This window comes from Achromobacter sp. ACM05, assembly GCF_019218915.1.
Classification (GTDB): Bacteria; Pseudomonadota; Gammaproteobacteria; order Burkholderiales; family Burkholderiaceae_B; genus Achromobacter; species Achromobacter animicus.
This window is the reverse complement of the sequence record NZ_JAHUWQ010000004.1, coordinates 1-57671: the sequence shown is the minus strand read 5'-3', so window position 1 is coordinate 57671 and position 57671 is coordinate 1. Positions and strand designations below refer to the sequence as shown.

The 57671-nt window shown below is 65.7% G+C and carries 47 protein-coding genes (1 of these 47 running past the window's edge); 36 read left to right on the top strand and 11 right to left on the bottom strand.

From position 1 onward, the window contains the following. From KW836_RS22495 to KW836_RS22445, 11 genes are all read left to right on the top strand, one after another. Positions 1-212: the end of a choline BCCT transporter BetT gene (locus KW836_RS22495; protein WP_175137295.1), read on the top strand. The gene continues 1762 nt to the left of window position 1, outside the view; 212 of the gene's 1974 nt are visible here — the last part of the coding sequence; its start codon lies off the left edge, out of view; the stop codon is at positions 210-212. 176 nt (positions 213-388) lie between these two features. Beyond that, positions 389-1519 (top strand): efflux RND transporter periplasmic adaptor subunit, encoded by a 1131-nt coding sequence (locus KW836_RS22490; RefSeq protein ID WP_218344818.1) that lies wholly within the window; start codon positions 389-391, stop codon positions 1517-1519. Positions 1520-1534: 15 nt separating this feature from the next. Continuing rightward, a complete protein-coding gene (locus KW836_RS22485) occupies positions 1535-4636 on the top strand; it encodes a MexW/MexI family multidrug efflux RND transporter permease subunit (RefSeq protein WP_218344817.1) in 3102 nt (1033 codons plus the stop codon). A gap of 10 nt (positions 4637-4646) precedes the next feature. Then, on the top strand, positions 4647-6131 hold the full coding sequence (locus KW836_RS22480) for an efflux transporter outer membrane subunit (RefSeq protein ID WP_218344816.1): 1485 nt from the start codon (positions 4647-4649) through the stop codon (positions 6129-6131). A 30-nt stretch (positions 6132-6161) separates the two neighbouring features. After that, positions 6162-6821 (top strand): metalloregulator ArsR/SmtB family transcription factor, encoded by a 660-nt coding sequence (locus KW836_RS22475; RefSeq protein ID WP_175123027.1) that lies wholly within the window; start codon positions 6162-6164, stop codon positions 6819-6821. Further along, positions 6818-7717, top strand: a complete 900-nt coding sequence (locus KW836_RS22470) for a LysR family transcriptional regulator (protein WP_218344815.1) — start codon at positions 6818-6820, stop codon at positions 7715-7717. Before KW836_RS22475 ends, KW836_RS22470 begins: the two co-directional genes overlap by 4 nt. A gap of 224 nt (positions 7718-7941) precedes the next feature. Then, positions 7942-9435 (top strand): ABC transporter substrate-binding protein, encoded by a 1494-nt coding sequence (locus tag KW836_RS22465; RefSeq protein WP_175123025.1) that lies wholly within the window; start codon positions 7942-7944, stop codon positions 9433-9435. Positions 9436-9595: 160 nt separating this feature from the next. Then, on the top strand, positions 9596-11395 hold the full coding sequence (locus tag KW836_RS22460; protein ID WP_218344814.1) for a gamma-glutamyltransferase family protein: 1800 nt from the start codon (positions 9596-9598) through the stop codon (positions 11393-11395). Positions 11396-11476: 81 nt separating this feature from the next. Further along, positions 11477-12451 carry a diacylglycerol kinase family protein gene (locus tag KW836_RS22455; protein WP_218344813.1) on the top strand — a complete coding sequence of 325 codons (975 nt, stop codon included), beginning with the start codon at positions 11477-11479 and terminating at the stop codon, positions 12449-12451. After that, a complete protein-coding gene (locus KW836_RS22450; RefSeq protein ID WP_175123022.1) occupies positions 12448-13239 on the top strand; it encodes a metallophosphoesterase in 792 nt (263 codons plus the stop codon). Before KW836_RS22455 ends, KW836_RS22450 begins: the two co-directional genes overlap by 4 nt. A gap of 45 nt (positions 13240-13284) precedes the next feature. Then, the gene (locus tag KW836_RS22445; protein WP_175137303.1) at positions 13285-14052 is read left to right on the top strand and encodes a phosphatase PAP2 family protein; all 768 of its coding nucleotides are present in this window, start codon (positions 13285-13287) and stop codon (positions 14050-14052) included. Here KW836_RS22445 and KW836_RS22440 read toward each other — a convergent pair. From KW836_RS22440 to KW836_RS22430, 3 genes are read right to left on the bottom strand one after another with little or no spacing between them, the layout of a single operon-like run. Beyond that, positions 14023-14457 carry an NAD(P)-binding domain-containing protein gene (locus KW836_RS22440; protein WP_175137304.1) on the bottom strand — a complete coding sequence of 145 codons (435 nt, stop codon included), beginning with the start codon at positions 14455-14457 and terminating at the stop codon, positions 14023-14025. The two genes, KW836_RS22445 and KW836_RS22440, sit on opposite strands and share 30 nt — an antisense overlap. Continuing rightward, complete coding sequence (locus tag KW836_RS22435) at positions 14454-14897, bottom strand: PaaI family thioesterase (RefSeq protein ID WP_218344812.1); 444 nt, start codon at positions 14895-14897, stop codon at positions 14454-14456. The genes KW836_RS22440 and KW836_RS22435 overlap by 4 nt, the downstream gene beginning before the upstream one ends. Further along, the gene (locus tag KW836_RS22430) at positions 14894-15508 is read right to left on the bottom strand and encodes a TetR/AcrR family transcriptional regulator (RefSeq protein WP_175137305.1); all 615 of its coding nucleotides are present in this window, start codon (positions 15506-15508) and stop codon (positions 14894-14896) included. Before KW836_RS22430 ends, KW836_RS22435 begins: the two co-directional genes overlap by 4 nt. Positions 15509-15964: 456 nt before the next feature. On the opposite strand from KW836_RS22430, the gene KW836_RS22425 reads away from it, so the two are divergent. The 17 genes from KW836_RS22425 to KW836_RS22345 all read left to right on the top strand — a co-directional run bounded on the left by KW836_RS22425 (position 15965) and on the right by KW836_RS22345 (position 34979). After that, positions 15965-17086, top strand: a complete 1122-nt coding sequence (locus KW836_RS22425) for a porin (protein ID WP_175184214.1) — start codon at positions 15965-15967, stop codon at positions 17084-17086. Between the two features lie 292 nt (positions 17087-17378). Then, positions 17379-17738, top strand: coding sequence for an NADH-quinone oxidoreductase subunit A (locus tag KW836_RS22420; RefSeq protein WP_006217959.1), 360 nt, complete (start codon positions 17379-17381; stop codon positions 17736-17738). 39 nt (positions 17739-17777) lie between these two features. Further along, a complete protein-coding gene (locus tag KW836_RS22415) occupies positions 17778-18254 on the top strand; it encodes an NADH-quinone oxidoreductase subunit B family protein (RefSeq protein WP_006217960.1) in 477 nt (158 codons plus the stop codon). Between the two features lie 79 nt (positions 18255-18333). Further along, a complete protein-coding gene (locus tag KW836_RS22410) occupies positions 18334-18960 on the top strand; it encodes an NADH-quinone oxidoreductase subunit C (protein ID WP_218344811.1) in 627 nt (208 codons plus the stop codon). A 3-nt stretch (positions 18961-18963) separates the two neighbouring features. Next, positions 18964-20220 carry an NADH-quinone oxidoreductase subunit D gene (locus KW836_RS22405; RefSeq protein WP_175123015.1) on the top strand — a complete coding sequence of 419 codons (1257 nt, stop codon included), beginning with the start codon at positions 18964-18966 and terminating at the stop codon, positions 20218-20220. Between the two features lie 47 nt (positions 20221-20267). Next, entirely contained in the window at positions 20268-20762 is a 495-nt protein-coding gene (gene nuoE / locus KW836_RS22400; protein WP_218344810.1) for an NADH-quinone oxidoreductase subunit NuoE, read from the top strand. Further along, positions 20759-22126, top strand: coding sequence for an NADH-quinone oxidoreductase subunit NuoF (gene nuoF, locus KW836_RS22395; protein ID WP_175123014.1), 1368 nt, complete (start codon positions 20759-20761; stop codon positions 22124-22126). The genes nuoE and nuoF overlap by 4 nt, the downstream gene beginning before the upstream one ends. A 15-nt stretch (positions 22127-22141) precedes the next feature. After that, on the top strand, positions 22142-24469 hold the full coding sequence (gene nuoG / locus KW836_RS22390; RefSeq protein ID WP_175137307.1) for an NADH-quinone oxidoreductase subunit NuoG: 2328 nt from the start codon (positions 22142-22144) through the stop codon (positions 24467-24469). Beyond that, positions 24469-25542: an NADH-quinone oxidoreductase subunit NuoH gene (nuoH, locus tag KW836_RS22385; protein WP_175137308.1), complete on the top strand. Its 1074-nt coding sequence runs from the start codon at positions 24469-24471 to the stop codon at positions 25540-25542. The genes nuoG and nuoH overlap by 1 nt, the downstream gene beginning before the upstream one ends. Before the next feature lie 20 nt (positions 25543-25562). After that, positions 25563-26051, top strand: a complete 489-nt coding sequence (nuoI, locus tag KW836_RS22380) for an NADH-quinone oxidoreductase subunit NuoI (RefSeq protein ID WP_008161196.1) — start codon at positions 25563-25565, stop codon at positions 26049-26051. 17 nt (positions 26052-26068) lie between these two features. After that, positions 26069-26719, top strand: a complete 651-nt coding sequence (locus KW836_RS22375; protein WP_175123011.1) for an NADH-quinone oxidoreductase subunit J — start codon at positions 26069-26071, stop codon at positions 26717-26719. Beyond that, positions 26716-27024: an NADH-quinone oxidoreductase subunit NuoK gene (nuoK, locus tag KW836_RS22370; RefSeq protein ID WP_006217969.1), complete on the top strand. Its 309-nt coding sequence runs from the start codon at positions 26716-26718 to the stop codon at positions 27022-27024. The genes KW836_RS22375 and nuoK overlap by 4 nt, the downstream gene beginning before the upstream one ends. A gap of 17 nt (positions 27025-27041) precedes the next feature. After that, positions 27042-29087 (top strand): NADH-quinone oxidoreductase subunit L, encoded by a 2046-nt coding sequence (gene nuoL, locus KW836_RS22365; RefSeq protein ID WP_175123010.1) that lies wholly within the window; start codon positions 27042-27044, stop codon positions 29085-29087. Beyond that, the gene (locus tag KW836_RS22360) at positions 29084-30586 is read left to right on the top strand and encodes an NADH-quinone oxidoreductase subunit M (RefSeq protein ID WP_062840514.1); all 1503 of its coding nucleotides are present in this window, start codon (positions 29084-29086) and stop codon (positions 30584-30586) included. Before nuoL ends, KW836_RS22360 begins: the two co-directional genes overlap by 4 nt. A gap of 9 nt (positions 30587-30595) precedes the next feature. Continuing rightward, a complete protein-coding gene (gene nuoN, locus KW836_RS22355) occupies positions 30596-32080 on the top strand; it encodes an NADH-quinone oxidoreductase subunit NuoN (protein WP_218344809.1) in 1485 nt (494 codons plus the stop codon). A gap of 16 nt (positions 32081-32096) precedes the next feature. Next, complete coding sequence (locus KW836_RS22350) at positions 32097-32426, top strand: DUF2818 family protein (protein ID WP_105237731.1); 330 nt, start codon at positions 32097-32099, stop codon at positions 32424-32426. Positions 32427-32717: 291 nt separating this feature from the next. Then, positions 32718-34979 (top strand): TonB-dependent siderophore receptor, encoded by a 2262-nt coding sequence (locus KW836_RS22345; RefSeq protein WP_175123007.1) that lies wholly within the window; start codon positions 32718-32720, stop codon positions 34977-34979. Between the two features lie 124 nt (positions 34980-35103). Here KW836_RS22345 and serB read toward each other — a convergent pair whose 3' ends face one another. Both serB and mfd read right to left on the bottom strand, forming a co-directional pair. Then, on the bottom strand, positions 35104-35961 hold the full coding sequence (serB, locus tag KW836_RS22340) for a phosphoserine phosphatase SerB (protein WP_175137311.1): 858 nt from the start codon (positions 35959-35961) through the stop codon (positions 35104-35106). Positions 35962-35986: 25 nt separating this feature from the next. Then, positions 35987-39469 (bottom strand): transcription-repair coupling factor, encoded by a 3483-nt coding sequence (gene mfd / locus KW836_RS22335; protein WP_218344808.1) that lies wholly within the window; start codon positions 39467-39469, stop codon positions 35987-35989. A gap of 29 nt (positions 39470-39498) precedes the next feature. Between mfd and ispD the strand changes: the two genes are divergently transcribed. The 3 genes from ispD to KW836_RS22320 all read left to right on the top strand — a co-directional run bounded on the left by ispD (position 39499) and on the right by KW836_RS22320 (position 42962). Then, a complete protein-coding gene (gene ispD, locus KW836_RS22330) occupies positions 39499-40182 on the top strand; it encodes a 2-C-methyl-D-erythritol 4-phosphate cytidylyltransferase (RefSeq protein WP_218344807.1) in 684 nt (227 codons plus the stop codon). Beyond that, positions 40179-40670, top strand: coding sequence for a 2-C-methyl-D-erythritol 2,4-cyclodiphosphate synthase (ispF, locus tag KW836_RS22325; protein WP_218344806.1), 492 nt, complete (start codon positions 40179-40181; stop codon positions 40668-40670). The genes ispD and ispF overlap by 4 nt, the downstream gene beginning before the upstream one ends. A gap of 177 nt (positions 40671-40847) precedes the next feature. Continuing rightward, complete coding sequence (locus tag KW836_RS22320; RefSeq protein ID WP_218344805.1) at positions 40848-42962, top strand: DUF4344 domain-containing metallopeptidase; 2115 nt, start codon at positions 40848-40850, stop codon at positions 42960-42962. Positions 42963-43101: 139 nt separating this feature from the next. On the opposite strand, the gene KW836_RS22315 is transcribed toward KW836_RS22320, so the two are convergent. The 4 genes from KW836_RS22315 to ompR all read right to left on the bottom strand — a co-directional run bounded on the left by KW836_RS22315 (position 43102) and on the right by ompR (position 46472). Then, positions 43102-43620 carry a carboxymuconolactone decarboxylase family protein gene (locus KW836_RS22315; protein WP_013392160.1) on the bottom strand — a complete coding sequence of 173 codons (519 nt, stop codon included), beginning with the start codon at positions 43618-43620 and terminating at the stop codon, positions 43102-43104. A 76-nt stretch (positions 43621-43696) separates the two neighbouring features. Further along, a complete protein-coding gene (locus tag KW836_RS22310; RefSeq protein ID WP_006217982.1) occupies positions 43697-44245 on the bottom strand; it encodes a peroxiredoxin in 549 nt (182 codons plus the stop codon). 60 nt (positions 44246-44305) lie between these two features. After that, complete coding sequence (locus KW836_RS22305) at positions 44306-45733, bottom strand: ATP-binding protein (RefSeq protein WP_175123348.1); 1428 nt, start codon at positions 45731-45733, stop codon at positions 44306-44308. A gap of 4 nt (positions 45734-45737) precedes the next feature. Next, positions 45738-46472 (bottom strand): two-component system response regulator OmpR, encoded by a 735-nt coding sequence (gene ompR / locus KW836_RS22300; RefSeq protein WP_003813882.1) that lies wholly within the window; start codon positions 46470-46472, stop codon positions 45738-45740. A 131-nt stretch (positions 46473-46603) separates the two neighbouring features. Between ompR and tsaB the strand changes: the two genes are divergently transcribed. Further along, the gene (gene tsaB, locus KW836_RS22295) at positions 46604-47860 is read left to right on the top strand and encodes a tRNA (adenosine(37)-N6)-threonylcarbamoyltransferase complex dimerization subunit type 1 TsaB (RefSeq protein WP_218344804.1); all 1257 of its coding nucleotides are present in this window, start codon (positions 46604-46606) and stop codon (positions 47858-47860) included. Next, a complete protein-coding gene (locus KW836_RS22290; RefSeq protein WP_218344803.1) occupies positions 47857-48876 on the top strand; it encodes a uracil-DNA glycosylase in 1020 nt (339 codons plus the stop codon). Before tsaB ends, KW836_RS22290 begins: the two co-directional genes overlap by 4 nt. A 74-nt stretch (positions 48877-48950) precedes the next feature. On the opposite strand, the gene lplT is transcribed toward KW836_RS22290, so the two are convergent. Continuing rightward, positions 48951-50264, bottom strand: a complete 1314-nt coding sequence (lplT, locus tag KW836_RS22285) for a lysophospholipid transporter LplT (protein WP_175137318.1) — start codon at positions 50262-50264, stop codon at positions 48951-48953. A gap of 264 nt (positions 50265-50528) precedes the next feature. Here lplT and smc point away from each other — a divergent pair, with 264 nt between their 5' ends. From smc to ligA, 3 genes are read left to right on the top strand one after another with little or no spacing between them, the layout of a single operon-like run. Next, complete coding sequence (gene smc / locus KW836_RS22280) at positions 50529-54062, top strand: chromosome segregation protein SMC (protein WP_218344802.1); 3534 nt, start codon at positions 50529-50531, stop codon at positions 54060-54062. Positions 54063-54108: 46 nt separating this feature from the next. Continuing rightward, positions 54109-55182, top strand: coding sequence for a cell division protein ZipA C-terminal FtsZ-binding domain-containing protein (locus KW836_RS22275; protein WP_175184227.1), 1074 nt, complete (start codon positions 54109-54111; stop codon positions 55180-55182). Next, entirely contained in the window at positions 55182-57281 is a 2100-nt protein-coding gene (gene ligA, locus KW836_RS22270; RefSeq protein WP_175122996.1) for an NAD-dependent DNA ligase LigA, read from the top strand. Before KW836_RS22275 ends, ligA begins: the two co-directional genes overlap by 1 nt. Positions 57282-57574: 293 nt before the next feature. Here ligA and KW836_RS22265 read toward each other — a convergent pair. Next, on the bottom strand, positions 57575-57671 hold a 97-nt coding region (locus KW836_RS22265), incomplete at its 5' end, for an IS3 family transposase (protein ID WP_162876601.1).

The window sequence follows — 57671 nt, the reverse complement described above, 5'->3', positions numbered from 1 at the left end:
ACGCCGTCCAGCCGCAGGCCTTCGTGCGGCCCAGCCTGACGCCAGACGAGGCGGCCGACGAAGACGAGCGCAAGTATTTCCGCGCAGAAGTCCATCTGCGCGAAGGCGGCCAGGACTACGACATCATGGGCTGGAGCCGCGACGCGGTGATCGGCGACATCCTGGATCAATACGAGCGGCATCGCCATTACCTGCACATGGTGCGCGGGTGAGCCGATTGCGCTGATCCACCCGTTCCGTTTTTTCCCTTTGGCCACGCGCATCGCGTGGCCTTTTTTTCGCCCATAGGCCGCCGCTATCCCCTTCATTGCTTTCGCTGCTTTGACGAATCCCCGCGATTCGTGGATTATCCAAGCAAATTCTTGTTTAAATAAAAAGTGAGCGAAAAATGAAGGCGAAGGCAGGAGCTTGGGCGGTTGTCGCCCTGGCCGTGGCGGCGGTGGCCGGCGGGGCGATGTACTGGAAATCCAAAGCGGCAACGCAGGGCGGCGGATGGTCGATGCCGCCTGCCAAGGTCGCCGTGGCCGCCGCAGTGCAGGCGGATTTTCCGGTCGTCCTGGCCGGCATCGGCTCGCTGGAGGCCACGCGCCAGGTGCTGGTTCCCGCAGAGGTGGACGGTCGCGTCGCGCAGATCCTGTTCACGCCGGGCGAGTCCGTGAAGGCCGGGCAGTTGCTCGTGCAGTTGAATGACGCGCCCGAGCAGGGCGAGCTGGCGCGGCTGCAAGCGCAGGCGCGCAACGCGCGGGCCTTGCTGGACCGCACGCGCCGGCTGGTGCCGCTGCAGGCCGCAACGCGCGAACAGCTCGATCAGGCGCAGGCCGACCATGAGCAGGCCGCTGCCGACGTGCGGCGCGTGCAGGCGCTGATCGACCAGAAACGCATCAAGGCGCCGTTCGATGGGGTGCTGGGCGTGCGCCGCGTGAACCTGGGCCAGTTTGCCCGCGCTGGCGATCCGCTGGTGTCGCTGACGGATGCGTCCTCCGTGTACGCCAACCTCACGCTGCCCGAACAGGCGCTGGGCACGCTGCGCGTGGGCCAGCCGGTGGCTGTGACGGTGGACGCCCACGCCGGCCGTGCGTTTCAGGGCAAGGTCACGACCGTGGAGCCCCAGGTTGACCCGGGCACGCGCACGGTCCGCGTGCAGGCGCTGCTGGCCAATCCGGACGGCGCGCTGTCCGCCGGCATGTATGCGCAGGCCAGGATCAGCCTGCCCGACCGCCCGAACGTCATCACCGTGCCGGAGACGGCCGTGAGCTACAGCGCCTATGGCGATTCGGTGTATGTCGTGGCCGCGCCGGAATCCGGCACGGCCGGCGCGGCGCCCACCGTCCGCCAGGCCTATGTGAAGACCGGCGAACGCCTGCGGGGCCGCGTGGTGGTGACCGAAGGGCTCAAGGCCGGCGACCAGGTCGTCACGTCGGGCCAACTGCGCCTGCATAACGGCGCCGCCGTCGAAATCCTGCCGAACGACACCGTCGCGCTGACCGCGCCGGGGCAGACCGTGGCGCAAGCCCGGTAAGGCACGGAGGCTCCCATGAAGTTCACCGATCTTTTCGTGCGCCGCCCCGTGCTGGCGCTGGTAGTCAGCACGCTCATTCTGCTGCTGGGCATCAAGGCGCTGAGCGGGCTGCCGGTCCGGCAGTACCCGCTGACCGAAAGCACCACCATCACCATCACCACGCAGTACCCGGGCGCCTCGCCCGACCTGATGCAGGGCTTCGTGACCCAGCCGATCGCGCAGTCCGTCGCCACGGTCGAAGGCATCGATTACCTGTCGTCGTCGTCCACGCAGGGCCGCAGCGTGATTACCGTGCGGATGAAGCTGAACGCCGACTCCAACAAGGCCATGACCGAAGTGATGGCCAAGGTCAACGAGGTCAAGTACCGCCTGCCGCAGGACGTCTACGATCCGGTGCTGGTCAAGTCCGCGGGTGAGGCGACGGCCGTGGCCTACGTGGGCTTTTCCAGCACGAATCTGTCGCTGGCCGCGCTGACCGACTACCTGTCGCGCGTGGTGCAGCCGCAGCTCTCGTCCATCGACGGCGTCGCAAGTGTCGAGCTGTACGGCGGGCAGAAGCTGGCGATGCGCGTGTGGCTGGACCCGGACCGCATGGCGGCGCGCGGCATTTCCGCCGGCGAACTGGCCGACGCGCTGCGCCAGAACAACGTGCAGGCGGCGCCCGGACAGGCAAAGGGCCTGTACGTGGTGTCCAACATCCAGGTCAACACCGATCTCGTCAATGTGGCCGAATTCCGCGACCTGGTCATCAAGCAGGAGGGCGGCGCCATTGTCCGGCTGGGCGACGTGGCCACGGTGGAACTGGGCGCGGCGTCCACGGATTCAAGCGGTCTGATGGACGGCGAACCGGCCGTGTACTTCGGCCTGAACGCCACGCCCGTCGGCAATCCGCTGGTCATCGTGAAGCGCCTGAACGACCTGTTGCCCAACATCAAGCAGAATCTGCCGCCCGGCACCAGCGTGCAGGTGCCGTTCGAGCTGGCCCGCTTCATCAGCGCGTCCATCGACGGCGTGACGCAGACGCTGCTGGAGGCCATTGTCATTGTGGTGGCGGTGATCTTCCTGTGCCTGGGCTCGCTGCGCGCGGTGCTGATTCCGGTGGTGACCATACCGCTGTCGATGCTGGGCGGCGCGGCCATCATGGCCCTGTTCGGGTTCAGCGTGAACCTCTTGACGTTGCTGGCGATGGTGCTGGCCATCGGGCTGGTGGTGGATGACGCCATCGTCGTGGTCGAGAACGTGCACCGCCATATTGAAGAGGGCAAGTCGCCCGTGCGCGCGGCGCTGATCGGCGCGCGGGAGGTCGCGGGGCCGGTGATCGCCATGACCATCACGCTGGCGGCGGTCTATGCGCCGATCGGGCTGATGGGCGGACTGACCGGCTCGCTCTTCAAGGAGTTCGCATTCACGCTGGCCGGCGCGGTGGTGGTGTCGGGCGTGATCGCGCTGACGCTGTCGCCGGTGATGAGCTCGTTTCTCTTGAACGGCCGGGTGGCCGACGGCTGGATGGCCCGCAAGGCGGAACACTTCTTCGGCCGCTTGGGCGACGCCTATGGCCGCGTGCTGGACGTGTCGCTGCATCATCGCTGGGTCACCGGCGTGCTGGCGGTGGCCGTATTGGCCAGCCTGCCGTTCCTGTACAACGCCGCGCAGCAGGAACTGGCGCCGGTCGAGGACCAGTCCACGGTGCTCACCGCCATCAAGTCGCCGCAGCAGGCCAACATCGACTACGTCGAGAAGTTCGGCAAGAAGTGGGACGACGTCATGAAGACGCTGCCCGAGCAGAACGGACGCTGGCTGATCAATGGTTCCGACGGCGTGTCCAACAGCATCGGCGGCGTGAACTTTGTTGACTGGCAGGACCGCAAGCGCTCGGCCGACGAGATCCAGGCCGACATGCAGGCGATGGCGAATGGCGTGGAAGGCAGCAACATCTTCGCGTTCCAGCTGCCGTCCTTGCCCGGCTCCACCGGCGGGCTGCCCGTGCAGATGGTGCTGATGAGCGCGTCGGACTATGCCGTGGTCTATGACGCCATGGAGAGCCTGAAGAAGGCCGCGCGCGAAAGCGGCCTTTTCATGGTGGTGGACAGCGACCTGGACTACAACAATCCGGTTGTGCAGTTGAAGGTGGACCGCAGCAAGGCGAACAGCCTGGGCGTCACCATGAAGGCCATCGGCGACACGCTGGCGGTGCTGGTGGGCGAAAACTACGTCAACCGCTTCGGCATGGACGGGCGTTCGTATGACGTCATTCCGCAAAGCCTGCGCGAGCAGCGCATCTCGCCGCAGGCGCTGGCGCAATACCACGTGAAGAGCGCCTCGGGCGCGCAGGTGCCGCTGTCCAATCTGGTGTCGGTATCGATGGGCGTGGAGCCCAACAAGCTCACGCAGTTCAACCAGTTGAACGCCGCCACGTTCCAGGCCATTCCCATGCCGGGCGTCACCATGGGCGACGCGGTGCGGTTCCTGACGCGTGAGGCGCAATCGCTGCCGGCAGGCTTCAGCTACGACTGGCAGTCCGACGCGCGCCAGTTCACGCAGGAAGGCTCGGCGCTGATGATCACCTTCATCTTTGCCATCATCGTCATCTACCTGGTGTTGGCCGCGCAGTACGAAAGCCTGCGCGATCCGTTCATCATCCTGGTGAGCGTGCCCATGTCGATCTGCGGCGCGCTGATTCCGCTGGCGCTGGGCATGGCCACCGTCAACATCTACACGCAGATCGGGCTGGTGACGCTGATCGGGCTGATCAGCAAACACGGCATCCTGATGGTGGAGTTTGCCAACGAAATGCAGGTCAGCCACGGGCTGGACCGGCGGGCCGCGATGGAGCAGGCCGCCCGCATCCGCCTGCGTCCCATCCTGATGACCACGGCCGCCATGGTCATGGGGCTGATCCCGCTGCTGTTCGCCACCGGCGCCGGCGCGCACAGCCGCTACAGCCTGGGGCTGGTCATCGTGGTGGGCCTGCTGGTCGGCACGCTGTTCACGCTGTTCGTGCTGCCCACCGTCTACACCGTGTTTGCCCGCGATCACCGGGCGGCCAACGACACGCCGCGTGCCCGTGAACTGGCGCAGGCTGACGCCGAGGACGCGCGCGCCGCGGCCTCGCATTGAGGAATCGAACATGAATAAGCTGCACCGCTATCCCCGGCTGAGCCGCAGTGCCGTCGTGCTGCTGGTTGCCCTGGCCTTGGCCGGCTGCGCCGTCGGGCCGGATTACCAACAGCCGAACCCGGCGCCCGTCGTCCTGGCCAGCCCCGAACAGGCGCTCTTTTCCACCGACCAGGTCCAGCGCGACTGGTGGAAGCAATTGCAGGACCCGCAGCTCGATCGGCTGATCGACATGGCGCTCGCCCGCAACCTGGATATCCGCATCGCCCAGGCGCGCCTTGCCGAATCGCGCGCGGTACTGGACGAAAAGGAACTGGACAAACTGCCCGCCGTGACCCTGGGCGGCGGTTACGCGCGCAGCCTGTCGCAGGCGAACCCCGGCGTCGCCGGCCAGCGCAATCTGGCCGAAAGCTATCGCGCGGGCTTCGACGCGACCTGGGAGCTGGATCTGTTTGGCCGGCTGCGCCGCGCGGCCGAGGGCGCGGCTGCCCGCAGCGAGGCGCAGGCGGCCGACCTGGCGCAGGCGCGCATCGTGGTCGCGGCCGAGGTCGCGCGCAACTATTTCGAGCTGCGCGGCGCCGAGCAGCGGCTGGCCGTGGCGCGCGCCAACCTCGCCAGCCAAGAGGACAGCCTGCGCGTAACTCAGGCCATGGTGTCGGCTGGCCGCGGCGACGAGGGCGACCTGGCCAGCGCGCGGGCGGAGCTGGAGACCGTGCAGGCCAGCATCCCTGTGCAGGAGACCGCGCGCCGGCTGGCGCTGTACCGGATCGCGGTGCTGGCGGCCCTGCGCCCGGTGGAACTGGGTGCGCTGGATGCTGCGACGCCGCTCGCGCCGTTGACGGCGTGGCTGCCCATCGGCGATGTGGGCGCCTTGCTGTCGCGGCGTCCGGACGTGCTGGCCGCCGAACGCAACCTGGCCGCCGCCAATGCCGACGTGGGCGTGGCCACGGCCGAGCTCTACCCGCGCATCGACCTGGGCGGATTCCTGGGATTCGTCGCGCTACGCGGCGCGGACTTCGGCTCGGCGGCCAGCCGCGGGTTCAGCGTGGCGGCCGACGCCGGCTGGCCCGCCTTCCATCTGCCCACGGCGCTGGCCCGCAAGCGCGGCGCCCAGGCGCGCCTGGAAGGCGAGGCGGCGCGCTACGAGCAGGCGGTGCTGCGGGCGGTGCAGGAGGTGGAGGAGGCCCTGGCCGAGTACGGGCAGACGCAGCAGCGCCTGGGCAGCCTGGCGCAGGCCGCCGCGCACAGCGGACGGGCCGCGGAACTGGCCCGGCTGCGGTACCGCGAAGGCAGCACGCCTTATTTGACCGTGCTGGACGCGCAGCGTACGCTTTTGCGCGCCCAGGACGCCGTGGCCGTCGCCGAAGCCGAGTCCTACACGCGCCTCATTGCGCTATACAAGGCGCTGGGGGGCGGATGGCAGGCCCAGCCCGCTGCTGCGGTGGCGGCGGTTTTCCCCGCGCCGGCTGACCCGGGCGAGCCGTCCGTGGCACCATAGGAACCTTCTTCCGGAGCATCGATACCTCTCATGTCTGACAGCTTGTCCCACCCGGCCGCCGCGACACCGCACCAGCCTGCGGACCGCGTGCTCATGACCCTGAAGACGCGCGGACCGCAATCCATCGCGGTCATCGCGCGCGCCATGGACGTGACGGCCGAGGCGGTGCGCCAGCAGATGACGCGCCTGCATGCCGACGGGCTGGTCGACTTCGAAAGCCAAAGCGCGGGCCGCGGCCGGCCCACCCAGATCTGGTTCCTGACCCAGGCCGGTCATGGGCGCTTCCCGGACACGCACGCCGAGATGACGGTGCAGATGATCGCGGCCGTGCGCCAGGTGTTCGGCGATGACGGCATCGACAAGCTGGTGCAGGTGCGCGAAGGCGCCATGCTCAATGTCTACCAGCAGGCCATGCAGGACGCGCCGGACTTGAAGACGCGGCTCGCGCGCCTGGTCGACGTGCGCAGCGCCGAGGGCTACATGGCGGAACTGCGTGAAGACGGCGCGGATTTCGTCTTCATCGAGAACCACTGCCCCATCTGTTTCGCGGCCAAGGCCTGTATGGGCTTTTGCCGCAGCGAGCTGGAACTCTTCCGCAAGGTGCTGGGCGAGGGCGTGCAGGTCGACCGCGAAGAACACATCCTGGCCGGCGCGCGGCGCTGCGCCTACCGCGTCAGCCAGCGGCCATGACGCTCAAGCAGCTCGAGGCCTTCTACTGGGCCGCCACCTGCGCCAGTTTTGCCGTGGCGGCCGAGCGGCTGCATCTGTCGGTGTCTTCGCTGTCCAAGCGCATCACGGAACTGGAAGAGGGGCTGGGCCAGCCGCTCTTTGACCGCAGCGGCCACAAGGCCGTGCTGACCGACGCGGGCCAGCGCCTGCTGCCGCAAGCGCGCGGGCTGCTTGCCACGGCCGACCAGATCCGCGCCTCCATGATCGAAATGCCGGGTCTGCGCGGCCGTTGCCGCTTCGGCGTCGGCGAGCTGACGGCGTTGACCTGGCTGCCGGGGTTGATACGCGCCGTGCGCGCAGCCTACCCGGAGCTGGTGCTGGAGCCGTACGTGGACATCGGCCAGGTGCTGGAACAGCGCGTCGCGGATGGCGAGCTGGATTTTGCCGTGATCGCCGGCCGGTCTTCCCGCGCCGGCATTGCGTCATCGCCCATCGGCGAGGCGCACTTCTCCTGGGTCGCCGCGCCCTCGGTGCTGCAACCGGCCGACACCGGCATGACGATGGCCTTGCTGGCCAGGCTGCCGCTCGTCACGCTGCCCGAAGGCGCGGGCACCACGCGCATCATCGACGACTGGCTTGGCGGACGCGAATCCGCGGGCGAGCGCCTGTGCTGCAACAACTGGGGCGCCATCGTCGGGCTGCTGATCGAGGGCACGGGCGTGGGGTTGCTGCCCAGCCATTGGGCCGAAAAGCTCCAGGCCGAAGGCAGCCTGCGCGTCCTGCACGGCGAGCCCGAACTGGCCGCCTTGCCCTACGCCTTCCAGTACCGGCGCGACGACGCCCGGCCGCTGGTCGCCATGCTGCGCGACACGGTCGCCGCGTCGGCCGATTTCTCGGCCCCTTGCCGCCTGCCCTGAGCCATTCGTCCGCAAGGCGGCCGCCACGGGCGTATAGTGGGCGGCGCGTCACCCGCCGGTCTATACAATCGCCGCGCGCCTGGCGCAGAATCCAACAACAAACAGCGTGCGCACAAGGGGGATGGGCCCGGCGATGCGGCGCGTCCCGGGGTCTGTTGCTCCCAGCCAGGCGGTGCCTCCGCGCACGAGACGACAGATCCTGACGGAATCGACGGAGATCATTCATGCGTAAACTTTGCCTCGCCATGGCCATGGCGGGAATGCTGGCCACCGGATTGGCGAACGCCCAGTCCACGCTGCGTATCGGGCTGCAGGACGACCCGGACGTGCTGGACCCGGCGCGCGCCCGCACCTTTGTCGGCCGCATCGTGTTCGCCTCGTTGTGCGACAGGCTGGTCGACATCACCCCCGATCTGAAGATCGTGCCGCAGCTTGCGCAATCCTGGACCGTCGGCCCGGACAACAAGACGCTGACCTTCAAGCTGCGCACGGATGCCGTGTTTCACGATGGCACCCCCATCAACGCCGCCGCCGTCAAGGCCAACCTCGACCGCGCCCGCACGCTGCCCGACAGCAACCGCAAGAGCGAGCTGGCCACCGTTGCCAGCGTGGACGCGCCCGACGAGCACACCGTGGTGCTGAACCTGTCGGAGCCGGACGCCTCGCTGCTGTCGCAGCTGTCCGACCGCGCCGGCATGATGATTTCGCCCGCCAGCTTCGACAAGGACCCCGGCGGCAAGCCCGTGTGCTCGGGCCCGTACCAATTCAAGGAGCGCGTGCAGAACGATCGCATCGTGCTCGAGAAATTCCCCAAGTACTGGGATGCGGCCAATTACCACTTCGACCGCCTCGTCTACACGCCGATTCCGGACAACACCGTGCGCCTGAACAACCTGCGCGCCGGCGATCTGGACATCATCGAACGCGTGGCGCCCAGCGACGCCAAGGCCGTCAAGGATGACGCCAGCCTGCGTCTGGCGCCGGTCACGGGCCTGGGCTTCCAGTCCATCTCCGTGAACCTCGCCAACGGCGCGCGCGCCGATCATCCACTTGCCAAGGACAAGCGCGTGCGGCAGGCGCTGGATCTGGCCATCGATCGCGACGTCCTGAACCAGGTGATCGGCGAAGGCATGTTCCAGCCCGCCCACCAGCCGTTCCCGCCCGCCAGCTTTGCGTACAACAAATCCTTCGATCGCCCGGGCCGCGACCCCAAGAAGGCGCAGGCGCTGCTGAAGGAAGCCGGCTACGACCGCGTAAAGGTCGAAATCACCTTCGGCAACAACACCACCATGCAGCAGGTCTTTGAACTGGTGCAGGCCATGGGCGCCGAAGCCGGCTTCGATATCTCGCTGCGCCCAGTCGAGTTCGCCTCGCTGCAATCCTCGCTGGCCCGCGGCGACTTCCAGATTGGCCAGAGCGGCTGGTCGGGCCGGGTCGATCCCAGCGGCAACATCCACCAGTACCTGAGTTGCAAGGGCAACCTGAACGACGGCAAATTCTGCGACCCCGCCGTCGACAAGCTGCTCAACGACGCCCGCGCCGAAGCCGACACGACCAAGCGCCGCGCCATGTACGACCAGGTCCTGGCCGCGATGCAGGACCAGCGTCCGATCATCTACCTGTTCTACCTGCCGTGGACGTTCGGCGTGCAGGCCAAGGTGGACGGCTTCGTCCCGTACCCCGACGGTCTGATCCGCCTGAAGGGTGTAAAGAAATAAGCCCACCCCGTACCCGCTGACGCGGGCCCCCTCAAGGGGGCGACACTAGCGGACCGGCAGAGCCGGATCCGCGGTGTCCCGGATGGCGTCACTTGCTGCTGTGGGGCGTCTCGGTGTCAGACACCCGAATCGGTCTTACATCCCAACATCAGGACCCACCATGTTTACGACTCGCCCGGAAATCCTCGGCACCTTCGGTGTCGTGACGTCCACCCATTGGCTGGCCAGCTCGGCCGGCATGTCGCTGCTGGAGCGCGGCGGCAATGCGTTCGATGCCTGCGTCGCCTCGGCGTTCGTGCTGCAGGTGGTCGAACCCCATCTGGTCGGCCCGGCCGGCGAAGTGCCGGCCGTGTTCTATTCGGCCCGCACCGGCAAGGTCGAGGTCTTGTGCGGGCAGGGCACCACGCCCGCCGCGGCCACGCTGGAACGCTATCGCGCCGAAGGCCTGAAGCTCATTCCCGGCAACGGCCTGCTCGCCACCGTGATCCCCGGCGCGTTCGATGCCTGGATGCTGCTGCTGCGCGACCACGGCACGATGCGCGTGCGGGACGTGCTCGAACCCGCCATCTATTACGCGGAACAAGGCCATGCGCTGATGCCGCGCATCTCCAACACCATTGCCGGCCTGAAAGACTTCTTCGAAACCCACTGGCCGACGACCGCCCAGGTCTACGTGCCGGGCGGGCAGGTGCCGCAGGCCCGCAAGCTGTTCCGCAATCCGGCATTGGCCCGCACCTGGACCCGCGTGCTGCAAGCCGCCGAAGGCGCCGGCGCCGACCGCGAGCGCCAGATCGAGGCCGCGCGCGACGCGTTCTACCGTGGTTTCATCGCCGACGAAATCGACCGCTTCGCCCGCAACACCGACGTCATGGACGAAAGCGGCGCCACCCACCGCGGCGTCATCACGGCCGACGACCTGGCCGGCTGGTCCGCCAGCTACGACGAACCGCTGACCTACGACTATCACGGCTACACGGTCGCCAAGGCCGGCGCCTGGAGCCAGGGGCCGGTCTTCCTGCAGACACTCGCCATCCTGAAAGACATGGACTTGGCGGGCGTCAGTCCCACCAGCGCCGAGTTCATCCACCGGGTGACCGAGGCCATGAAGCTCGCCTTTGCCGACCGCGAAGCCTATTACGGCGACCCGGCCTTTATCGACGTGCCGCTCGCCCATCTGCTTTCCGACGCGTACAACGCCGAGCGCCGCCAACTGATCGGGGAGGGCGCGTCGCACGACCTGCTGCCCGGCCAGGTGCCCGGCTTGGAGGCGCAGGTCGCGCGCGTCATGGACACGCTCGAGCGCCTGTCGCCCGTCACCGCGCCCGGCAGCGCCACGAACGAACCGACCCTTGCCGATATGCGCGCGTCGGCCAAGCGCGGCGACACCACACACGTGGACGTGATCGACCGCTGGGGCAACATGATCTCGGCCACGCCGTCCGGCGGCTGGTTCCAGTCCTCGCCGGTCATTCCGGAGTTGGGCTTCGGCCTGAACACCCGCGCTCAGATGTTCTGGCTGGAAGAAGGCCTGCCCGGCACGCTGGCGCCGGGCAAGCGCCCGCGCACCACGCTGACCCCGTCGCTCGCGCTGCGCGATGGCAAGCCGTACCTGGCCTTCGGCACGCCGGGCGGCGACCAGCAGGAACAATGGCAACTGCTGTTCTTCCTGCGACACGTGCACCACGGCCTGAATCTGCAGGAAGCCATCGACCTGCCCATGTCGCACACCATGCACTTTCCCACGTCCTTCTACCCGCGCGACCGCAAACCCGGTCATCTGGCGCTGGAGGCCAGCTTCGGCGCCGAGGTCATTGCGGCGCTGCGCCAGCGCGGCCACCAGATCGAAGAACTGCCCGAGTGGTCGGTCGGCCGGCTGACCGCCGCTTCGCGTGACGCGGACGGACTGCTGCATGCGGCCGCCACCCCGCGCCTGATGCAGGCGTACGCCGTCGGCCGTTGAACGGACGGCGCACGCTTTCTTACAAAGCGTGCGCCGTGCGGCGTCTTGCGGCGGTTTACCCGCTTAGGGTATGTTTGTCGCATGACGCCATCCGAGCAGAGCCCGGCAACAGCGGCTCGACCCCTCACGGGAAAAGAACCCTTATTCATCGTCCTCAATAAAGGATCGGGGCGCGGCGACGCGCAGGTCTTGCAGGACACCATACGGACAATCCTCGACAAGGCCGGGCGGCGCTACGAACTCATGCCGGTCGGCGATCCGTCGCGGCTGACGGACGTGGCGCGCCAGGCGGTCAAGCGCGCCCAGGACGAGCAGGGCGTCGTCATCGCCGCGGGCGGCGACGGCACGCTCAATGCCGTTGCGTCCACGGTGCTGGGACAGGGCGTGCCGTTCGGCATCCTGCCACAAGGCACCTTCAACTACTTCGGCCGCACCTACGGCATTTCGCAAGAAACCGAGGTGGCGCTGCGCGGCTTCCTGCAAGGCACCATCCGGCCCGTTCAGGTCGGCCTGCTGAACGGCCGACTGTTTCTCGTCAACGCCAGCCTCGGCCTGTATCCGCAACTGCTCGAAGACCGCGAGGCCTACAAGCAACGCTACGGGCGCAGGCGCTGGGTTGCGCTGTGGTCAGGCCTGGTCACGCTCTGGCGCCAACCGCGCCAGCTGGGGTTGCAGCTCGAATTCGAGGGCAAGTCGCGCAGTCTGCGGTCGCCGACGCTCGTCGTGGGCAACAACAAGCTGCAACTGGAACACATCGGCATCGAGAACGACGAGCTCGATCGCAACCGGCTGATCGCCATGGCGGCGCGGCCAGTGGGCACGCTGGCCCTCTACGGCCTGCTGGTGCGCGGCCTGCTCAGCCGGATGGGCGACGCCGAGAACGTCATCAGCTTCGCCTTCGACAAGCTGACGGTCGGTGTACGCGGGCGCCGCCGGGTCAAGGTGGCGATGGACGGCGAGATATCCTGGATGGACACGCCGCTTGAATTCAAGGTGGCGAGCGATCGCCTGCCCCTGGTGGTGCCGGCGGACCCCGAGCTTCTGGACCGCTCATGACGCGGATCCTGCATTTGTCGGACACCCATTTCGGCACGGAGCGCAAGGCGGTCGTCGAAGCCGTGCTGGACCTGGCGCGGCAGTTGTCGCCCGATCTGGTGGTGCTCAGCGGCGACATCACCCAGCGTGCGCGCCGCAGCCAGTTCGCCGCCGCGCGCCGGTTCATCGAGCGTCTGGCGCTGCCCGTGCTGGCGGTGCCCGGCAATCACGACATCCCGCTGTACAACGTATTCGCACGCGCCCTCAATCCCTACGGCAACTACAAGCGCGCGCTGGGGCCGATCCTCGAGCCCGTGTTCGAAAACGACGGCGTGCTCGCCATCGGGGTGAACACCACGCGGCCAAAACGCCACAAGGATGGCGAGATCTCCGATGCCCAGATCGCTCGCGTCGCCCAGCGGCTGCGGCAGGCCCGGCCGGGCCAGTTGCGCCTCGTCGTGGCGCACCACCCGGTGCGCGCCAAGGTCGAATCGGACCTGTCCAATCTGCTGATCGGCCGGGAGCGTGCGCTGTCGGCCTGGGCCCAGGCGGGTGTCGACCTGGTGCTGGGCGGTCATATACACTTGCCCTACGTGCTGCCGCTGACCGCGCCCACCGGACCGGCCGGCTGGATCGTCCAGGCCGGGACGACCTGCTCGCACCGGGTGCGGGGCACCGTGCCCAACTCGCTGGGCGTGATCACCCGCTCTGAAGAGGAAGGCCAGCAGGTCTGCCACGTCGAGCGGTGGGATTACGCGGCGGGCGCGCATGCCTTCGCGCCGGTCGACAAGACGCTGGTCTCGTTGTAGCAGGGGGCGCGGCCCCCACGCACCTTTCTTTTTGATGGCGCATACATGACCGATGTCTACGCGGCATGGGCCGCAGCCCATGCCCTCTCTTTGTTTGTCGCGCTGCCGCTGGTCGCGGGCGGCGTGGCGCTGCTCTTCATGCGCTGCCACGGCCGCCTGTCCGGCAACGGCCGTGCCGCGCTCTTCGCCGCGACGGCGGGCATTTCCTTTGCGTTGTTTCTGGCGCTGGCCCTGGCCGTCGAAAGCCGCGGGACGATCGTGGCGTTCGACAGCGCGCTCGCCAATGCGCTCAGCATGTCCATGTCGACGTCCATGCTTTGGTTGCTGTCCTGGATCACGTACCTAGGTGACCGCAACCTGCTCACGGTCGTCGCCGTGTTGATGACGATTGCGCTGCTATGGCGCGGGTCGTGGCAGCTCGCGCTCTTCTGCGCGGTCGCGACAGGCCTGAACGGCGCGCTGAACTGGCTGTTCAAGCACACGTTCGAGCGCGTGCGCCCCGACCACGATCACGGCTACGCCATGGCGACCGGCTGGAGCTTCCCCAGCGGCCACTCGTCGGCGGCAATGGCTGTGTACGGCACGGCCTGCTACCTGATGTGGCGATTCGCGCCACCCGCGTGGCGTCTGCCCTGCGTGGCGTTCATGGCCGCGCTCATCATGGCCATCGGTCTCAGCCGCATCCTGCTGCAGGTGCATTTTGCGAGCGATGTCGTAGCCGGGTTCGCGGTCAGCCTGGGATGGCTGGTCCTGTGCGTGGCGGCCGTCGAACGGCTGCACGTGTCAGGCAGGACGGTTCAGCGCGTCCAGTAGGCGCGCCTCGATGCCGTCCGCGGCGGGCGCCTGCATTGGCGCGCAGGTGTAGCGCCCGCCCGCGCAGGTGATGGCGCGGTCAAGCTGCCGCATCCGGTCGGCGGGTGGCGGGTCCAGATCGATGATCAGCTTGCCGGCAATGGGCGCAGTGACCTGTCCGTCGCTGAAGCGCTCCAGCGTGCGATCGATCTCGCGCTCCCGGGGCAGGGCCAGCACGATGGTGTCTGACTCCGCCAGGGCTTCGCGCGCCGAGGTTGCCAGCGTCGCGTTGCCGCGGAAATCTTCGCACCGCTCCGCCTCGATGTCATAGAGGGTCAGCGCAATGTCGGGCTCGGCGGCCAGCAGCCGCCGCGCGGCCATCGTGCCGATCCTGCCCATGCCGACGATGCTGACGCGCGGGCTCATGGCTTGGGCACCGACCACGTGCTCACGATATGCGCGACCGGCTCGTCCGAGCCTTCGCCGGTCAGCACGACTTCGCCCGCGGAAAGCCTGCCCACCTTGAGCAGCCGGGCATGCGCATGGATGGCGCCTGCCGGACTTTTGCGCAGGAAATTGATGGTCAGGCTGGCCGTGACCGCGTGGGCCTGCCCGGTGGCGCCCACGACTGCCGCATACATGGCCAGGTCGGCCAGTCCCATCAGCATCGGTCCGGCAACAATGCCGCCCAGCCGCTGGTGCGCGTCGCGGGCGGGCAACACGGCGTGCGCCGTGCCGTGGCCGATGTGCAGCACATCGATCCCCAGCAGCATCGAGAACGGATGCTGGTCGGCAAGCAGCACGTGAAAGTCGGCAAGGCTGATCTGCGGCGCGCGCGCATCGGCGGCGAGGGCGGTTGCGGTCATCGTTGTTCCAGGGCGTGGCAATAGTTGTCCAGCAGCGCATCGGCCTGCTGGCCCAGCGACTTGAGGCGGCGGGTGTGCACCAGCAGCAACAGTCCCATCAAATAGGTGAACACGTTCATCTGCTCGGCCTGAACGGTCTCGTCCCGCCAGCCTTTTGTGCGCGACAGCGCCTGGCCGATCAGATCGATGCATTGCCGCAACCGGCCATTGAGCTTTTCGTCCATGTCCCGGCCGAGCCCCCGCGGGCCCAGTCCCTGGAACAGATACATCCCCAGCGAAAAATCCGTGCGCCGCTGCGCGTAGTAGGCAAAAAACGCCCCTATCACGCCGCGCGCGGCCGACTGCGGCGTCTCGGCATCGCCCGCCTGCGCCAGATGCGCGTGCAGCCGTTGCAGCGATCCGTCCAGCAGTTCCCCGTAAAGCGCCTCCTTGCCCGCGAACCAGGGATAAATGGCGCCCGTCGTGCAACCAGCCTCTTTGGCGATGGCCCGGATCGTCGTCTTTTCCAGACCATCCCGCTCGAACACGCGCTGCGCGGCGTCCAGGATGATCTGCCTGCGCAGGGCGCTCAGGCGTTCGTTGCGGTCGGCTCGAGGGGAAGGGGTGGACATGGCGCTCAGCGGCTATACGGTGCCATCGATCATATCGACGATTTTTATTAATAACAACGTTATTAGCGCCGCTCGTGATTACGATGATCTTCAGTGCCGGCATCATCCCGGCCGCTCCGGTTTAGCGCTGCATGGCTGCCGGAGCCGCGAAGAAAGTAGCGTGACGAATGGGTTTTGGAATTGCCCGGAAAATTGGGGGCAGGGCCGAAAGTCGCATGGTTGCGCGCTCGGGCAGTTCGGTAAGGGAAAGCCCTAGCGTTGCGCGGCGAGCATCAGCGGGATGTTGCAACTTCCCAACAAGCCTGTCGCAAACCTGCACTTTTCTGATGCCGACCATAGCCAGTCCCCCCGATTTTTGATGCAATAGCGTCAACTTCCCTTCGCGGAGTTAGGGGGGCGGCAGGCTGGTTTGCTGGATTGCTGCTCTTGTCACTCAAATCAACGGAGATTTCTTAAATGAAAAAGACTCTGCTCGCTGCCGCCCTGCTCGCCGGTTTCGCCGGTGTCGCCCAGGCAGAAACGTCTGTCACCCTGTACGGCATCATCGACACGGGCCTCGGCTACAACCGTATCAGCGGTGTTAGCGACGCCGTCAACGGCAGCCGCTTCGGCATGATCAACGGCGTCCAAAACGGTTCGCGCTGGGGTCTGCGTGGTTCGGAAGATCTGGGTGACGGCCTGCGCGCTGTTTTCCAACTGGAATCGGGCTTTGATTCGGGCAACGGCCGTTCGGCTCAAGGTGGCCGTCTGTTCGGTCGTCAAGCCACCGTCGGTCTGGCCAGCGACAGCTGGGGCCAACTGGACTTCGGTCGTCAAACCAACATCGCTTCGAAGTACTTCGGTTCGATCGATCCGTTCGGCGCTGGCTTCGGTCAAGCTAACATCGGTACCGGTCTGAGCGCCGCTAACACGCAGCGCTACGACAACATGGTCATGTACCAAACCCCGTCGTTCAGCGGCTTCCAATTCGGCGCCGGCTACTCGTTCAGCGCCGACGACACGAAGACGACCGAAACCGGCTTCAAGACCGCCGACAACACCCGCGCCATCACCGCTGGTCTGCGCTACGTCAACGGCCCGTTGAACGTCGCTCTGTCGTACGACCAACTGAACGCCTCGAACCGTCTGACGACCGAAGCTACCGACGCTACCCCGCGTTCGTACATGATCGGTGGTTCGTATGACTTCGAAGTGGTCAAGCTGGCCCTGGTCTACGGCCGCACCACCGACGGCTGGTTCGCTGGCCCCGGCGTGAACGGCAACTCGATCCTGTCGGCAACCGCCAGCGGCATCAGCAACGTGTTTGCTGACGGCTTCAAGGCCAACTCCTACCTGGTCGGCCTGTCGGCCCCCATCGGTGGCGCTTCGAACGTCTTCGGTTCGTGGCAGCGTGTTGACCCGTCGAACGACAAGCTGACGGGCGACGATGCCAACATGAACATCTACTCGCTGGGCTACACCTACGACCTGTCCAAGCGTACCAACCTGTACGCCTACGGTTCGTACGCCACCAACTACGCCTTCCTGGACGACGTCAAGTCGACCGCCGTCGGCATCGGTGTGCGTCACCGCTTCTAATCCAATGCAGGGCGCAAGCCCTGTGTGGATTTAAAGCAAAAGCGAACGGGCCTCGGCCCGTTCGCATGAACCACCCTTTGGGGGTGGTTTTTTTTCGTCTGCGGACTGAATTCAGGCATACTACGGCTTCGTGTCGTTCGAGCCGCACATGCTCGACATGCACCGACGAAAGCTGCAATTGTTCCATTTAAGGAATGCAGTCTTTCGCCTGCTATTCAAGCTACAGAGTTCAGCCGGAAGTAACCGCGCGAATGCTACAATCCTAAGGTTTGCGCATTTGACGGACGCCTGAATGAACCTGCAACAGTATTTTCCCGTCCTGCTGTTTATCGTAGTGGCCACCCTTATCGGGTTCGCGCTTCTAACGGCCGGCTCCCTCCTTGGCCCGCGGCGTCCTTACGCTGAGAAGCTCTCGCCTTACGAGTGCGGCTTCGAAGCGTTTGAAGATGCACGCATGAAGTTTGACGTGCGCTACTACCTCGTGGCGATTCTGTTCATTCTTTTCGACCTGGAAATCGCGTTCCTGTTCCCGTGGGCCATTGCCCAGGGCACCGTCGGACTCGTCGGTTTCTGGACGGTCATGGTTTTCCTCGCCGTGTTGACCGTCGGCTTCATCTACGAATGGAAAAAGGGCGCGCTGGATTGGGAGTGACCTTCGGGTTCATTTCACAGCACGTTATCAGAGACGAATATGGCTATAGACGGCATTCTCAAGCAAGGGTTCATCACCACCAGCGCCGACAAGTTCCTGAACTGGGCGAAGACCGGTTCGATGTGGCCCATGACCTTCGGTCTGGCCTGTTGCGCGGTTGAGATGATGCACGCGGGCGCAGCCCGCTATGACCTGGACCAATTCGGCATCATCTTCCGGCCCAGCCCGCGCCAGTCCGATCTTATGATCGTTGCCGGCACGCTGTGCAACAAGATGGCGCCCGCGCTGCGCAAGGTCTACGACCAGATGCCCGAGCCGCGCTGGGTGGTTTCCATGGGCTCCTGTGCCAATGGCGGCGGCTACTACCACTACTCGTATTCGGTGGTGCGTGGCTGTGATCGCATCGTACCGGTAGACGTCTACGTGCCGGGCTGCCCGCCCACGGCCGAGGCGCTGGTCTACGGCTTGCTGCAAATGCAGAACAAGATCCGTCTGACCAACACGATTGCGCGCTGATGCTTCGTCAGGTCCGATGGCAGGCCTCAGCCGCCTCGAACCTGCGAAACCAGCGTATCGGTTCACCTAAGCGTACAAGATGATGACCAGGCTCGAATCCCTGAAAAACAATTTGCAGACCACCCTCGGCGCGGACATTGCGCTGACCGAGGCGCTGGGCGAGCTGACGCTCGAAGTGCCCGCGGAGCAGTGGTTCTCCGTCTGCAACAAGCTGCGCGCCGAAGCCGGCCTGCGCTTTGAAACCTGTATCGACCTCTGCGGCGTCGACTACCTGACCTGGGGCAACGGCACGCGCCAGATGCCCGAGGAAACCAACGTCCGCATCCACCGCTCGCGTTATGCCGTGGTGGCGCACCTGCTCTCCCTCGAGAACAACTGGCGGCTGCGCGTGCGCACGTGGGCGCCTGACGACGAGTTCCCGATGGTCGCCTCGCTGATGGAATGCTGGCCCACGGTCGGCTGGTTCGAGCGCGAAGCCTTCGACCTGTACGGCATCGTCTTCGAAGGCCATCCGGACCTGCGCCGCATCCTCACCGACTACGGCTTCATCGGCCATCCGTTCCGCAAGGACTTCCCGCTGTCGGGCACCGTCGAAATGCGCTACGACCCCGAGCAGCGGCGCGTCATTTACCAGCCGGTCACGATCGATCCGCGCGAGATCACCCCGCGCGTGGTGCGCGAAGACACCTACGGCATGGGGCGTTGAATCATGGCAGACATCAAGAACTACACCCTGAACTTCGGTCCTCAACACCCGGCCGCGCACGGCGTGCTGCGCCTGGTGCTCGAGCTTGACGGCGAAGTCATCCAGCGCGCCGATCCGCACATCGGCCTGCTGCACCGCGCCACCGAAAAGCTGGCCGAACACAAAACCTACATCCAGGCGCTGCCCTACATGGACCGCCTGGACTACGTGTCCATGATGTGCAACGAGCACGCCTACGTCATGGCCATCGAAAAGCTGCTGGGCGTCGAAGCCCCGCTGCGCGCGCAGTACATCCGCGTGATGTTCGATGAAATCACGCGTCTGCTGAACCACCTGATGTCGCTGGGCTCGCACGCCCTGGACGTGGGCGCGATGGCGGTATTCCTGTACGCGTTCCGTGAACGCGAAGACCTGATGGACTGCTACGAAGCGGTCTCGGGCGCGCGCATGCACGCGGCCTACTACCGGCCGGGTGGCGTCTATCGCGACCTGCCGGATTCCATGCCGCAGTACGGCGACTCCAGCAAGTTCCGTGGCGACAAGGAAATGCGCGTCATGAACGAAGCGCGTTCGGGCTCGTTGCTGGACTTCATCGAAGACTTCACCAACCGCTTCCCCGGCTGCGTCGACGAGTACGAAACCCTGCTCACCGACAACCGCATCTGGAAGCAGCGTCTGGTCGGCATCGGCGTGGTCGATCCCGAGCGCGCCAAGGCGCTGGGCTTCACCGGCCCGATGCTGCGTGGTTCGGGCGTCGCCTGGGACCTGCGCAAGACGCAGCCCTACGAAGTCTATGATCTGCTTGATTTCGACATCCCCGTGGGTGTCAACGGCGACTGCTACGACCGCTACCTGGTCCGCATCGCCGAGATGCGCCAAAGCAATCGCATCATCCGCCAGTGCGTGGAATGGCTGCGCAACAATCCCGGCCCGGTCATGATCGAGAACCACAAGATCGCCCCGCCGTCGCGTACCGCCATGAAGACCAACATGGAAGAGCTGATCCATCACTTCAAGCTCTTCACTGAAGGTTTCCACGTGCCCCCGGGCGAGGCGTTCGCCTCGGTGGAGCACCCGAAGGGCGAATTCGGCATCTATCTGGTGTCCGACGGCGCCAACAAGCCTTACCGCCTGAAGATTCGGGCGCCTGGCTTTGTCCACCTGCAAGCGCTGGATGAAATGTCGCGTGGCCACATGATCGCCGACGCCGTCACCATCATTGGCACGCAGGACATCGTTTTCGGCGAGATCGATCGCTGATCCGCCCAGACAGTCACGAGCACGCCCGCATAACCCGGATTCAAACTATGCTGCTTTCCGAACAGGCCTACCAGAAAATCGACCGTGAACTAACCAAGTTCCCGGCCGACCAGCGGCAGTCCGCCATCATGGCCTCGCTTGCCATCGCGCAAGAAGAGAAGGGCTGGTTGGCTACCGAAGTCATCGAAGACGTGGCCAACTACATTGGCGTTCCGCCCATCGCGGTCCAGGAAGTCGCCACGTTCTACAACATGTTCGACGTCAAGCCCGTCGGCAAGAACAAGATCGCCGTCTGCACGAACCTGCCCTGTGCCTTGCGCGACGGCGACCGCGCCGGCGAATACCTCAAGCGCAAGCTGGGCGTCGACTATCGCCAGACCACCGAAGACGGCCAGTTCACGCTGGTCGAAGGCGAGTGCATGGGCGCCTGCGGCGACTCCCCCGTGCTGATCGTGAACAACAAGCATATGTGCGTGCGCATGACCGACGAGAAGCTGGACGCGCTGGTCGCGGCCCTCAAGCAGCAAGGAGAGTCGGCATGAACGCGCCTGACCTGTACAAGCAGTTCGCGCAGGGGCTGGATCCCAACCCCCTGAACGACCTGTCCAACTCGATGGCCCTGCACGGCCGCCACCTGCAGCCGCAGATCATGGCCGACGTCGACGGCGCCAACTGGCGCCTGGCCGACTACGTCAAGCGCGGCGGCTACGAAGCCCTGAAAAAGATCCTGACCACCGGCATGAAGCCGGAAGACGTGATCGCCGAAGTCAAGGCGTCGGGTCTGCGCGGCCGTGGCGGCGCGGGCTTCCCGACCGGTCTGAAGTGGAGCTTCATGCCGCGCGCCTTCCCGGGCCAGAAGTACCTCGTCTGCAACTCCGACGAAGGCGAGCCCGGCACGTTCAAGGACCGCGACATCCTGCGCTTCAATCCGCACATCGTGATTGAAGGCATGGCGATCGCGGCCTACGCCATGGGCATCAGCGTCGGCTACAACTACATCCACGGCGAAATCTTCGAAGTCTACGAGCGCTTTGAAGAAGCGCTGGAAGAGGCGCGTGCCGCCGGCTTCCTGGGTGACCGCCTGTTCGGTTCCGACTTCAGCTTCCAGCTCCACGCTTTCCATGGTTACGGCGCCTACATCTGCGGCGAAGAAACCGCGCTGCTGGAATCGCTGGAAGGCAAGAAGGGCCAGCCGCGCTTCAAGCCGCCGTTCCCGGCCAGCTTCGGCCTGTACGGCAAGCCCACCACCATCAACAACACGGAAACGTTCGCGGCGGTGCCGTGGATCATCCGCAACGGCGGCCAGGCCTACCTGGAAGTCGGCAAGCCGAACAACGGCGGCACCAAGCTGTTCTCGATCACCGGCGACGTCGAGCGTCCCGGCAACTACGAGATCCCGCTGGGCACCCCGTTCTCGACGCTGCTGGAACTGGCTGGCGGCATGCGCGGCGGCAAGAAGCTGAAGGCGGTCATCCCCGGTGGCTCGAGCGCCCCGGTCCTGCCCGCCGACATCATGATGGAATGCACGATGGACTATGACTCCATCGCCAAGGCCGGCTCGATGCTCGGCTCTGGCGCTGTGATCGTCATGGACGAGACGCGCTGCATGGTGAAGTCGCTGCTGCGCCTGTCGTACTTCTATTTCGAGGAAAGCTGCGGCCAGTGCACGCCGTGCCGCGAAGGCACCGGCTGGCTCTACCGCATGGTGCACCGCATCGAAAACGGTCAAGGCCGTCCGGAAGATCTGGAGCTGCTGGACAACGTGGCGCTCAACATCATGGGCCGCACCATCTGCGCTCTCGGTGACGCCGCCGCCATGCCCGTCCGTGGCTTCCTCAAGCATTTTCGCGACGAATTCGCGCACCACATCGAGCACAAGTCTTGTGTGGTCCCGCAATATCTGTAGGTCTCAGGAACAGCAATGGTTGAACTAACCGTCGACGGCAACAAGGTCGAAGTGCCCGAAGGCAGCATGGTCATGCATGCCGCCCAGAAAGTCGGGCTTTACGTGCCGCATTTCTGCTACCACAAGAAACTGTCCATCGCGGCCAACTGCCGGATGTGCCTGGTTGAAGTGGAAAAAGCGCCCAAGGCGCTGCCCGCCTGCGCCACGCCCGTGACCAACGGCATGGTCGTCCACACCTGCTCTGAGAAGGCTCGCGCCGCTCAGAAGTCGGTGATGGAATTCTTGCTCATCAATCACCCCCTCGACTGCCCGATCTGCGATCAGGGCGGCGAATGCCAGCTGCAGGATCTGGCCGTGGGCTACGGCGGCTCTTCCTCGCGTTACCAGGAAGAAAAGCGCGTCGTGTTCCACAAGGACCTGGGTCCGCTGGTTTCCGCCGAGGAAATGTCGCGCTGCATCCACTGCACCCGCTGCGTGCGCTTCGGCCAGGAAATCGCCGGCGTCATGGAACTGGGCATGCTGGGCCGTGGCGAGCACTCCGAAATCACCACCTTCGTGGGCCGTTCGATCGAGTCCGAACTGTCGGGCAACATGATCGACATCTGTCCGGTGGGCGCGCTGACCTCCAAGCCCTTCCGCTACAGCGCCCGCACCTGGGAACTGGCTCGCCGCCGTTCGGTCAGCCCGCACGACAGCCTCGGCGCCAACCTGGTCGTCCAGGTCAAGGGCGACCGCGTGATGCGCGTGGTCCCGTTCGAAGACGAAGCCGTCAACGAATGCTGGATCAGCGACCGCGACCGCTTCTCGTACGAAGGCCTGAACAGCGACGACCGCCTGTCCGCCCCGATGATCAAGGGCACCGACGGCAAGTGGCAGGAAGCCTCGTGGGCCGACGCCCTGCAAGCCGTGGCCCAAGGCCTGTCGCGTGTGCGTGACAGCTTCGGCGCCGGTCAGATCGGCGCGCTGGCGTCCGAATACGCCACCACCGAGGAATACGCGCTGCTGGGCCGCCTGGTCCGCTCGCTGGGTTCCGAGAACATCGACTTCCGTCTGCGCCAGACCGACCCGGCCTTCGACGCCGCGCTGACCGGCGCGCCGTGGCTGGGCATGCCCATCGCCGAACTCGACAACCTGGACCGCGTCCTGGTCGTCGGCTCGTTCCTGCGCAAGGATCATCCCCTGATGGCCCAGCGTCTGCGCCAAGCCGCCAAGCGTGGCACGCAGATCCTGATGGTCGACAGCGCCGCCGACGATCCCCTGATGCCCGTCACCGCGCGCATCACCGTGGCCCCGTCGGAACTGGCGCGCGCGCTGGCCGAAGTGGCCGTCGCGCTGGCCCAGGCCAAGGAACAGGCCGTGCCGGCCGAGTTCGCCTCGGTCACGCCGGGCGAAAACGCCAAGCTCATCGCCGCCAGCCTTGCGTCCGGCGCCAACACCGCCGTGCTGATGGGCAACCTGGCTGTCGCCAGCGCCCAGGCCACCACGCTGGCCGCCAATGGCCGTGCCGTGGCTGACCTGTCCGGCGGCAAGTTCGGCTTCCTGACCTCGGGCGGCAACACGGTCGGCGGTTACCTCGCCGGCGCCATCCCGGGCAAGGGAGGCAAGACCGCCGCGGCCATGCTCGCCGAACCGCTCAAGGCCTACATCGTCCTGCACGCCGAACCGCTGCTCGACGCCGACAATGGCCAGCAAGCCATCGCCGCGCTGCGTGGCGCGCAGTTCGCCGTCGCGCTCACGCCTTACCGTTCGGCCGCCGCTGAATGGGCCGACGTGATGCTGCCGGTGTCGCCGTTCACGGAAACCTCGGGCACGTTCGTCAACGCCCAAGGCCTGGCCCAGAGCTTCAAGGGCACGGTCACGCCGTTCGGCCAGACCCGTCCGGGCTGGAAGGTCCTGCGCGTGCTGGGCAACGTCCTGCACCTGGCCGGCTTCGATGACGAGACTTCCGAGTCCGTGCGCGACGCCGTGCTGGCCAGCGGCGTCGAAGGCCGTCTGTCCAACGACGTCAAGGCCCCGCTGGGTCTGGGCCAGGCGCTCACCGGCCTGGAACGCGTCGCCGATGTGCCGATCTACCGCACGGACGCCATGGTGCGCCGTTCGGAACCGCTGCAGGCCGCGCCGGCTTCGAAGAAGCCCGCCGCCGCCATGAACGGCCGCACTCTCACCAGCCTGGGCCTGACGGCCGGGGTCAAGGTGCGCGTGTCGGCCGGGCAGGGCGCCGTCGAACTGGAAACCGTGCAGGATGATGCCGTGGCCGATCGCGCCGTGCGCATTTCCGCCGCCTTCGAAACTACCGCTGCCCTGGGTGGCGCATTTGGTCAAATCAGCGTGGAGCGTGCCTGATGGAATGGCTCAATGTTCTTGAAAGCCACGGTCAGGCATTGCTGGGTCCGACGGTCTGGATGGTCCTCTGGACCATCGTCAAGATCGTCATCATTGCGGTGCCCATCATCCTGTGCGTGGCCTACCTGACTTACTGGGAACGCAAGATGATCGGCGCCATGCACGTGCGCATGGGCCCGAACCGCGTCGGTTTCAAGGGGCTGCTGCAGCCGTTTGCCGACGTCTTCAAGCTGCTGACCAAGGAAGTCGTGGTCCCCAGCCAGGCCAACAAGGTGCTGTTCATCGTGGCCCCCGTGGTCACGCTGATGCCGGCGCTGGCGGCCTGGGCTGTCGTGCCCTTCGGTCCCGACGTCGTGCTGGCCAACGTCAACGCCGGCCTGCTGTACATCATGGCCATCACGTCCATCGGCGTGTACGGCGTGATCGTCGCCGGCTGGGCGTCCAACTCCAAGTACGCGTTCCTGGGCGCGCTGCGCGCCTCGGCCCAGATGCTGTCGTATGAACTGGCCATCGGCTTCGTGCTGGTGACGGTGCTGCTGGTGTCGGGCAGCCTGAACATGTCCGAGATCGTGCACGTGCAGAACCGCGGCTGGTTTGCCGAAAAGGGCCTGACGTTCATGTCGTGGAACTGGCTGCCGCTGCTGCCGCTGTTCGTGATCTACGTGATCTCGGCCGTTGCCGAAACCAACCGTCACCCGTTCGACGTCGTGGAAGGCGAATCCGAAATCGTGGCCGGCCACATGGTCGAATACTCGGGCATGGCATTCGCGCTGTTCTTCCTGGGCGAATACGCCAACATGATCCTGCTGTCGTGCATGGCATCGATCATGTTCCTGGGCGGCTGGGCTTCCCCGATCGATATCGCGCCGCTGACCTGGATTCCGGGTTGGATCTGGCTGGGTCTCAAGACGTTCTTCGTGGTCTCGTTGTTCGTGTGGTTCCGGGCCTCGTTCCCGCGCTACCGCTATGACCAGATCATGCGCTTGGGTTGGAAAATCTTCATCCCGCTGACCGGCGTCTGGCTGGTCGTGGTGGCGATCTGGATGCAGACGCCCTGGAACATTTGGCGCTAAGCGCCAAGCAGAGGCAGGATATGGAAGCGATCAAGGATTTCTTCGGCAGCCTGATGCTGACCGAGTTGCTCAAGGGCATGCGCCTCACGGGCAAGTATTTTTTCAAGCGCAAGGTCACCTTGCGCTACCCCCAGGAAAAGACCCCTGCGTCGCCGCGTTTCCGCGGCCTGCACGCGCTGCGCCGCTACCCCAACGGGGAAGAGCGCTGCATCGCGTGCAAGCTGTGCGAAGCCGTGTGCCCGGCGTTGGCGATCACGATCGAGTCCGACCAGCGCGACGACGGCACCCGCCGCACGACGCGCTACGACATCGATCTGACCAAATGCATTTTCTGCGGCTTCTGTGAGGAAAGCTGCCCCGTGGACTCCATCGTGGAAACGCACATCCACGAATACCACGGCGAAAAGCGCGGCGACCTGTATTTCACCAAAGACATGCTGCTCGCCGTGGGCGACCGCTACGAAGCCGACATCGCCCGCCGCCGGGCCGAAGACGCGCCTTACCGCTGAAGCCCAGGGTCTGATCCATGACTTTTACCACTGTCCTTTTCTACATACTGGCCGCCGTGCTGGTGATCGCGGCGTTCCGCGTGATCACCGCGCGCAGCGCGGTCACCGCCGTTCTGCATCTGATCCTGGCGTTCGCCAACGCGGCCATGCTGTGGATGCTGCTGGGCGCCGAGTTCCTGGCGCTGCTGCTGGTGCTGGTGTACGTGGGCGCCGTGATGGTGCTCTTCCTCTTTGTCGTGATGATGCTCGACATCCGCATGGACACCCTGCGCCAGGGCATGAAGACCTACCTGCCGCTCGGCCTGGTCATCGGCGTCGTGCTCGTGCTGGAAGTGTCCTTCGTGCTGGGCACCATCTGGTACGGTTCCGGTCCCCAGGCGCAACTGCCCGCCGACTACAACAACGCCCGCGCGCTCGGCGAAGCGATGTACACGCAATACATCTACGCCATTGAAGTCGGCGCTGCGTTGCTGCTGGTTGGCATGGTTGCCGCGATTGCGCTGACCCTGCGCCGCCGCCGCGACGTCAAGTACAACGACCCGGTCGCCGCTGTCCGCGTGCGTTCGAAGGACCGCTTCCGCATGGTGAGCATGCCCGCCCAGAGCGAGCGCGCCCAGGCCAAGCGTGACGCCTCGAACGGTGCCGCGCCCCAAGGAGAAAAACAATGACGCTGACGCTGGCCCACTATCTGATCCTTGGCGCGATCCTGTTCGCGATCGGGATCTTCGGCATCTTCCTGAACCGCCGCAACCTGATCATTCTCCTGATGTCCATCGAGCTGGTGCTCCTGGCCGTCAACATGAACTTCGTGGCGTTCTCCAGCTGGTTCGGCGACACCGCCGGCCAGGTGTTCGTGTTCTTCATCCTGACCGTGGCCGCCGCTGAAGCGGCGATCGGCCTGGCCATTTTGGTGCTGCTGTTCCGCAACCTGAACACGATCAACGTTGACGAACTCGATCGCCTGAAGGGCTGACGGGGTATTGGAAGAAAATGTCTAGCTCACCCAATCTCTACCTGCTCATCGCGCTGGCGCCGCTGGCCGGAGCAATTCTCGCGGGCCTCTTCGGCACCGGGTTCCTCGGCCGGCCCATCGGCCGCCGCGCCTCGCACGTCATCACCATCCTGGGCGTGCTCATCTCCGCCATCGGTTCGGTGGTGGTGCTGGGCGACGTGCTGAACGGCCTGCGTTTCGACGGCGCCGTCTACACCTGGAGCCTCATCGGCCAGACCAAGCTGGAAATCGGCTTCCTGATCGATCCGCTGTCGGCCATGATGATGGTCGTGGTGACTTCCGTGTCGCTGATGGTGCACATCTACACCATCGGCTACATGGCTGACGATCCCGGCTACCAGCGCTTCTTCTCGTACATCTCGCTGTTCACGTTCTCCATGCTGATGCTGGTGATGTCGAACAACATGGTGCAGCTGTTCTTCGGCTGGGAAGCGGTGGGTCTGGTGTCCTACCTCCTGATCGGTTTCTGGTACACCCGTCCGACGGCGATCTTCGCCAACATGAAGGCGTTCCTGATCAACCGCGTCGGCGACTTCGGCTTCGTGCTCGGCATCGGCCTGCTGTTCGCCTACGCCGGCACCATGCACTACGGTGAAGTCTTCGCGCAGGCCGACAAGCTGGCCGCCATGACGCTGCCCGGTTCCGACTGGATGCTGCTGACCGTCGCGTGTATCTGCCTGTTCATCGGCGCCATGGGTAAATCGGCCCAGGTTCCGCTGCACGCCTGGCTGCCCGACTCGATGGAAGGCCCGACCCCGATCTCCGCGCTGATCCACGCCGCCACCATGGTGACGGCCGGCATCTTCATGGTCGCGCGTTTCTCGCCGCTGTTCGAACTGTCGGACACCGCGCTGTCGTTCATCATCGTGATCGGCGCCATCGGCGCGCTGTTCCTGGGCATCCTGGGCATCATCCAGAACGACATTAAGCGCGTCGTCGCGTACTCCACGCTGTCGCAGCTGGGTTACATGACCGTGGCTCTGGGTGCGTCGGCCTACTCGGTCGCGATCTTCCACCTGATGACCCACGCGTTCTTCAAGGCGCTGCTGTTCCTGGGCGCGGGTTCGGTCATCATCGGCATGCACCACGACCAGGACATCCGCAACATGGGCGGCCTGCGCAAGTACATGCCCATCACCTGGATCACCTTCCTGCTGGGTACGCTGGCGCTCGTCGGCACGCCGTTCTTCTCGGGTTTCTACTCGAAGGAAAACATCATCGAAGCCGCCGGCCAGGCCAACGTCTGGGGCGCGAGCTTTGCCTACTATGCCGTCCTGATCGGCGTGTTCGTCACCTCGCTGTACTCGTTCCGCGTGTACTTCCTGGTCTTCCACGGCAAGGAACGCTTCGACACCAGCGATCACGGTCACGGCCACGGTCATGATGCGCATGGCCATGACGACCATGGTCACGACGACCACGGTCACGGCCATCACGGTGGCAAGCCGCACGAGTCGCCCTGGGTGGTTACGCTGCCGCTGATCCTGCTGGCGATTCCGTCGGTGTTCATCGGCGCCTGGGCGGTCGATCCCATGCTGTTCGGCAAGTTCTTCGACGGCGTCATCAAGGTCCTGCCGCAGCAGCATCCCGCGATGCACGTGCTGAGCGAGGAATGGCACGGCTGGGTCGCCTATGGCCTGCATGCCTTCCAGACCCTGCCGTTCTGGCTGGTCGTGGCTGGTTTCGTGATCTCCTGGTACTGCTACCTGATCAACCCGAAGGTGCCGGCCGCCATCAAGGCCAACCTGTCGGGCGTGAACAAGATCCTCGAGAACAAGTACTACGTGGATTGGGTGAACGAGCAGATCATTGCGCGTGGTCTGCGCTGCCTGGGCCGTGGCCTGTGGCAGACCGGTGACCGCGGCATCATCGACGGCATCCTGATCAACGGCAGTGCCCGCGTCGTGGGCTGGGTGGCAGCCATCAGCCGCCACCTGCAGTCCGGCTTCATCTATCACTACGCGTTCGCAATGATCATCGGCGTCATGGCGCTGGTGACTTTCTTTGTGCTGATTCCCCAATGATGGCAAGCGAGATGGCATCCAACACTTTTCCCTGGCTCACGCTTGCGATCTTTGTCCCGATCGTATTCGGCCTGCTGGTGCTGGCGGTGGGCCGTGACGACCGTCCCGGCCTGACGCGCGGCCTGTCGCTCGTCGGCTCGATCGCCGGCTTCCTGGTCACGATTCCGCTCTACACCGGTTTTGATTCCTCCACGGCCGCCATGCAGTTCGTGGAGAAGGCCTCCTGGATCGAAGCCTTCAACGTCAATTACCACCTGGGCATCGACGGCATCTCGATGTGGTTCGTGCTCCTGACCGCGTTCATCACCATCATCGTGGTGCTGGCCGGCTGGGAAGTCATCACGAGCCGCGTCGCGCAATACATGGCCGCCTTCCTGATCCTGTCGGGTCTTATGGTTGGCGTGTTCTGCGCGCTGGACGGCATGCTGTTCTACGTGTTCTTCGAAGCCACGCTGATCCCGATGTACATCATCATCGGCGTCTGGGGCGGCGGAAACCGCGTGTACGCAGCGTTCAAGTTCTTCCTGTACACCCTGATGGGTTCGCTGCTGACGCTGATCGCGTTCGTGTACCTCTGGAATGTCTCCGGCGGTTCGTTCGACATCCTGACCTGGCAGCAGACCAAGCTGGGCTACACGCCGCAGATCCTGATCTTTGTGGCGCTGCTGGCTGCGTTTGCCGTCAAGGTGCCGATGTGGCCGGTCCACACGTGGTTGCCGGACGCCCACGTTGAAGCGCCCACGGGCGGCTCCATCGTGCTGGCCGCGATCATGCTGAAGCTGGGCGCGTACGGTTTCCTGCGCTTCTCGCTGCCGATTGCCCCTGACGCCTCGCACAGCCTGGCCGGCCTGATGATCACGCTGTCGCTGATCGCCGTGATCTACATCGGCCTGGTCGCGATCGTCCAGGAAGACATGAAGAAGCTGGTGGCCTATTCGTCGGTCGCCCACATGGGCTTCGTCACGCTGGGCTTCTTCATCTTCAACACGGCCGGCGTCGAAGGCGCCATCGTGCAGATGATCTCGCACGGCTTCGTGTCGGGCGCCATGTTCATGTGTATCGGCGTGCTCTATGACCGCATGCACTCGCGCCGCATCGCCGACTACGGCGGCGTGGTCAACGTGATGCCGCGTTTTGCCACGTTCTTCATCCTGTTCTCGATGGCCAACAGCGGCCTGCCGGCCACCAGCGGCTTCGTCGGCGAATTCATGGTGATCATGGGCGCGGTCGAGCACAACTTCTGGATCGGCCTGCTGGCAGCCACTGCCCTGATCCTGGGCGCGGCGTACTCGCTGTGGATGGTCAAGCGCGTCGTCCTGGGCGACGTCGCCAACGACCACGTGCGCGAGCTGACCGATATCAATCGCCGCGAATTCGTGATTCTTGGCGTGATGGCGATCGCCGTGTTGTACATGGGGATCTATCCCAAGCCCTTCACCGACGTGATGCACGTGTCGGTCGAGGCCCTGCTGCAACACGTTGCCGTCTCGAAACTGTAAGACAAGACAATGATGCAATCCCAAATCGATTTCGCCCTGGCGACACCGGAAATCCTTCTGCTGATTTTCGGCCTGGCTATTTTGCTCATCGACGCGGTCAGCAATCACCCCGAGCGCAAGCCGACGTTCCTGCTGACCATGCTTGCCCTGGGCGTGCTGACCGTCGTGTCGGCCGTGCAGTGGAAGAACGGCGTGGCTGGCTCGACGTTCAACGGCCTGTACGTCACGGACGAGCTGTCGCACCTGCTCAAGATCGCCTCGTATCTTGCCGTCGGCGTAACGCTGATCTATGGCCGCGTGTATGCGCAGGTCCGCGACATGATGCGCGGCGGCGAACTGTACGTGCTGACGCTGTTCGCGCTGCTGGGTCAGATGGTGATGATTTCCTCCGGGAATCTGATCTCGATCTACCTGGGCCTGGAACTGATGTCGCTGGCGCTGTACGCGCTGATCGCCCTGCGCCGAGACAACGTCGTGGCCACCGAAGCCGCCATGAAGTACTTCGTGCTGGGCGCGCTGGCCTCGGGTTTCCTGCTGTACGGCATGTCCATGATCTACGGCGCTACGGGTCACCTCGACCTGTCCGAAGTATCCAACGTCATCGCCGCCGGCAAGGCCGAGAAGATGGCGCTGGTGTTCGGCATTGTGTTCCTGGTGTCGGGTCTGGCGTTCAAGCTGGGCGCCGTGCCGTTCCACATGTGGGTGCCGGACGTCTACCAGGGCTCGCCGACCGCCGTCACGCTGATCCTGGGCGGCGCGCCCAAGCTGGCCGCCTTTGCGATCACGCTGCGTCTGCTGGTTGATGGTCTGCACGGCCTGGCCACGGACTGGCAGCCGATGCTGATGATTCTGGCAGTGCTGTCCCTGGCCATCGGCAACCTGACCGCCATCGCACAGACCAACTTCAAGCGCATGCTGGCTTACTCGACCATCTCGCACATGGGCTTCGTGCTCCTGGGCCTGATGTCGGGTTCGGTGGCCGGCAAGCCGGAACTGTCGTCGGCCGCCTACGGCGCCTCGCTGTTCTACATGCTGACCTACGTGCTGACCACGCTCGCCAGCTTCGGCATCGTGCTGCTGCTGTCGCGTCAGGGCTTCGAGTGCGAGCACATCGACGACCTGAAGGGCCTGAACCGCCGCAGCCCGTGGCATGCCGCCATCGTGCTGCTGCTGATGTTCTCGCTGGCCGGCATCCCGCCGCTGGTGGGCTTCTACGCCAAGCTGGCCGTGCTGCAGTCGCTGGTTGCCGCGGGCCACGTCACGCTGGCGGTGGTGGCGGTGCTGTTCTCGCTGATCGGCGCGTTCTACTACCTGCGCGTGGTCAAGGTCGTCTACTTTGACGAGCCGGCGGCCGACGCTGCCCCGATGGTGGCCACGGCCGGCCAACGCGGCGTGCTGTCGATCAACGGCGCCCTGATCCTGGTGCTGGGCCTGTTGCCCGGCGGCTTGATGGCGCTGTGCGTGCAAGCCATCCGCTCGTCGCTGACCCTCTAACGGACGGAGTGCAGCCGTGAACCAGACGCTGGCGGTATGGCTGTTGATCGCGCTGGCGCTTGTCAGCGCGAATCTTCCCTTCCTGACCGAGCGCGTCTTTGCCGTGCTGCCCTGGAAGCAGGGCGGGGCGGCGGCGGTCAAGCCGTTCTGGATGCGCCTGATCGAAGTGCTGGTGTTCTACGCCATCGTCGGCGCGCTGGGATTTGCCTTCGAGTCCACGCTGGGCAACCGTTTCGCCCAGACCTGGGAGTTCTACGCGATCACGCTCAGCCTGTTTCTGGTGCTGGCGTATCCCGGGTTTGTGTACCGGTATCTCTTCAAGCGGCATCCGCGTCTGCGGACCTGACGACGCAGTAGCCTGCCTGCACATGGACGCACCAAGACGCCCCGATCGGGGCGTTTTTTTATGTGTGCAGCAACCTCCGCGTCGACTCTGCCTCGCGCAAAATCCGGCCGCAATCCGCCCCTTTTTTGATCTCCGATCCGTTCAGGATTTTGAGCAAGATCAAAGCTGTTGTTTTTTTATCCTTTTGATTTGGAAGGGGCTTTCATTCAGGTTTCATTCAGCGCCTCCGTTCAGAATCGCAAACAACAAAAAAACAAGAATCGTTGTTATTTACGTTCTGGAGAAGTCCGCTTGAAGCCCCAAGATTCGTATTCGCTGAATACGCTCGCCACCTCGCTGGCCGCCGCCATTGCCGCGCCCGCGTTGTTCGTCAGCCCCTATGCCGCAGCCCAGTCCGCCGACACCGGCGTGACGCAGTTGTCGCCTGTCCGCGTCGAGGGCGAAAGCTCGTCCTATCAGACCTCGACCGCGCAGTCGCCGAAGATGACCGCGCCTTTGCTGGACACGCCGCGCACAGTGCAGGTTGTGCCGCAGCAGGTGATCCAGGATCAGGCCGCGTCGACCTTGCAGGACGTGCTGCGCAACTCGCCGGGCATCACGTTCGGCGCCGGCGAAGGCGGCCGTCCGGGCGGCGACTTGCCGATCATCCGCGGCCAGAACTCCGCCGGCAGCATTTTCCTGGACGGCATCCGCGACAGCAGCACCCAGGTGCGCGATACGTTCAATCTGGAGCAGGTCGAAATCATCAAGGGGCCGGACTCGGTGTATTCGGGCCGGGGCGGCGCGGGCGGCAGCATCAACATGGTCAGCAAGGCGCCCAAGACCACGGACTTCACCGAAGCCACGGCGCAGATCGGTACGGACAACAACTACCGCGCGACCATCGACAGCAACTGGCGCCTGGGGGACAAGGCGGCATTCCGCCTGAACGTGATGGGCAACAAGGGCGACACGCCGGGCCGCGATGACGCCGTGGACTTCGAGCGCTGGGGCGTTGCGCCGTCTCTGATGCTGGGCGTGGGCACGCCGACCCGCATCACGCTGAGCTACTACCACTACCAAGACGACAGCATGCCCGACTACTCCATTCCGTATGACCCGAAGTCGGGCCAGCCGGTGACGGAGACGATGGGCGTGAGCCGCAAGTCGTTCTACGGCCTGACCGGGCGCGACTTCATGAAGACGCGCGATGACGTCGCCACGGTGGACTTCCAGCACGACTTTTCCGACAAGCTGCAACTGCGCAACGTGACGCGCTATGGCCGCGGCACGACCGACTTTGCAGCGACCAATCCCGACGACAGCAAGGGCAACATCCCGAACGGCCTGGTGTACCGTGCGCTCAAGTCCGGCTACTACGTCACCAAGACCTTCGCCAACCAGACGGACCTGACGGGTGAATTCGAGACCGGCAGCCTGAAGCACTCGTTCGACCTGGGATTTGAGTACAGCAACATCAAGCAGGACAAGGACAGCTACACCCAGACGATCGCCCGCGGCCCGATGGACTGCAAGGTCAGCGCAACCGACCTGTCGAACCCGGCGCTGTGCACGTCGCTGTGGGATCCGAATCCCCACGACGACTACACCGGCAAGCTGACGCGCAACAACAATCCCGCCGTCTACAACACGGACACGCTGGCGCTCTACGGCTTTGACACCATCAAGTTCAACGAGCAATGGCAGGCGAGCCTGGGCGCGCGCTGGGACAACTACCGCACCAGCGGCAGCAACATCGCGCGCGGCCGCAGCGATCCGGCGAGCACGCCCGCGTTCTACAGCACAAGCCGCGAGGACAACCTCTTCAACTACCAGGTCGGCCTGGCGTACAAGCCGGTGCCCAATGGCACCATTTACGCCACGTACGGCACCTCATCCACGCCGTCCGCCATTGCCGGCGGCGCAATCAGCGATGCGACGTCACTGTCGACGTCTTCGCTGGAACCGGAAAAGAGCCGCACGGTGGAGCTGGGCACGAAGTGGCAGGTGTTCGACGACAAGCTGACGCTGTCGGCCGCGGCGTTCCAGGACATCCGCAAGAACACCAGCGTGGCCGTGTCCGCGACCGAAGTGGCGCAGGTTGGCGAAGCCAAGGTGCGCGGCATCGAACTGGGATTCTCGGGCGCCATCACGCCCAAGTGGAACGTGTTCGGCGGCTACACGTTCATGGACAGCGAAATGACCAAGGGCGCGTACAACAGCGGCGCCGTCGGCCAGGACCTGCCCAACACGCCGCGCAACGCCTTCAGCCTGTGGACGACCTACAAGGTCCTGCCCAAGCTAACGGTCGGCGGCGGCGCGTATTACGTCGACAAGGTGTACGGCAACTCGGACGCCACGAAGAACGCCGACGGTACGCCCAAGGCGCGCTGGGTGCCTTCGTACTGGCGCTTCGACGCGATGGCCGGCTACGAATTCAACGAGCACTTCTCGGCGCAGTTGAACGTGCTGAACATCTTCGATGAGACGTACTACACCAAGGCCTATGCGGCGCACTATGCGGCGCTGGGCACGGGCCGGGCGGCGCTGCTGTCGCTGCGCGTGCGGTATTGATCAAGGGGCGCCGCGTCCGTGGCGCCGACTTGCATGAAAAAAGCCACCTCATTTATTGAGGTGGCTTTTGCTTTGGGGAAGGGGGCCGGTGTCTGACACCCCTGTCAGACACCCTGTCGCAGGATCAGCTTTCGAACCAGTTCAGCACGCCGTCCAATCCCGAGACATTGAGCGCATAGCGCGTCTGCTGACGCACCAGCGGCTTGGCGTGGTAGGCCACCGGGAAGCCGGCGTTGGCCAGCATCTTCAGGTCGTTGGCGCCGTCGCCCATGGCGATGATCTGGTCCGTCGAGGCGCCGTGCGTGCGCGCGAACTCGCGCAGGTGCGTGGCCTTGGCGTCGGCGTCCAGGATGTCGCCCAGCACGCGGCCGGTCAGCACGCCATTTTCGATCTCGAGCGTGTTGGCATGAGCGCTGTCCAGGTTCAGGCGGGCGCGCAGGCGCTCGGTGAAGAAGGTGAAGCCGCCCGACACCAGCAGCACCTTGATGCCGGCGGCCTGGGCCGTGGTGATCAGACGCTCGGCGCCCGGATTCAGGCGCAGCTTTTCCTCGTAGACCTCGTCCAGCGCGCCAGCGGGCGCGCCCTTGAGCAGCGCAACCCGGCGGCGCAGGCTTTCCGCGAAATCCTTGATCTCGCCGCGCATGGCGGCTTCGGTGATCTCCGACACCTTGTCCTTCACGCCCACCACGCCCGCGATCTCGTCGATGCACTCGATGTTGATCAGGGTCGAGTCCATGTCCATGGCCAGGATCTTGCAGTGGGCCAGCTTCAGGCCGGCGGGCACGAAGGCAGCGTCGACGCCGCGCGCTTCGGCCCAGGCGCCCACCACGGCGCGCGTCTCGTCGTCGTGTTGCACGTCGAGCAGGCGGGCGGCGGTGTTGCTGATGCGCGCCACGCCCTGGGCCTGGGCCAGCGCGGCAAGCTGCTCCGCATGTTCGATGGCGAGGCCGGGGGATTGGACGACGAGATTGTGGGTAGTCATGGCGGATGGGTAAGGGTGTCGGGAATTACTTCAGGGCGCGCAGAACGGCGCGCACGGCGTCGGCACGGGCCGGGACTTGAGGCGCCTTGATCTCGACGCGCAACTTGTCCTGCCCGGCCAGCTTGATGTGCCGCTGCCGCTGGACAAGCTCGATGATGCGGGCCGGATCGACCGAGGTCTTGGGGCCGAACTGGATCAGCGCCTGCGCTTCGCTGGCATCGATCTTGACGATGCCTAGCGGTTGGGCGGCGAGGCGCAGGCGGTGCGTGGCCAGCAGCGTCTGCGCCGCCTCCGGCAGTTTGCCGAAACGGTCGATCAATTCTTCCTGGATGTGAATCAGGTCGTCTTCGTCGGCCGCGTGCGCCAGCCGCTTGTAGATGGCCAGGCGCGCGTGCACGTCGGCGCAGTAGTCGGACGGCAGCAGCGCCGGGGCGTGCAGATTGACTTCGCACGCCAGGTTGAAGGGCGCGTCCAGGTCGGGCTCTTCGCCCGCGCGCAGGGCGCGCACGGCCTCGTTGAGCATCTCGTTGTACATCGAGAAGCCGACTTCCTGGATGTTGCCCGACTGCGAGTCGCCCAGGACTTCGCCGGTGCCGCGGATTTCGAGGTCGTGCATGGCCAGGTAAAAGCCCGAGCCCAGCTCTTCCATGGCCTGGATGGCTTCCAGCCGCTTCTTGGCGTTGCTGGTGATCGCGTCCTCGCCCGGGGTCAGCAGGTAGGCGTAGGCCTGGTGGTGCGATCGCCCGACGCGGCCGCGCAGCTGGTGCAGCTGCGCCAGACCGAAGCGGTCAGCGCGGTGGATCACGATGGTGTTGGCGCTGGGCACGTCGATGCCGGTTTCGATGATGGTGGTGCACAGCAGGACGTTGTAGCGCTGCTGGTAGAAGCCCTTCATCACCTGTTCGAGTTCGCGCTCGGGCATCTGGCCGTGCGCGACGGCGATCCGGGCCTCGGGCACCAGCTCTTCCAGGCGCGCGCGGCGGTTATGGATGGTCTCGACCTCGTTGTGCAGGAAGTAGCACTGGCCGCCGCGCTTGAGCTCGCGCAGCAGGGCTTCGCGCAGCGTGCTGCCGTCCTCGCGCCGCACGAAGGTCTTGATGGCCAGGCGCTTTTGCGGCGCCGTGGCAATGACGGAGAAGTCGCGGATGCCTTCGAGCGACATGCCGAGCGTGCGCGGGATGGGCGTCGCGGTCAGTGTCAGCACGTCGACTTCGGCGCGCAGCGATTTGAGCGCTTCTTTCTGGCGCACGCCGAAACGGTGTTCCTCGTCGATGATGACCAGGCCCAGGCGCTTGAATTTCACGTCCTTAGACAGGATCTTGTGCGTGCCGATGACGATGTCGACCCGGCCGTCGTTGATGCCTTCGATGGCGCTGGAGACTTCCTTGGCCGAGCGGAAGCGCGACAGTTCCACGACGCGCACGGGCCAGTCGGCAAAGCGGTCGGTAAAGGTCTGCGCGTGCTGTTCGGCGAGCAGGGTGGTGGGGCACAGCAACGCCACCTGTTTGCCGTTGGCGACGGCCAGGAAGGCGGCGCGCAGCGCGACTTCGGTCTTGCCGAAACCGACGTCGCCGCAGACGAGCCGGTCCATGGGGCGGCCGGAGGTCATGTCGCTGATCACGGCCTGGATGGCGGCGGCCTGGTCGGCCGTCTCTTCGAAGCCGAAGCCCTCGGCAAACGCCTCGTAATCGTTCAGCGGCAGGTTGAACGCAAAGCCTTCGCGCGCGGCGCGCTGCGCATACAGCGCCAGCAATTCGGCGGCGGTGTCGCGGACCTGCTTGGCGGCCTTGCGGCGCGCCTTGTCCCATTGGCCTGAACCCAGCTGGTGCAATGGTGCGGCTTCCGGGTCTGCGCCGCTGTAGCGCGCGATCACGTGCAGTTGCGACACCGGCACGTACAGCGTGCTGCCGTTGGCGTATTCAAGATGGAGGAACTCCATCTCGCCTTCGCCCATGTCCATGTTGACCAGGCCGTGATAGCGGCCGATGCCGTGCTGGGCGTGGACGACGGGGTCGCCCTCGCGCAGCTCGGACAGGTCGCGCACCATGGCTTCGACGTTGCTGGCGCGTTCCTGGTCGCGCTTGCCGCGGCGGCCGGTGGTCGCCAATCCGGGGTAGAGATCGTTTTCGGTCAGGAAGGCAAGGTTGGCGCCGGGCAGTTCGAACCCAATGCCCACCGGCGAAGCGACGATGCCAAAATGCGCGTCCGACGCCAGGAAGCCCTCGATGGTGTCAGGCTGCGCATCCGGCGTGACGCCAAATTCGTTCAGCATCTGCACCAGGGTCTCGCGCCGGCCGGCCGAATCGGCGCACAGCAGCACGCGGGTGTGCCGCTTTTCTACCAGCGTGCGCAGCTTGGCGATGGGATCTTCGGCGCGCCGCGCCACGCTGACGTCGGGCGCGGCCCGGAAGTCCGGATGCGGCTGGCCCGCAGTCAGCGACAGGCGGCGGAATGCCTTGAGGCGGCCATAGAGCGATTCGCTGTCCAGGAACAGGGCGGACGGCGGCAGCACGGGGCGTTCGCGGTCGCTTTTCAGGAAGCCGTAGCGGCTGGTCGTGTCCTGGTTGAAGCGCTGGATCGCGTCGTCGATGTCGCCGACGGTGACCATGACCGTGCCGTCGGCCACGTAGTCGAACAGCGTGGCGGTTTCTTCAAAGAAGAGCGGCAGGTAGTACTCGACGCCGGCAAACGGGATGCCGTTGCCGATGTCTTTATAGGGCAGGGCGCGGGAAGGATCGCCTTCGAAGACCTCGCGAAAGCGCGCCCGGAAGCGGTTGCGCGAGTCTTCGTCCATCGGGAATTCGCGGCCCGGCAGAAGCTGCACCTCGCGCACGGGGTACAGGCTGCGCTGGGTGTCGACGTCGAAACTGCGGATGGTTTCGATCTCGTCGTCGAACAGGTCCAGCCGGTACGGCACCACCGAGCCCATCGGGAACAGATCGATCAGGCCACCCCGCAGGCAGAATTCGCCCGGCGAGGTTACCTGGGTGACGTGGTTGTAATTGGCCAGCGTCAGTTGGGCGCGCAGCGCCGCTTCGTTCAGCCTGTCCTTCTGCTTGAACGAGAACGTGTAGGCGGCCAGGAACGAGGGCGGTGCGACGCGGTACAGCGCCGTGGTGATGGGCACCGTCAGCACGTCCACCGTCTTCATCATCAGCGAGTGCAGCGTGTTCAGGCGCTCGGAGATCAGGTCCTGGTGCGGCGAGAATGCGTCGTAGGGCAGCGTTTCCCAGTCGGGCAGCTGCCGCACGCGCAGGCTGGGCGCAAACAGCTGGATTTCCTCGGCTAGCCGCTGCGCTTCAAGGGGCTCGGCGGTCAGGATGACCAGCGGCGCGCTGGCCTGGCGCGCCAGATCGGCCAGCAGCCAGGCGTCGCCGGAGCCCGGCGGCCGGGGCTGCGCATAGCGCGTGCCGGGCTTCAGCGCGGACAGGGTGGGGACCGTGGCGGGGACGGGCGGTGCGGCCGTGGCGGAGGAGGAAGGGGCGGGCATCAGGCTGGAAGCGGACATCAAGCGAACGATTATAAAATCTCCGCACCATGTCTGACTCAATCATCGCAATCGTGCCCGCCGCCGGCGTCGGCGCCCGCGCCAGCCGGCCCGGGCACGAGGCCGTTCCGAAGCAATACCGTCCATTGGCCGGACAGCCCATGCTGCGCCACGCGGTAAGCGCGCTGCTTGCCGATGAACGCGTGTCGCAGGTGCGCGTGGCGGTCACACCGGGCGACGGCTGGGTCGACGCCGCGCTGGCGGGCTTGCCGCGCACCGTCTGGCGTGCCTGCGGCGGCGCCACGCGCGCCGATACGGTCGCGGGCGCGCTGGCCGACAGCGAGGTCACGGACGATGCCTGGGTGCTGGTGCATGACGCGGCCCGCCCGGGCTTGCCCGCCGAGGCGCTGGGGCGGCTGATCGACGCTTGCCTGGCCGACCCGGTCGGCGGGCTGCTGGCCCTGCCGGTGGCCGACACGGTCAAGGGCGGCCACGATCGCGTGGAACGCACGCTCGACCGCAATGGCCTTTGGTTGGCACAGACGCCGCAGCTGTTTCGCGCGGGCGTGCTGCGCGATGCGCTGACCGCCGCGTCCGTGAACGGCGTCACCGTCACCGACGAGGCCTCGGCCATCGAGGCCGCCGGCTATGCGCCGCTGCTGGTCACCGGTTCAATGCGCAACTTCAAGGTGACGTGGCCGGACGATTTTGAACTGATGGAAAAATGGCTATGAGCATTCCTTTTCGCGTTGGGCAGGGCTTTGACGTGCACGCGCTGGTCGAAGGCCGGCCGCTGATCATCGGCGGGGTCACGATTCCCCATACCCACGGCCTCTTGGGCCATTCCGATGCGGACGTGCTGCTGCACGCGATCACCGACGCGCTGCTGGGCGCGGCGGGCCTGGGCGACATCGGCCGGCACTTTCCGGATACCGATCCGGCGTTCAAGGGCGCCGACAGCCGTGTGCTGCTGCGCGAGGCCATGGCGCGCGTGCGCAAAGCGGGTTGGACACCGGTCAATATCGACGCCACGCTGCACGCCCAAGCGCCCAAGATCGGCCCGCACGCCCCTGTCATGGTGAAGAACATCGCCGACGACACCGGCCTGGCCGAATCCGAGGTCAACATCAAGGCCAAGACCAACGAGGGCTTGGGTTATCTGGGCCGCAAGGAAGGCATCGCCGCCACCGTGGTCGCCTTGCTGGCGCGCACGGACCCCTGACGCACGGGCCGCGCTGCGTGGCGTTCGCGCCACGCTTATCCGGTATTTCAAAGCCGCCCGAGCCGCCAGGCCGGGCGGCTTTTACGTTGGCATACATCTTTAACAAATGAATAAGCGGACCGCATTGTTCTGACTTACGCTGCGCGACTTGAAATCTGACTAATCAGGGACACTCAGATGCGATTACGTGGCGCGGGGCTACTTTTTGTGCTGGCCGCTTTTGCTACCTCCGCCCACGCGGCCTACGAGAAGCAGCTCGGTCCACTGGCCGGCACGGTCAAGCAGCAGCTTTTGCAAGGCTGGCATGTCGGCGAGCAGGACGGCTGGTTCACCCTGCGCAACAGCGATGTCCCGGGCGGCGAGCAGACGTTCTACATCAACCCGGGACCCGCCCCGGAAAGCGGACGCATCACCGACGTCAACGTGATGGTCAATTCGAAGAGTCCCAAGGCGTCCATCGGCATTGCGCTGAACAACAACGCGCGCAAGGGCCTGTGCCTGCTGGAGATCCGGGCGGACCGCAACATTTTGCTGTTCTGTCTGGAAGGCCAGAAGCGCCGCGATATCGCGTCCGTTCCCAACGTCGCCAAACTGGACGGCACCGACCGCATCCGGGTGGTGGAGGTGCCGGGCGCCGCGCGTTTCCTGGTCAATGGCCAGAAGATCGGCGATATCGAGGACGAGGCCGCGCTGGGCAGCGAGATCGGCATCATGGCCTATGACGAAGGCACGTTCGGCATTGCGGATTTCATGATCGTCTCGGACGTGGCCGGCAAGCCGGTCGGGGTGGGAGCGCAAGGGACCGCCGGACAGGGCAGCGCCGGACGGGGTAGTGCCGGACAAGGTAGTGCCGGCGCGCCGCGCGTGCCGTCGGCGGCGTCGCCCCCCACCCAAGCCCCCGCCGACAACAGCCCGGCGCTGGCCGGCGCCGGCCCATATCCCCGTTTCGGCGGGGACACCTTGCGCATCGTCGCGGTCTACATCGGCATCATGCGCAGCATCTTCCTGCACGAGTTCGGACACGCCCTGATCGGCGAGCTGGAACTGCCGTCGACGGGCGCGGAAGAAGACGCGGTCGACATGTATTCGGCCTTGCGGATCGTCGAGCCCACCATCTACCCGTCCGACAACGAGGACGTGAACTTCATGGCCCGCGAGGCTGCCACGTATGCGGCCCTGCAGTGGTACTACAGCGGCATGCTGGCGGAAAAGCGGGGCGCGTCGGCGAACTCGGCCTGGCAGGACGAGCACACCGGCGACCTGAAGCGCTTCCGCAACATGCTCTGCATCATGTATGGCGGCAATCCCGCCGTCTTCGAGAACGTGGTCAAGCACGTCGGGTTCGAGGACCGGACCAAGGCGCGTTGCACCGACGAATTCAACAAGCAGAACCGGGCCTGGCGCCACCTGTTGGCGCCCCATACGCGCGTGGGCACCTGGACGCCGGACGGCCAGCAACCGGCCAACGCGCCCGGCGCGCCGGTCAACGTAGTGCTGGAACCCTCCAAGCGCAAGATCGGCAACCTGTTCGCGACGGCCATGTCCAACGCCGTCACCAACAGCGTCAAGGATCTGGGCAACACCTACGTCCTGCCGCGGCCGATCAATGTGACGTTCAAGGACTGCGGCCAGTTGAACGCCTGGTACAACCCGCGCGAGGGCTCGATCACGATGTGCTACGAGCTGATCGAGAACATCGCGGTGATGATTTCCGACATCGAAATGGGCACGGTCGGTGGCGAGGTCGTCGCCAACAAGGGTGGCGGGTCGCAGACGGCGCCGCGGCAAGCACCTGCGGCGGGGCAGGGCATGCCCGCGCTGCCCGCCGGCGCTTTCGACGAGCTGAAGGACTTCGGCGTGCCGCCGACCAGCCTGCTGTTCTCGTCCCCCTACCGGGGGCCGACGCCTGTCAAGCACACACGCGCCGATGTCATCACCACGGCCGACCTGGTCAAGCTGATCAATAACGAGAAGAACATCCTGATCATCGACACCAGCGCGGGGCGGGACACGCTGCCCATCGCCTATCCGCTGCCCGATGCCGGGTCGGACGGCAGCGTCGCGGACCATCTGCAAGGCGCGCTGGACGACTGGCTGAAGAAGAAGACCGGCGGGCAGCGCAACGCGCCCATCGTGTTCATGGGCGCGGGCATGAATGACCGCTCGGCCTACAACGGCGCGTTGCGCGCCGGGTCGCTCGGCTGGCGCGCCTACTGGTATCGCGGCGGCATGGAGGCCTGGACCGCCAACGGCCTGCCCACTGCGCCGGTGAAACCCGCCGCGGGCAAGTAATCCGGCGGTGACTCGCCGGGCTGCGGCAACGGGCCCGGCGCCGGCCAGAACCGCGTCATCGGAAACGACGCAACGTCGCCGCCAAAAGAAAAGCCCGCCTGCATGATGCAGGCGGGCTTTTTTGCGGTCGGCGAATCGTTTACTTGCCTTGGGCAGCCAGCGCCAGCGCGGCGGCGTTGACGACGGCGGCGATACGTCCGGCATCGCGCAGCTGTTCGGTCGACAGGCCGTCGTTCTTCAGGTTTTCATAATGCGAGGCCACGCAGAAGTGGCACTTGCCGATGATGGAGGCCACCAGGGCGAACAGCTCGAAGCGCTTCTTGTCCACGCCGCCATGGGTGGCGTAGGCATTCATGCGCAGCTGGGCCGGCAGGCTTTTGAGCTGGGCGTCGCCGGTCATCTCCACGTAGGGATACCAGGTGTTGTTCATGCCCATGAGGGCGGAAGCGGTCAGGGCGGCGTTGGCGTCGCCTTCGGACAGGCCGCTCTTGAAGGCTTCAACCAGCACCGGGCTGCGCGCGGCATAGGCGGCGGACAGGGCGGCGCCCACGGCGTCTTCGGGAGCCAGCGTCGAGCGGGCGATCACGGCGTCCAGATTCAGGCGGATGTCTTTGGCCCAATCCGGCAGCTGTTCCTTAATGGTCGTAAGAAATTCCATAGTTTTTACCTATAATCTAGCGCAGTTAAAGCCCGGCGTGGGCCCCTGCAGGGCAGGGTCCGGACCGGGCTGGAAATTACAGCGTGGCGCCGCCAACCGTACGGTTGCACGGGCACAGTTCGTCGGTTTGCAGGCCGTCGAGCAGACGCAGAACTTCTTCCGGGTTACGGCCGACGTTCAGGTTGTTCACCGAAACGTGCTGGATCGTGTTGTCCGGGTCAACGATGAAGGTGGCGCGCAGCGCAACGCCAGCACCCTTTTCACGCACGCCCAGTTGGTCGATCAGGGCGCCGGTAGTGTCGCCGAATTGGTAGTGACCCAGCTTGTTCAGGTCCGGGTGCTCACGGCGCCAGGCCAGCTTGACGAATTCGTTGTCGGTCGAACCGCCCAGCAGGACGGCGTCGCGGTCTTCGAAATCCTTGGCCAACTTGTTGAAGCCGACGATTTCGGTCGGGCACACAAACGTGAAGTCTTTCGGGTAGAAGTAGATCACCTTCCACTTGCCGGGGAACGAGCTTTCGGTGATGTCTTCGAACGCCGACACGCCGTTTTCTTCGTGCTGATTGAAGCCGGGCTTGACGCCGGTGACCTTGAAGGGTTCGAGTTTGTCGCCAACAGTTTTCATGTTTACTCCCGTAGTTGTTGGGTGGAGATGAGGCTAGGCCTCAAAACCATAAATTCTACGCTATGGATTATCGTTGTCTAATTGATAATTCCTAAACTTGGCTTTGGGCAGCTCTATCCTCGCGGTCAGTCCGCCGCCTTCTCGGGGCAGCATCCGGAGCGACCCGCCAACGTGTTTGAGCAGGCGTTCGACGATGGCCAGACCCAGTCCCGCGCCGCTGACGCCGGTGCGCGCCGCCTCGCCGCGGGAGAACGGGCGAAGCAGGCGGTCGACATCTTCGGGCGCGATGCCGGGCCCGCGATCGGAGACCTCGATGACGATCATGCTGCCTTCGGCCTGCAGTGTCATGTTCAGGTGCGCCATCCCGTCATCGGGTGAGCGGCCGTAGCGGCGCGCGTTCTCGATCAGGTTGCTGACGATACGCTTCAGGTCCAGCGCGGTGATGCGGGCGCGCAGGCCAGGTTCCAGCGCCGCGTCCAGCTCGCCGCCCAGCGAGGCGGTGTGGCTGCGTTCGCGTTCGTACAGTTCGGCCAGCACGGCGGAAATGTCGGTGGCGAGCTGCGGCAGGGTGCCGGCGGGACGGGCGTACTCCATGAGCTGCCCGATGCTGTGGTCGATCTGGCCCAGGTCTTCGTCGATGGCCTGCCGCGCGTCTTCCGACACGCCGCTCAGCTCGATTTCCAGACGCATCCGGGCAAGTGGCGTGCGCAGGTCATGTGAGATGCCCGCCAGCATGAGCTCGCGGTCGGCCTCGGCCTGGCGCAAGTCCTTGGCCATGCGGTTGAACGACGCGTTCAGGTCGCGGATCTCCAGCGGGCCTTGTTCGGGCAGGGCCGCGGGCGTTTCGCCGCGCGACAGCACCTGGGCGGCCCGCGCCAACCTGGATAGCGGCCGGTTGACGAAGCCCACGCTGACCGCCGCGCCGACCAATGACAGCAATAGCGCCGTGGCGCCCCAGCCCAGCCACTCGATTCCGCCTGTAAGACCGATCTGCTCACGCTCGAACACCAGCCAGTACAGATCTTTTTCTATCTGGAAACTGACCCAGAAGCCAGGTACCTGGTTCACGCCCCAGGCAATCTGCGTTTCCGGGCCGAAGCGCGTGCGGATATGCTGCGCCACACGCTGCCAGTAGTCGTCGTCGGGGAGGGCTTCGGCGAAGTCGGTGACCTCGCGCGGATAGACCTGGATGCCTTCGTTGGTGGCCAGGTCCAGGAGGAGCTTGCTGCGTTCGCCGTTATGCGAATAGATCAGCGCGGTGCGCGTGATATTGACGGCCGTGATCACCCGCTGCGCCATTTGATTGGCGCGCGGTCCCAGCTCCATGCTGAAAAATACTTGAAGCCACGCGCCCAGGCTGACCAGCATCAGCGCGGCGAGCAAAAGGAACGTGCGGCCGAACAAGCCGAGCCGCAAACGGGATGTCAGGTTCCTGAATGTTCTGCGCAAGCGCGGCACGACGCTGCGCTCCTGCACCGGGCGGGCCAGCCGATCAGCTACCACCGTCCGGAACGAACACGTACCCCAGACCCCAGACGGTCTGGATGAATACGGGCTTGGACGGGTTCGGCTCGATCAGCTTGCGCAGACGCGAGATCTGGACGTCGAGGCTGCGATCGAAGGCTTCGTATTCGCGGCCGCGGGCCAGTTCCATGAGCTTGTCGCGCGACAGGGGAATCTTCGGATGGCGCGCAAAGACCTTGAGCACCGAGAATTCACCCGTGGTGATGGGCACCTGTTCGCCGTTGCGCGTGAGCGTGCGGGTGGACAGATTCAGCACGTAGGGGCCGAAGGCGATGGATTCGTTTTCCTGGCTGGGCGCGCCGGGGTGTTCCTCGGTGCCGCGGCGGCGCAGAATCGCATTGATGCGCGCCAGCAGTTCACGAGGATTGAACGGCTTGGACAGGTAGTCGTCCGCGCCCATCTCAAGGCCGACGATGCGGTCGATTTCTTCCGCCTTGGCCGTGAGCATGATGATGGGGGTATTGTCGTGGCCACCGCGCAGCCGGCGGCAGATGGACAGGCCATCTTCGCCGGGCAGCATCAGGTCCAGCACGAGCAGGTCAAAATGCTCTCGTTGCCAGAGTTTGCCCATCTCTTTCGCGTCTTCGGCAACGAAAACGTTGAAACCCTGTTCGGACAAGTACCGGCGAAGCAGATCGCGCAAGCGCGGATCGTCGTCAACGACGAGGATTTTTCGGGTGGGGGTGGTGTTTTGCGTATTCATGGCCGGAAATGTAACAGTGACAAGAACCGGGGGCTAGAGGGCGTTCACAAGATATTACACATTGCGATCCCTGGTTGAAATCCCCCTTACACACGGGGGTAACTGCGGCTTATTTCGTACAATCTGCATCTATGGAACTAAACCTGCTGGCACTGGAAACTTCGTCGTCACGTTGTGGCGTGGCCCTTTTACGGGCGGTCGACGGCCGCCTGGAGATCAGCGTCCGCGAACACGAAGGATCCCAGGAACACGCCGAGCGCCTACTGCCTATGGCCGATGCGCTGCTCGCCGAGGCCGGCATCACGCCGTCCGGGTTGCATGCCGTGGCGTTCGGGCAGGGGCCCGGCGGCTTTACCGGGCTGCGCGTGGCATGCGGCGTCGCGCAGGGCATGGCCCTGGGGCTGGGGATCCCGGTGTTGCCTATTGTTTCGCACCAGGCCGTGGCCGCCGACGTCGATGGCACCCCCGCCGACGCTGTCGTCGTGGCCCTGGACGCCCGCATGAACGAGGTCTATCTGGCAGTCTACCGCCGCGGCGACGCCGCGGGCGAGGAATCTGTCTGGGAAACGCTCCAAGCCCCGATGCTGATTGCCGCCGCCGAGGTCGCGCCCTGGACGGCGCACCATCTGCCCAACTGGTCGGCCCGCGCCGGGCAGCCGCTGACGCCGCTACTGGCTGGCGATGCCTGGGAAGCCTATGCCGCCGACATGGCCGCGCCCGCCGAATGGCGCCGGGCCGCCGAAGCCCAGCGGCCGCAGGCCGCCAGCGTGGCGCGGCTTGCCCGCCAGGGCTGGCTGCGCGGCGAAACCCTGGCGCCCGAGCTGGCCGCGCCGCTCTATGTGCGCGACAAGGTGGCCTTCACCACCGCCGAGCGCCTGCGCGGCGAGGGCGGTAATCCCAAGGCGCAGCCGTCGCTTGCCGCGCCGGTCCCGCAGCCCATGACGGATGCCGATCTGGACGAGGTCGTGGCGCTGGAGGCGCAAGTGCAGGCCTTTCCCTGGACCCGCGGAAACTTCGCGGACGCGCTGGCGTCGGGCTATGGCGCCTGGACGTTGCGGCGGGAGGGCAAGCTGGCGGGATTCTGCATTCTGATGTTTGCGCCGGACGTGGCGCATCTGCTGGTGATCGCGGTGGCCCAAGACCTGCATCGGCAGGGACTGGGCGGCGTGATGCTCGACTGGTGCGAGCAGCAGGCGCGCGAACGCGGCCTCGAAGGCCTGCTCCTGGAAGTGCGGCCGTCCAACACGTCCGCCGTCAGTTTCTATAAGGGCCACGGCTATCTGCAGATCGGCATGCGCCGGGCCTACTACCCGGCCGAGAAGGGCGGTCGCGAGGACGCCATCGTCATGCAGAAACGCTTCGGCGAACCCGACGGAGCACCGGCATGAGCCCGATGGACGCCGCGCCGCGCCCGGCGCCGCCCCGCATCAACCCGTTGCAGCGCATCTGGTTGCGCGAGCTTGGCATGGAGCGGCTATGGCTGCGCACGCCGCCTGCCGTGCCGGTGGCCAAGGCGGGTTCCGTGGCGTCTGGCGCCACTCCCGGCCAGACGCCGGCTGCCGCGTCCCCTGGCGCTCCGAACACCGCACCACATTCCCCGATTGTTGCGCCGCCTCCCGTCGAAGCGCGGCGCGACGCCCCGGCGGCTGCTCCGGTGGACGCCGCCGAGCCGGTCGCCCCGCCCGCCGTGGCGCGCACCGCCCCGGCAGAGCCGGCTTCTGGCCGCGCATCGGCTATTCCGGCTTCGATCCTGAACCGCACCGGCCCCCCGCCGCGTCCCGCGCCGAAGGTCGAGGTCCAGGAAGAGGCGCCGCCGCCCATTCCGGTGGCCGAGGCCGTCAAGGATGCCAATCTGGAGCAGTTGGCGGCGCAGGTCGTGGCGTGCGCCGCGTGCGGCCTGTGCAAGGGACGCCGTCACGCGGTGGTCGGGCAGGGCGCCCAGCCCACCCGCTGGCTCGTCGTGGGCGAAGCGCCGGGCGAACAGGAAGACCGCCAGGGCCAGCCTTTCGTGGGACGGTCCGGGCAGTTGCTGGACGCGATGTTGGCGGCGGTCGGCATGAGCCGCGAGCGCGACGTTTTCATCACCAACGTCATCAAGTGCCGTCCCCCGGGCAACCGCAATCCCAAGCCCGAGGAAATCGCGGCCTGCAGCCCGTACCTGATGCGGCAGATTGCGTTGCTGAAACCCGAGCGCATCCTGGTGCTGGGCCGGTTCGCGGCGCAGACGCTGCTGGGCACCGACGCCACCATCGGCAACCTGCGTGGCCGCGTCCATCATCTGAAGACGGACGAAGGCGTGCAGATCCCGGTCATCGTGAGCTACCACCCCGCCTACCTGCTGCGCAGCCCGTCCGAGAAGGCGCGGGCCTGGCAGGACCTGAAGCTGGCCGCCCGCGAGCTATAGGGCGCAGGGGTCAAACAAAAACCGGGCAATTGCCCGGTTTTTTGTTGCTGCATCAAGCACTTGGCGCGATTGTCCTAGTGCGTCGAATCCAACGCGCGGCCGTGGCCTTCCTGGCCGATCTGGTCATGCAAGTCGGGGTTGGCCTGCATGTTGCGCTTGCTCCAGCGCATGAACACCACCATCAGCACGGCCACCACGGTGCCGAAGATGACGATGATCACGTTGATCGGCAGTTCCAGCCACAGCAGCAGCGTGTACATCGCCACCATGAGCAGGATGTTGAGCTGTTCGTTGAAGTTCTGCACGGCGATCGAATGGCCGGCCGACAGAAGGACGTGACCGCGGTGCTGGAGCAGGGCGTTCATGGGCACCACGAAGAAACCGGCCAGGCCGCCCGTCAGCAGCAGGAGAAGATAGACGCTCCAGGGCTGGTAGACCAGCGGCATCAGCAGCACGACGAGACCCATCATGGCGCCGACCGGCAACACGGCGAGCGCGCGGCGCAGCGGAATGCGCCCGGCCAGGATCGACCCCACCACCGTGCCCAGCGCGGCCACACCCATCAGCATTGACGCCTTGTCCAGCTGGTAACCCAGATGGCTGCGGCCCCATTCGATGACGATCAGCTGCAGGGTGGCGCCGGCGCCCCAGAAGAGCGTGGTGACAGCGAGGGAAATCTGGCCCAGCTTGTCCTTCCACAGCACGCAGACGTAGCCCCAGAACGTGCGGATCAGGCGAACGGGGTTCTTCTGCTGCGGCGGATAGCGCACGTGCGTGCGCGGAATCATCAGGTTGCACAGCGCGGCCAGCAGGTACACGAAGGCGATGACCAGGATGGCTGCTTCGGCCGGCGTGTGGACCAGGCTGCCGATGAAGGAGTGGCTGAGCAGAGCGGTGGACACCGACGAGGAAATCAGGAGGCCGCCCAGGACCGTGCCCAGGATGATGGAGAAGACGGTCAGGCCCTCGATCCAGCTATTGCCCTTGACCAGCATGGTCGGCGGCAGCATTTCCGTCACGATGCCGTACTTGGCGGGGGAGTAGGCGGCGGCGCCGATGCCCACCACGCCGTAGGCGGCGCAGACCAGCCAGGTTTGATATTCGGGGGCGACGCCAATGCTGGCGTACGAGAACATCAGCAGACAGCCCGCCACCTTCAGGGCATTGGTGGAGAACATCACGCGGCCCTTGGGGTAGGAGTCCGCGATGGCGCCGACGAATGCGGCCAGCACGACATAGGCCAACGCGAACGACCACTTCATCATGGGCGCCAGCCAATCAGGGCCGTGCAACTCCTGAATCAAGGCGATCGCTGCGATGAACAACGCGTTGTCCGCCAATGACGAGAAGGCCTGCGCCGCCATGACCAGATAGAAACCACGTTTCAAGAATGTCCCCGTTCTTCGGCCAGAGCCTGGCCAGTCCGCGTGAAAATTATGTGTCGTGCCAAAAAGTGTCAGGGAGTATAGCCGGAGCGTTGCGGCCAGCCATTGCGCGTTTGCCCGCGGGTTGTCCGGCCCCAACGTCTGGGTAAAGACCGCCTGCGGTATCATACGACCCATATGAGAGCCGGCCCTTCTTGGGCCGGTTTGCAATCTGTGCGGCAGGTCCGTTAACGCCTTTCGTTCAACCCACCCCGTCGTCATCGTACTGTGCGCCTTACTCAGCTCAAACTCGCCGGCTTCAAGTCCTTCGTCGATCCCACCGTCATCCCCGTGCCCAGCCAGCTGGTCGGCGTGGTGGGGCCCAATGGCTGCGGCAAGTCGAACATCATCGACGCCGTGCGCTGGGTGCTGGGCGAGGCCAAGGCGTCGGAACTGCGCGGCGAGTCCATGCAGGACGTCATTTTCAACGGGTCGGGCAACCGCAAGCCTGCCGCCCGGGCGTCGGTCGAAATGGTGTTCGACAACAGCGAGGGGCGCGCCGCCGGCCAGTGGAGCACCTACGCCGAAATCGCGGTGCGCCGGGTCCTGACCCGGGATGGCACCAGCAGCTATTTCGTCAACAACCAGCAGGTCCGCCGCCGCGACATCCACGACATCTTCCTGGGCACCGGCCTGGGCGCCCGTGGCTACGCCATCATCGGGCAGGGCATGATCAACCGCCTGATCGAAGCCCGCCCCGAAGAACTGCGCGTCTTCCTGGAAGAGGCGGCCGGCGTGTCGCGCTACAAGGAACGCCGCCGCGAGACCGAAAACCGCCTGTCCGACACGCGCGAGAACCTGACCCGCGTCGAAGACATCCTGCGCGAACTGAACAGCCAGCTCGAAAAGCTGGAAGCCCAGGCCGAAGTGGCCACGCGTTACCGCGAGCTTCAGGCCGACGGCGAAAAGAAGCAGCATTCGCTGTGGTTCCTGAAGGAAACCGGGGCGCGCGAAGAACGCGCCAAGAAGACGCAGGAAATGGCGCAGGCCCAGAACGAACTGGAAGCCGCCATTGCCGGACTGCGCGCGGGCGAGGCCGCGCTGGAATCCCGGCGCCAGGCCCACTACGCCGCCAGCGACGCCGTCCACACCGCCCAGGGCGCGCTGTACGAGGCCAATGCCCAGGTCAGCCGCCTGGAAGCCGAGATCCGGCACGTGGTCGATTCCCGCAACCGCCTGCAGGCGCGCCGCGACCAGCTCCAGCAGCAGATCGCGGAATGGACCAGCCAGCGCGAACACTGCACCGAACAGATCGCCCAGGCCGAAGACGACCTGGCCGCCGCCGCCGCCCGCACCGAAGAGGCGCGCGCCACCGCTGAGGATGCGCAGGCCGGCCTGCCCTCGGTCGAGCAGCGCGTGCGCGAAGCCGCCGCCGGCCGCGACGAGATGCGCGCGGCGCTCGCCCGCGTCGAGCAGAACCTGGCGCTGGTCGCGCAGACGCAGCGCGACGCCGACCGGCAGATGCAGACCCTGGACCAGCGCCGCGAGCGCCTACAGCAGGAACTGCGCGAACTGCACAGCCCCGATCCCGAGCGCCTGGAACAGTTGGCTGGCGACCGCGCCGCGGGCGAAGACCAGCTTGAAGCCGCCCAGGAAGAACTGGCCACCCTGGAAGGCCGTGTGCCCGAGGCCGACGCCGAGCGCAGCCGCGCCCAGGGCGCCGCCCAGACCGAAGCCCAGAACCTGGCCCGCCTGGAAGCCCGCCTGTCCGCGCTCGTGAAGCTGCAGGAAGACGTGCAGAAGCAAGGCGCGCTGGAACCGTGGCTGGCCAAGCACGAACTGGCCGGGCTGTCGCGCCTGTGGCAAAAGCTGCACGTCGAGCCGGGCTGGGAAACCGCCCTGGAATCGGCGCTGCGCGAACGCATGGCGTCGATGGAAGTGCGCAACCTGGACTGGGCGCGCGCCTTTGCCGACGACGCACCGCCCGCGCGGCTGGCGTTCTACCAATTGCCCGTCGCGGCGCCCGCGCCGACGGCGCCTGCCGGCTTCACGCCGCTGGCCAGCTTGCTGCGCATCACCGACCCCGACCTGCGCACGTTGCTCAACGAATGGCTGGCCGGCGTCTATACGGCCAATGACCTGACCCAGGCCCTGGCCTTGCGCGCGAGCCTGCCCGCCGGCGCCGCCTGCGTGGTCAAGGCCGGCCACCTGATCGACGCGCACAGCGTGCGTTTCTACGCGCCCGATTCCGAACAGGCCGGCCTGCTGGCCCGCCAGCAGGAGATCGAAAACCTGCAACGCGAAATCAAGGCTCAGCAACTGATCGCCGACCAGGCCCGCGCCGCAGTCGCCCGCGCGGAAGCGGCGTGGCAGCAGGTGTCGCAGGCCATCTCCCCGGCGCGCACCCGCGTGGCCGAGGTCACGCGCCGCGTGCACGACATCCAGCTGGAACACTCGCGGCTGCAGCAACAGGCCGAACAGTCCGGCGAGCGCGCCTCGCGCCTGCGCCAGGACCTGGAAGAAATCAAGGCGCACGAGGAAGACCTGCGAGCCACCCGCGAAGAGGCCGAGGCCCGCTTCGAGGCGTTGGACGAAGAGCTGGCCGAGCATCAATCCAAGTTTGCCGACGCTGAAATGGATGGCGAGACGCTGGCGGCGCAAGCCGAGGCGGCCCGCACCCGGCTGCGCGAACTCGAACGCGCCGCCCAGGAAGCCGAATTCGCCGAACGCGGCATCCAGGTGCGCATCACCGACCTGCAACGCAACCAGCAACTGGCCGCCGACCAGAGCCAGCGCGGCGCGGTGGAACTTGAACAACTGATGGGCGACCTGACCGAGCTGGACGCATCCGCGTCGCAGGCCGGCCTGCAGGATGCCCTGGAAGCGCGCGCCGAACGCGAGGAAGCGCTGTCGCGCGCCCGCCAGGAACTCGAAAACCTGGCCGCGCTGCTGCGCGGCGCCGACGAAGACCGCCAGCAACAGGAGCAGACCCTGGAGCCGCGCCGCGCGCGCATCATGGAACTGCAACTGCAGGAGCAGGCCGCGCGCCTGGCCGAAGAGCAGTTCACCGAACAGCTCAATGCACGCGAAGTCGACCGCGAGGAACTTGCCCAATTCCTGGCCAACCAGCCCGACGAATGGCGCCGCGCAAGCTGGCTGCAACAGGAAGTCGGCCGCATCTCGCGCCAGATCGAAGCGCTGGGTTCGGTCAACCTGGCTGCGCTCGACGAACTGAACACCTCGCGCGAACGCAAGGGCTTCCTCGATTCGCAGCACGCGGACCTGATGACCGCCATCGAGACCCTCGAAGACGCCATCCGCAAGATCGACCGCGAGACGCGTGAACTGCTGCAAGAGACGTTCAACATCGTCAACGGCCACTTCGGCGAGCTCTTCCCCAAGCTTTTTGGCGGGGGCGAAGCCAAGCTCAGCATGACGGGCGAGGAAATCCTCGATGCCGGCGTGCAGGTGATGGCGCAGCCGCCGGGCAAGCGCAACAGCACGATCCATCTGCTGTCGGGCGGCGAAAAGGCGCTGACCGCGACTGCGCTGGTGTTCGCGCTGTTCAAGCTGAACCCTGCGCCGTTCTGCCTGCTGGACGAGGTGGACGCGCCGCTGGACGACGCCAACACCGAACGTTACGCGAACCTGGTCGCCAACATGAGCGAGCAGACGCAGTTCCTCTTCATCTCGCACAACAAGATCGCGATGCAGATGGCAAAGCAATTGATCGGCGTAACCATGCAAGAGCAAGGGGTTTCGCGTATCGTTGCGGTAGACATAGATTCGGCCGTCCAGATGATGGCCTCCGAAGCGGCATAAACCCAATATTGAGAAAGGCGCCGCCTTCCAGGCGCGGGATTTACACATGAGTGATTTGCAGATCGGGCTGATTGCCCTGGGCGTCTTGCTGATACTGCTGGTGTTGGGATTCAACTGGTGGCAGGACCGTCGCGTCCGTCGCAAGATGCAGAGCCACTTCCCCACCTCCGAACAGGATCCGCTGCTGGGCGCGGGTGTGGCGGGCGCTAGCGCCGCCACGGCCGGTGCTTCCCGGCGCGAACCCGGCATGGGCGGCGAACCTGCGCGCGTCCAGCCCGGTCAGCCCGCGCCGGTGGATCCCGGCAGCGATGCCGACGACGCCGAAGAACCCGATCCCGCCTGCGAAGTGGTCATCGAAGTCAACTTCGCCGAGCCCGTGCGCGGCGCGGATCTGTTGCCGTATATGCAAAGCCTGCGCAACGTGGGCCGCAAGCCCATGCGTGTGTTCGCCGAAACCGACCAGCGCCGCCACCGCGCGCGCGTCCATGCCGGCGAGTCCTATGCATCCATGCAGCTTGCCGTGTTGCTGGCCAACCGCAGCGGTCCGCTGACCGCCATCGAATGGTCGCAGGCCTGGGCCCGCGCCCAGGACATGGCCGAACGCTTCGACGCCACCATTGAAGGTCCCGACCAGCAGGCCGTGCTGGAGCAGGGCGCCCGCCTGGACGACACCTGCGCGGCACTGGACACCCAGGTCGGCCTGACCCTGCTGCTGGGCTCGGCCCAGCCGGCGGCCGAAGTCATGGCCGTGGCGCGCGACGTGGGATTCGTCGCCGACGGCAACCGACTGGCCTGGCCTAACGAGAACGGCGTGGCCCGCTTTACGCTGGCCCGTGCGGACGGGGCTGCTTTCGATGCGGGCATGGGCGGCATCGAGCGCCTGTACCTGCTGCTGGACGTGCCTTGCAGCCCGGCCGACACCCGCGCGTTTGGCCGCATGGTCGACGTGGGCCGCGACCTGGCCTCGCGCCTGCGCGCTGAACTCGTCGACGATCAGGGCAAGCCCCTGGCCGACGGCTCCGAGACCGTCATCGACGAGCGCCTGCAGGTCCTGTTCGGCCAGCTTGAACAAGCGGGCCTGCCCGCCGGCAGCGAGCGCGCCCAGCGCGTGTTTGCCTGATGGCCAGCGGGTCCGGCGAGAATCCGGCGCAAGCCGCCGCGCGGCTGCGCGCCGAGATCGAGCAGCACAACGTCCGCTATTACGTCTACGACGAACCCTCCGTCTCGGATGCCGAGTACGACGGGCTGATGCGGGATTTGCAGGCCCTGGAGGCCGAGCACCCGGAACTGGTGACACCCGAGTCGCCCACGCAGCGCGTGGGCGCGGCGCCGGTGTCTGCGTTTGGCAGCGTGCGCCACGTGGTGCCGATGCTGTCGCTGAACAACGCGTTTTCCGAAGAGGAAGTCGCCGCCTTCGACCGCCGTGTCACCGATACGCTGCGCGGTGCTGGCCTGCTGGGTCCGGCGCAGCAGCCGGACTACTTCTGTGAACTCAAGCTCGACGGCCTGGCGATCAGCCTGCGCTACGAGGACGGCCGCCTGGTGCAGGCCGCCACGCGGGGCGACGGCCAGACGGGCGAGGACGTCACGTCCAACATCCGCACGATCAAGGCGATTCCGCTGCAACTGAAGGGCGCGGCCCCGAAGGTGCTGGAGGTGCGCGGCGAGGTGCTGATGAATCGCGCCGACTTCGAAAAACTGAATGCGGCGCAGGCCAAGCGCGACGAAAAGATTTTCGTGAACCCCCGCAATGCGGCGGCGGGCAGCCTGCGCCAGCTCGATCCGCGCATCACCGCCAAGCGGCCGCTGCGGTTCTTTGCCTACGGTTGGGGCGAGGTCCAGGGCCTGCCCGGTTCGCAAAGCGGGCTGTTCGACGAAGCCTCGGCCGGCGCGGACCAGGCCTCGCAACTGCCCGAAAAATCCCACGGCGCCATGCTGGAATGGCTGGCCTCGTTAGGGCTGCCGGTCAATGTCGTGCACAACCACCGGGCAAGCGGCGCCGAAGGCCTGATGGCGTTCTACGCCAAGGTCGGCGCCTTGCGCGCGAACCTGCCCTACGACATCGACGGCGTGGTCTACAAGGTGGACTCGCTGCCGGCGCAGAAGGTGCTTGGCTTCGTGGCGCGCGCGCCGCGCTTTGCATTGGCGCACAAGTTTGCCGCCGAAGAGGCCACCACGACGCTGGTGGACATCGAAGTGCAGGTGGGCCGCACGGGCGCCATCACCCCGGTCGCGCGGCTCAAGCCGGTGTTCGTGGGCGGCGTCACCGTCACCAACGCCACGTTGCACAACGAAGACGAGATCCGCCGCAAGGACGTGCGCATCGGCGACACGGTCATCGTGCGGCGTGCGGGCGACGTGATTCCCGAGGTGCTGGGCCCGGTCCCGGAAAAGCGGCCCGAGGACGCACGCGAATTCGTCATGCCGACGGAATGCCCGGTCTGCGGATCGGCCATTGAACGCCTGGAAGGCGAAACCATCGCGCGCTGCACCGGGGGCCTTTTCTGCGGCGCCCAGCGCAAGCAGACGCTGTGGCATGCCGCCAGCCGCAAAGCGCTGGATATCGAAGGCCTGGGCGAAAAGCTCGTGGACCAGCTGGTGGACAGCGGTCGCGTCAAGACGCTGGCCGACCTGTACAGCCTGCGTCCGCTGGAACTCGTGGGCCTGGACCGCATGGGCCAGAAGTCCGCCGACAATCTGGTGGCCGCCATTGAAAAGGCGCGCTCGCCGAATCTGTCCCGCCTGCTGTTCGCGCTAGGGATCCGGCACGTGGGCGAGACCACCGCCCGCGACGTTGCACGGCACTTCGGCAGCATCGACGCCATCATGGATGCGGATGAAGACGCCTTGTCGTCGGTGCCCGACGTGGGACCTGTCGTGGCCGCGTCGATCCGCCATTTCTTTGCCGAACAGCACAACCGCGACGTAATCGGGCAGCTCAAGGCGCAAGGCGTGAACCCCGTGGCCGAAGCCGCGCCGCAAGCCGACACGCTGGCCGGCAAGACCTTCGTGCTGACGGGCACGCTGCCGAACTGGACGCGCGAAGAGGCCTCGATGCACATCCAGGCGGCCGGTGGCAAGGTCAGCGGCTCTGTGTCCAAGAAGACCGCCTATCTGGTGGCGGGCGAGGATTCGGGTAGCAAGCTGACCAAGGCGCAGGAACTGGGCGTGCCGGTACTGGATGAAGACGGGCTGAAGGCGCTGTTGGGCGTGTCCTAGCCTGGACGCTGCCGCGGTTGAATGAAGGGCTGCACGCCATCGGCGCGCAGCCCTTTTTTGTTGCTTGCTTGGGGCGGTGTCAGACACCCGCGGAAGATGGTCGTCAACATGCGGCGGCGTCTCATAGGGTGTCTGACACCTGGATCGCGCGTGGGATGGTGGTTTGACACCCCGAGGAGATTGTCGCCAGCTTGAGATGGCATTTCATCGGGTGTCAGACACCGGAGCACCTTGCCGAGCGCGCAAAAAAAACTGCCCGCGTTTGAACTGACCCCCAGAAGTTGGACGGTCAGCTAAAGCCCGAAGGCCTGAGCTCGGTATTGCACCGGGCTCAGGCCTTTTAGCTTGAGCTTGATGCGATCATGATTGTAGTAACGGATGTACTGTCGG

Excerpts from the sequence above, each read along its gene's own strand:
- KW836_RS22490 (WP_218344818.1), top strand. The coding sequence starts at position 389 with ATGAAGGCGAAGGCAGGAGCTTGGGCGGTTGTCGCCCTGGCCGTGGCG.
- KW836_RS22485 (WP_218344817.1), top strand. The coding sequence starts at position 1,535 with ATGAAGTTCACCGATCTTTTCGTGCGCCGCCCCGTGCTGGCGCTGGTA.
- KW836_RS22480 (WP_218344816.1), top strand. The coding sequence starts at position 4,647 with ATGAATAAGCTGCACCGCTATCCCCGGCTGAGCCGCAGTGCCGTCGTG.
- KW836_RS22475 (WP_175123027.1), top strand. The coding sequence starts at position 6,162 with ATGTCTGACAGCTTGTCCCACCCGGCCGCCGCGACACCGCACCAGCCT.
- KW836_RS22470 (WP_218344815.1), top strand. The coding sequence starts at position 6,818 with ATGACGCTCAAGCAGCTCGAGGCCTTCTACTGGGCCGCCACCTGCGCC.
- KW836_RS22465 (WP_175123025.1), top strand. The coding sequence starts at position 7,942 with ATGCGTAAACTTTGCCTCGCCATGGCCATGGCGGGAATGCTGGCCACC.
- KW836_RS22460 (WP_218344814.1), top strand. The coding sequence starts at position 9,596 with ATGTTTACGACTCGCCCGGAAATCCTCGGCACCTTCGGTGTCGTGACG.
- KW836_RS22455 (WP_218344813.1), top strand. The coding sequence starts at position 11,477 with ATGACGCCATCCGAGCAGAGCCCGGCAACAGCGGCTCGACCCCTCACG.
- KW836_RS22450 (WP_175123022.1), top strand. The coding sequence starts at position 12,448 with ATGACGCGGATCCTGCATTTGTCGGACACCCATTTCGGCACGGAGCGC.
- KW836_RS22445 (WP_175137303.1), top strand. The coding sequence starts at position 13,285 with ATGACCGATGTCTACGCGGCATGGGCCGCAGCCCATGCCCTCTCTTTG.
- KW836_RS22440 (WP_175137304.1), bottom strand. The coding sequence starts at position 14,457 with ATGAGCCCGCGCGTCAGCATCGTCGGCATGGGCAGGATCGGCACGATG.
- KW836_RS22435 (WP_218344812.1), bottom strand. The coding sequence starts at position 14,897 with ATGACCGCAACCGCCCTCGCCGCCGATGCGCGCGCGCCGCAGATCAGC.
- KW836_RS22430 (WP_175137305.1), bottom strand. The coding sequence starts at position 15,508 with ATGTCCACCCCTTCCCCTCGAGCCGACCGCAACGAACGCCTGAGCGCC.
- KW836_RS22425 (WP_175184214.1), top strand. The coding sequence starts at position 15,965 with ATGAAAAAGACTCTGCTCGCTGCCGCCCTGCTCGCCGGTTTCGCCGGT.
- KW836_RS22420 (WP_006217959.1), top strand. The coding sequence starts at position 17,379 with ATGAACCTGCAACAGTATTTTCCCGTCCTGCTGTTTATCGTAGTGGCC.
- KW836_RS22415 (WP_006217960.1), top strand. The coding sequence starts at position 17,778 with ATGGCTATAGACGGCATTCTCAAGCAAGGGTTCATCACCACCAGCGCC.
- KW836_RS22410 (WP_218344811.1), top strand. The coding sequence starts at position 18,334 with ATGATGACCAGGCTCGAATCCCTGAAAAACAATTTGCAGACCACCCTC.
- KW836_RS22405 (WP_175123015.1), top strand. The coding sequence starts at position 18,964 with ATGGCAGACATCAAGAACTACACCCTGAACTTCGGTCCTCAACACCCG.
- nuoE (WP_218344810.1), top strand. The coding sequence starts at position 20,268 with ATGCTGCTTTCCGAACAGGCCTACCAGAAAATCGACCGTGAACTAACC.
- nuoF (WP_175123014.1), top strand. The coding sequence starts at position 20,759 with ATGAACGCGCCTGACCTGTACAAGCAGTTCGCGCAGGGGCTGGATCCC.
- nuoG (WP_175137307.1), top strand. The coding sequence starts at position 22,142 with ATGGTTGAACTAACCGTCGACGGCAACAAGGTCGAAGTGCCCGAAGGC.
- nuoH (WP_175137308.1), top strand. The coding sequence starts at position 24,469 with ATGGAATGGCTCAATGTTCTTGAAAGCCACGGTCAGGCATTGCTGGGT.
- nuoI (WP_008161196.1), top strand. The coding sequence starts at position 25,563 with ATGGAAGCGATCAAGGATTTCTTCGGCAGCCTGATGCTGACCGAGTTG.
- KW836_RS22375 (WP_175123011.1), top strand. The coding sequence starts at position 26,069 with ATGACTTTTACCACTGTCCTTTTCTACATACTGGCCGCCGTGCTGGTG.
- nuoK (WP_006217969.1), top strand. The coding sequence starts at position 26,716 with ATGACGCTGACGCTGGCCCACTATCTGATCCTTGGCGCGATCCTGTTC.
- nuoL (WP_175123010.1), top strand. The coding sequence starts at position 27,042 with ATGTCTAGCTCACCCAATCTCTACCTGCTCATCGCGCTGGCGCCGCTG.
- KW836_RS22360 (WP_062840514.1), top strand. The coding sequence starts at position 29,084 with ATGATGGCAAGCGAGATGGCATCCAACACTTTTCCCTGGCTCACGCTT.
- nuoN (WP_218344809.1), top strand. The coding sequence starts at position 30,596 with ATGATGCAATCCCAAATCGATTTCGCCCTGGCGACACCGGAAATCCTT.
- serB (WP_175137311.1), bottom strand. The coding sequence starts at position 35,961 with ATGACTACCCACAATCTCGTCGTCCAATCCCCCGGCCTCGCCATCGAA.
- mfd (WP_218344808.1), bottom strand. The coding sequence starts at position 39,469 with ATGTCCGCTTCCAGCCTGATGCCCGCCCCTTCCTCCTCCGCCACGGCC.
- ispD (WP_218344807.1), top strand. The coding sequence starts at position 39,499 with ATGTCTGACTCAATCATCGCAATCGTGCCCGCCGCCGGCGTCGGCGCC.
- ispF (WP_218344806.1), top strand. The coding sequence starts at position 40,179 with ATGAGCATTCCTTTTCGCGTTGGGCAGGGCTTTGACGTGCACGCGCTG.
- KW836_RS22320 (WP_218344805.1), top strand. The coding sequence starts at position 40,848 with ATGCGATTACGTGGCGCGGGGCTACTTTTTGTGCTGGCCGCTTTTGCT.
- KW836_RS22315 (WP_013392160.1), bottom strand. The coding sequence starts at position 43,620 with ATGGAATTTCTTACGACCATTAAGGAACAGCTGCCGGATTGGGCCAAA.
- KW836_RS22310 (WP_006217982.1), bottom strand. The coding sequence starts at position 44,245 with ATGAAAACTGTTGGCGACAAACTCGAACCCTTCAAGGTCACCGGCGTC.
- ompR (WP_003813882.1), bottom strand. The coding sequence starts at position 46,472 with ATGAATACGCAAAACACCACCCCCACCCGAAAAATCCTCGTCGTTGAC.
- tsaB (WP_218344804.1), top strand. The coding sequence starts at position 46,604 with ATGGAACTAAACCTGCTGGCACTGGAAACTTCGTCGTCACGTTGTGGC.
- KW836_RS22290 (WP_218344803.1), top strand. The coding sequence starts at position 47,857 with ATGAGCCCGATGGACGCCGCGCCGCGCCCGGCGCCGCCCCGCATCAAC.
- KW836_RS22275 (WP_175184227.1), top strand. The coding sequence starts at position 54,109 with ATGAGTGATTTGCAGATCGGGCTGATTGCCCTGGGCGTCTTGCTGATA.
- ligA (WP_175122996.1), top strand. The coding sequence starts at position 55,182 with ATGGCCAGCGGGTCCGGCGAGAATCCGGCGCAAGCCGCCGCGCGGCTG.